The sequence below is a fragment of the Flavobacterium sp. Leaf82 genome (assembly GCF_001422725.1).
Lineage (GTDB): Bacteria > Bacteroidota > Bacteroidia > Flavobacteriales > Flavobacteriaceae > Flavobacterium.
Genome location: NZ_LMMA01000001.1, coordinates 346,027 through 403,697 on the forward strand (window position 1 = coordinate 346,027; position 57,671 = coordinate 403,697).

Consider the following 57,671-nt stretch of genomic DNA (forward strand, 5'->3'; position numbering starts at 1 on the left):
GATCTATGTTTCTATGTGTTTATTTTTTTGCGCATTGTATCTATTGATATTGAATTAACGTTTTTGTTAACAACTTTCACTTCGTTATTTGTTTAAAAAAAGCGTAAATTTGAACTTCCTCCATTTTCTATAAAACAATTTTTTATACCCCATATAATCAATGATTTATGTGGTTCAAGGACTTGGGATTTAGACTTTAATTTTTGTTATTTAAACCTATGTATTTAATATTCGATACTGAAACTACTGGATTACCAAAACGTTGGGATGCTCCAATAACCGATTCTGATAACTGGCCTCGCTGTATTCAGATCGCATGGCAGCTTCATGATGAAATGGGGCAATTGATCGAACATCAGGATTACTTGGTTAAACCTGACGGATTTAATATTCCGTATGATGCAGAACGTATTCACGGAATTTCGACTGAATTGGCTGAAGCCGATGGAATCACTTTGGCTGAAGTTTTAGAGAAATTTAATATCGCATTAAGTAAAACTAAATTTATTGTTGGTCAGAATTTAGGTTTCGACGTTAATATTATGGGGGCTGAATTTCATAGAATGGGAGTAGATTCTGCTATGAGTTCAATGCCGGTTTTAGATACCTGTACTGAGGTTACCGCTTCTTTATTGAAGCTTCCGGGAGGTCGTGGAGGAAGGTTTAAATTACCAACGCTAACAGAATTACACGAATATCTTTTTAATAAACCTTTCGCAGAAGCGCACAACGCAACTGCCGATGTTGAGGCAACTACGCGTTGTTTTCTGGAATTAATAAGAAGAGAAGTTTTTACAAAAGAAGAACTAGATGTTCCGAAGGATTATTTCAAGGATTTTCAAAGTAGAAATCCACAGGAATTTCCGTTAATCGGATTAAAACACATCAACTTAAAAGCGGCTTCTGATAAAATCAGAGAGCAATTAAGAGCTTTAGAATCTAATGATAAAGGAACTACGGTTTCGGCATCTGACAGAGAAGATTTTAAATCGGCAAAATACGCGCATTTACACAATCATACCCAGTTTTCGGTTTTACAATCGACTATAGGAATTGGGAATATTGTTGCGGCTACAGCCAAAAACGGAATGCCTGCTGTTGCGATGACAGATACCGGAAATATGATGGGAGCTTTCCATTTTGTGAGCGCAGTCATGAATCATAATAAAGCAGCATCCGGAAAAAATAAAGCTTTGGTTGAAGCTGGCGAAGAGCCAACAGAAACAGAGATAAAACCAATCGTAGGTTGTGAATTTAATGTTTGCGACAATCACTTAGATAAAAGTAAAAAAGACAATGGAAATCAGGTTGTATTATTAGCCAAAAACAAAAATGGTTATCACAATCTGGCAAAAATGTCGTCGATTGCTTTTACAGACGGGTTTTATTATGTTCCCAGAATTGATCGCGCAATTGTTGAAAAATACAAAGAAGATATCATGGTTTTGTCCGGGAATTTATACGGAGAGATCCAGAGTAAAATCCTGAACGTTGGTGAAAACCAGGCCGAAGAAGCTTTGATTTGGTGGAAAGAACAATTTGGCGATGACTTTTATCTGGAGGTTATGCGCCACAATCAGGAAGACGAAAATCGTGTGAACAAAACACTGATTGAGTTTTCTCAAAAACACAACGTTAAATTAATTGCGACAAATAACACCTATTATTTAAATAAGGAAGATGCCAATGCGCACGATATTTTATTGTGTGTAAAAGACGGTGAAAAACAAGCTACGCCAATTGGTCGTGGTCGCGGATATCGTTACGGATTACCCAATCAGGAATACTATTATAAGTCATCAGAAGAGATGAAAAAACTCTTCGCAGATTTGCCGGATGCTATTATTAATATTCAGGAAATTGTAGATAAGGTTGAAATTTATTCGCTTTATCGTGATGTATTGCTTCCTAAATTTGATATTCCGGAGGAGTTTGTCGTTATCGAAGACGAAGCTGATGGCGGAGTTCGTGGTGAAAATAAATACCTGCGACACCTTACTATGGTGGGGGCAAAAAAACGTTATGGAGAAATTACAGAATCGATTCAGGAACGTTTGGATTTTGAGTTACTGACAATTTCGAATTCAGGATATCCGGGTTACTTTTTGATTGTTCAGGATTTCATTGCCGAAGCCAGAAACATGGACGTTTCTGTAGGTCCCGGTCGTGGATCTGCAGCGGGATCTGCCGTAGCATATTGTTTAGGAATTACCAATATTGACCCTATTAAATATGATTTGCTTTTTGAGCGTTTCCTGAATCCGGATCGTGTGTCGATGCCCGATATTGATATTGACTTTGATGATGAGGGTCGTGGTCGTGTAATGGAATACGTAATCAATAAATACGGAAAAAATCAGGTTGCGCAAATTATTACTTATGGTAAAATGGCAACCAAATCAGCGATTCGTGATACAGCTCGTGTACTGGATTTGCCTTTGTTTGAAGCCGATAGAATTGCAAAACTGATTCCGGCGATGATGCCATCAAAATGGAATTTGGCACGTTTTATTTCTGAAAACGAAGACGAGGTTAAAAAAGCCCTTCGTTCTGATGAATTTGACAATGTAAAAGAATTAATCGCCATTGCCAATGAAGATGATTTGGCGGGAGAAACGATTCAGCAGGCAAAAATCCTGGAAGGATCTATGCGAAATACCGGAATTCACGCCTGTGGGGTAATTATTACGCCATCGGATATTACGAATTTCGTTCCCGTTACTACAGCAAAAGATTCTGATTTATATGTAACACAGTTTGATAACTCGGTTGCAGAAAGTGCAGGATTGCTGAAGATGGACTTCCTGGGTCTGAAGACCCTTACCTTAATTAAAGATACCGTTAAACTGGTAAAATATAGAAACGGAATTGATTTGGATCCGGATACTTTTCCAATTGATGATGTTGAGACTTATGCACTTTTCCAGAGAGGAGAAACGGTTGGAATCTTCCAATACGAGTCACCCGGAATGCAGAAATACATGAAGGATCTTAAGCCAACGGTTTTTGGAGATTTAATTGCCATGAACGCACTTTATCGTCCGGGACCTTTAGAATATATTCCTTCTTTCGTAAGAAGAAAAAATGGAGAAGAAGAAATCAAATACGATTTAGATGCCTGTGAGGAATATTTAGGAGAAACCTACGGAATTACCGTTTACCAGGAGCAGGTAATGCTTTTGTCGCAATCGCTGGCTGACTTTACAAAAGGTGAGGCCGACGTTTTGCGTAAGGCGATGGGTAAGAAACAAAAAGATGTATTGGATAAAATGAAGCCTAAGTTCGTAGAACAAGCGGCGAAAAAAGGTCATGATGCAAAAGTTCTGGAGAAAATCTGGAAAGACTGGGAAGCTTTTGCGAGTTACGCCTTCAACAAATCGCACTCTACTTGTTATGCCTGGATTGCGTATCAAACCGCATATTTAAAAGCGCATTATCCTGCCGAATATATGGCAGCGGTACTTTCGAATAATATGAATGATATCAAACAAGTATCATTTTTTATGGAAGAATGTAAACGAATGGGATTACAGGTTTTAGGACCGGATGTAAACGAGTCGTTTTATAAGTTTACGGTAAACGATGAATATGCTGTTCGTTTTGGTATGGGCGCTATTAAAGGAGTGGGTTCAGGAGCTGTAGCAACAATTGTAGAAAGCAGAAAAGACGGTAAATACAAATCGATTTTTGATTTGGCTAAACGTATTGATTTGCGTGCTGCGAATAAAAAAGCAATCGAAAACCTGGCTTTGGCAGGTGGTTTTGATTCGTTTGAAGGAACTACAAGAGCACAGTATTTTCATGATGATGGCGACGGAATTACTTTTTATGAAAAAGCGATTCGTTACGGATCAAAATTTCAGGAAAACGAAAACTCTTCTCAGGTAAGTTTATTTGGAGAAGCAAGTGAGGTTCAGATTGCAGAACCTGTTGTGCCGCCATGTGAAGATTGGAGTACAATGGAGAAACTGGCAAAAGAAAAAGAAGTTGTCGGAATTTATATTTCCGGGCATCCTCTTGATGATTTTAGATTTGAGATGAAATACTTTTGCAACGCCCGATTAGAAGCGCTAAAAAGTATGAATGAATATGTAGGTAAAAATCTAAATTTTGCCGGAATCATCAATAACGTTCAGCATCGTGTGGCAAAAAACGGAAAAGGCTGGGCGGTATTTAACTTAGAAGGATACGATGAAAGTTATGAGTTTAAAATTTTTGGTGAAGAATATCTAAAATTCCGCCATTTCCTGATTCAGAATAATTTTGCCTTCCTGAAAATAGTCATAAAAGATGGCTGGGTGAATCATGATACAGGTAAAAAGTCAGATCCCAGAATGCAATTTGTTGAGATTAGGCAATTGCAGGATATCTTGGAAGCTTTTGCTAAAAAACTGATCTTGTTATTGAATATAAAAGATTTACAAGCAGAATTTATTCATAATCTGAGTCAATTATTTAATGCCAATAAAGGTGATAATACCGTGACTTTTGAAATCATGGAGTTAGAGAAAATCAAACGTTTAGTTGAGGTAGAAACCCCAACTGATTTTGAAGAAGCGGATGATGCTGTTTTTGTAGACGAAAATGAAAATGAAGATGCGCCACAAGAAAATAAAATTCAGGAAGTAAATGAAGTCGAAGAAATAAAAGTTGTAACGAAACTAACAATGCCTAGCCGTAGATTAAAAGTTAGGATTTCGACAGAGTTATTGATAGAATTAGAAAAAATGCAGGTAAATTTTAAGCTGAACTAAATTTTAACAGTTAAAATTTAGAAGAATGCATTTTTTTTAAGTTAAAAATATGCACGCATAATAGTTTTTTAGTAATATTGCTTAAAATTACAACGTTTTCGTACCAAGTCTAACAATGCAAACTATAAGAATATGTTAAAATAATCTAAGTTTGTATAAATTAATTAAAATCAGAATTATGAAAAAGAACCTTTTCTTACTAGGATTATTAGTTTGCTCTATGGCCACAATGGCGCAAACAGAAAAAGCGGATAAACCAGAAAGTTGGTATTTTAAATTAGGTGGATCTTATTTCAACCAAACTGCTTCGACAGAATTTCCAGTTGTTGGAGGTCAATTACCAAATAGAGATGTCTATGCAGGTACTTTAGCAAATAATAAATTAGTTTCAAGAGAAGGTGTTACTGGTTCTTTTGGACAAGGTTTCAGAAGTGGAATCACTGCTGGTTACCGTTTTTCAACACGTTTAGGAGTTGAGATGGCAGCAAATTACTACGTAAGTAATACTAAAACAATGGCGCAGACTACAGATAGACTTATTTCATATAACCCGGCTACTAGTCCAGCGGCTACTTATTTAAGTTTTACTGCAGAAGGAGAAATTAAAGCTTTTGATTTGGCTCCGGCACTTGTGATGTTTTTAGGTGAAGCTCACGGTTTTGAACCATATACTAAAGTTGGAATCATTGTTCCAATTCACGGAACGTTAGATATTAAAACAGATAGAACTTACAGTACTTTTGTAGGAGCTAACCAGGTAGCAACTACCAATGCTTATTCAAAAGATGTAGTTAAACCAAATCCTTCACTTGGATTTATGGCGTCTATTGGTACTTCTTATAAATTAGGAAAACATATTTCTGCTTTTGCAGAATTAGAATACCGTAACTTTACTGTACACGGAAAAACTAAAGAAACTGAAGTATATACTGAAAATGGTGTAGATAAATTAAATACTCCAACTACTTTCCGTCCTGATGCATCATACTCTGCAAGTCATACTAAATATGTTGAAACAATCAGTTCTACTTCAAATAGTAAAGTAACTAATGCAGCTGGTTTTGATAGTACAAGAGCAACTGACGATGTTAGTACTTATGTTGGTATTTCAGGTTTAGGTTTGACTTTAGGTCTTAAATACAGCCTATAATTTTAAATAAATTATACCTTATAAAAAAAGAGGATATTCATTTGAATATCCTCTTTTTTTTATTTTCTGTCATTTCGAGAAAAGGGAGAAATCACACAAGAAACTCCGCACAGAATGTTTATCAATCTTTGTCGAATCAATTGTGTAGAATGGATTAAAATCCATCCCTACAATATAAATCGAGCCGAAGGCTCTTTATATAGAGATCCGGAGGAACGGATTATTTAGTAGCAAGGGATTTTATTCCCTTGAACGCGACGTAACCATAATATTTGCCATCCCAATTTCTAAAATATTTTTCAGGAGCTAATCCCGCACCCGAGCCTGAAAGTGCGAACTGGCGAAGCAATGCGTTACAATCTTTTGCTTTTTAAAGAAAAAAGAAAAAGGATTTTCACTTCTATCGGGGCTATGACAATCATTTTTATAAGAACTTTTCGTTTTTTACACCAAACCCGACAGGTTTTTAAAACCTGTCGGGTTTATAAGATTGTGGTTATAGAATTATAAATTCGATTTCCTAAACTCCTTTAAAACTTCATCAATTACCCAGGTTGTTCTGGCTGCAGATGTTCCTTTTGAAGGAGAAAAACCTTCATTGCCTAAAAGTTCTTCTACAACAGTTTCGATAAAAGGCTGTTGAATATGAAGTGGATTTTCGATCGTAATACTTTCTTTTTCGCCATTTGTATATTGAACATGAATTGGATCATTTCCAAAAGTTGAGAAAGAAATTTTTCCTTTATCTCCTACAATATCAGTATTGTCATAACGCTCAAAACTGGCAAAATTCCACAAACCAGTTCCGTGAATTCCGTTTTCGAATAAAAATGACATAGAAACTGAATCTTCTGCCGGATATGCTTTTAGCTGTGAACTGGCATGTCCGCGAACCGATTGAATTGGTCCCAAAACAAAATCCAGAAAATCTAACGTATGACACGCTAAATCAACAAATATTCCACCGCCCGAAATGTGCGGTAAAACTGTCCACGGTAAGTTGATCTCATCATCATATCTTTCTTCAAAAGGATGATATAAAACACAGTTTACGTGTCTGATAGTTCCAATTTTATTCTGATCAATTAATTCTTTTATTTTCAGGAATCTTGGTAAACTTCTTCTGTAATAAGCAACGAATAATGGAACATTATGTTCCTTGCAAGCGCTGATCATTTCGTTGCATTCTTCAAAATTTAGTGCCATTGGTTTTTCTACATAAACAGGTTTTCCTGCTTTGGCACACAAAATAGTATATTCTTTATGAGAGGATGGAGGTGTCGCAATATAAACGGCGTCAACTTCTGGATCATTGATTAAATTAATTGCGTTCGAGTACCATTTAGGAACATTATGGCGTTTGGCATAATCTTCGGCAAGAGCCGCATCTCTGCGCATAACAGCAACCAATGCCGAGTTAGGCGTTTTCTGAAATCCTGGCCCACTTTTAACTTCAGTTACATTTCCACAACCTATAATTCCCCATTTTACAATTTTCATTTTTCTGGTTTTTTAGTTATTTCAAATTTAAAAAAGGTTTGCCACGAATTACACTAATTTTCGCGAATTATTTTTCACGCAGATTTTGGAGGGTTTAATTTTTTTGCTGAAGAATTTTACCGCAAAGCACGCAAAGTTTTTTTATCAGCTTGGCTTTGTAAAAACACAAAGTTCGCAAAGCTGGTTCAATACAAAGCTTTGCGAACTTTGCGTTATTATAAAAACTTTGCGGTAAAATTTTTCAGCAAAAAAAAAGCCACAAACTCACAAAAATAATTCGTGAATTCGTGGCTAATAAAAATTAAAACTTAAAATTTTACTTTTTAGGCAAAGCTTTAAATCCCATATTATAAAGCGTGAACGCCTGAATATCTACATTTTCCTGAATTGTCGCTGCAACAGATTTCCCTGCTCCGTGACCGGCTTTTACATCAATACGAATTAAAACCGGATTGTTTCCTGTTTGTTTTTCTTGTAATTCAGCAGCAAATTTAAAACTATGTGCAGGAACAACACGATCATCATGATCTCCTGTTGTAACCATAGTTGCAGGATATTGAACGCCTTTTTTTACGTTTTGTACAGGAGAATATCCTTTTAGGTATTCAAACATTTCTTTGTTGTCCTGCGCTGTTCCGTAATCAAAAGCCCAACCTGCACCTGCAGTAAAAGTATGGTAACGCAACATATCCATTACACCAACTGCCGGCAATGCAACTTTCATTAAATCCGGACGTTGTGTCATTGTTGCACCCACTAATAAACCTCCGTTAGAACCTCCGCGAATCGCTAAGAAATCTGATGAAGTATATTTTTGAGCGATTAGATATTCGCCAGCAGCGATAAAATCGTCAAATACATTTTGTTTTTGCAATTTAGTTCCCGCGTCGTGCCATTTTTTACCATATTCACCACCACCTCTTAAATTGGCAACAGCATAAACTCCACCGTTTTCTAACCAAACTGCATTTGCAATACTAAAACTTGGCGTTAAACTAATATTGAATCCCCCATAACCGTAAAGGATTGTTGGATTTTTACCGTCTAATTTTGTTCCTTTTTTATAGGTAATGATCATTGGAATTTTTGTTCCGTCTTTTGAAGTATAAAATACTTGTTTAGATTCGTAATCATCACTTTTAAAATCAACAATTGGTTTTTGATAAACATCAGATTTGCCTGATTTTGGTTCAAACGAATAGATTGTTCCCGGAGTTGTATAATTAGTAAAGCTGTAGTATAACGTTTTTTCGTTCTTTTTAGCTCCAAATCCACCAGCAGTTCCTACCGCGGGAAGTTTAATTTCACGAACTAATTTCCCGTTGTAATCATATTGTTGTACAAATGAAACGGCATCTTTAGTATAATTGGCAAAAAAGTATCCTCCACCAGTTGAAGGAGATAAAATATTTTGAGTTTCTTTAATAAAATCTTTCCAGTTTTCAGGTTTTGGATTGCTTACATCAACCGTTATGACACGTTTGTTTGGTGCATTCAGGTCAGTTTCGATAAACAATTTTGTCCCTTCATTTTCGATAATCTGATTATCGCTGTTAAAGTTGTCTACAATTGTCACAATCGGACTATTTGCTTTCGTTAAATCTTTAATATATAATTCATTTCCGTAAGTAGAATTTGCAGCCGATATTACCAGGTATTTGTCATCTTCAGTAACATAACCTCCTACATATCTGCGTTTTTGATCTGCACCAAAAATAACTTTATCTTCTTTTTGAGAAGTTCCCAATTTATGAAAATACAATTTATGCTGATCTGTTTTTGCAGATAGTTCACTTCCTTTTGGTTTGTCATAACTAGAGTAATAAAAGCCTTCATTACCGCGCCATGAGATTCCGCTAAATTTTACATCAACCAAGGTATCTTCCAGAACTTTTTTAGACAAAGCATTAATAATAATCACTTTTCTCCAGTCGCTTCCGCCTTCAGAAATGGCATATGCAGCTTTGTTTCCGTCTTTAGAAAAATCTAAACCTCCCAGAGAAGTTGTTCCGTCTTTAGAGAAAGTATTTGGATCTAAAAAAACTTCTTCTTTACCATCTTGTCCTTTTCTATAAATTACCGACTGATTCTGTAATCCGTTGTTTTTTGAATAATAAGTAAATTTTCCTTCTACAAATGGAGCACTGATTTTTTCATAGTTCCAAAGTTTTTCCATGCGTTTTTTTAATTCATCACGAAAAGGGATTTTATCTAAATAACCGTAAGTAACTTCGTTTTGAGCTTTTACCCAAGCGCCGGTTTCAGCAGATTTGTCGTCTTCAAGCCAGCGATAAGGATCACTTACTTTAGTATCAAAATAGACATCAACTGTCTCGCCTTTTTTAGTTTCGGGATATTGAATCTTGTTTTGCCCAAATGAAATTCCTGCGGTTGTAATTGCCATTATAAGAAAAGTTTTTTTCATTGTATAAGTTTAAACGGTTATAGCAAAAATAGCCTTTTTGTTTTGAAATGATAACGATAAAAAGTTAAACCATATAAGACCTATAAGTTCATTTAGTCTTAACTATTTTATTTATAAGTCGTATATGGTTTTAAAATGTTACAGATTAAAGTTAACCCCCAAAACAATATTTCGTCCAATATTAGGAATTCCGTCTGTTTTTAATCTCGAAAGGTGAGCGATGTATTTTTTATCGAATAAATTGTTTCCGTTCAGGTTTACGTCAAAAGCATGTTTGCCTAATTTCACTGTTCCGCCAAAGCCCAGATTTACCAAAGTATATCCGTTTGAAGCCGTTTCGAAACCACTCACATTATTTTGATTAAAAGTAGATGAAACATTCAATGAAGCATATCCTTCTTCGAACCAGTTTTTGATTTTAAATTCAGTTCTTAAAGTATTGTTCCAGTTATTGGCAGGAATCAAAGGCAAATAATCGTTATTATCTTTTTTACCGGTTACCGTTTCAAAACTGGTTTCAAAGTGCAACCAATCAAGCGGATGAGGATGAAAGTGCAAACCAACTTCACCACCATATAATTTTGCATTGTCCTGAACATAAGCAAAAACATCATTGTCATCGCGGGTTTCACCAGTTGGCGAAGTATAAATGTAGTTGCTTACGTGATTGTAAAAACCATTAATAAAAAACTCGAAATGGGTGTTTTTGTATTCTAAATTTAAATCAGTCTGAACATTTTGTTCTGTTTTTAAATTAGCATTTCCAATTTCGTAACGATTAGTTCCTTCATGAACTCCGTTAGAAGTTAGCTCTGCTAAATTTGGCGCCCTAAATCCCGTTGCCACATTTAATCGAAGAGTTAATGGTTCAGCCAGTTTTGTTTTATATCCCAAAGAAGCATTAAAACTGTCAAAAGATCTGTCTAAAGGCAGAAAATAACCTTCTTCGCCTTCAATTCCATGTGCATCAGAAGTAATATTACGATTATCAAAACGCAATCCTGCCTGAACAACACTATTGTCCCATTCGTAATTTGCAGTTCCAAAAACACCAATATCATTTGTAGTAGCATCCGGAATTAAATATTCCTCTCCTGAATTTTTATTAGTCTGATGCATTCCTTGTACGCCCAAAATAGTTTCAATTTTTCCAAGTTTCGGGAAATGATACTTAGCATTGTAGTTAAAAGTATTCAGTTTCATATGAAGAGATGCCTCGTTGCTGTCTTCAAATTCACTTCGATCATTGGCGATATAACCTAAATCAACATCTAATTTCGAATTTTGAAAAAAGATAACGTTGTTTAAACTCAATAAATGATTAAAGATTCCCTGTCTCGGGAACATTGTGTTTTTACTTGATGATTGTTCTGCGATTCCGTCCTCTGGCATTCCAAGATCCAGTTTATTGTAATTGTATCTTAAAACACTAGAAAAACTGGAGTTACTGTAACCAATTCCGGTTTTAAAATCAGTTTCGTTATAACGAGTATTAGTCACACGATCTCCATCGGCAATTTTATAATCAGAATGCGTGTTGAAACTTCCGCGAGCAAGAAATTTCCAGTTATCAGTAGAAGTTTTTAATCCAATAGAAGAATTACTTCCTTGTGTATTGGTAAAATATTTTTGACTAAAATTTGCTTTGAATGTGTTTGCATCGGCAAATTTTTCAGGATTAAAATATAAAACCCCGCCCAAAGCATCAGAACCGTATAATAAAGAAGCCGGACCTTTGATTACTTCAACACTTTCGATTCCGGCATCATTTAAGCCCAAACCATGCTCATCGCCAAATTGTTGATTTTCGATACGAACTCCCTGAGAATATACTAAAACACGATTTCCGCTCAATCCGCGAATTACCGGTTTACCTATAGAAGTTCCTGTAGAAATTTGCGAAACTCCCGGAATTGTTGCCAAACCTTCAATTAAAGTTGAAGTTCCTTTTTGCTGCAACGTTTTCATGCTTTCATGCTCAACCTTCATTACGTTTTGAGATTGTAATTTATTAAAAGGTGTTGAGACCACAACTTCATCCATTTCAAAAACAGATTCCGTAAGGGTTATATCTATTGTGTTTTCTTTTAAAAGTTTAGAGATTGTTTTACTTTGAGTAGTAAATCCAACAAAAGTAAAAGTAAGTCGGAAACTTCCGTTTGGAAGATTCTTAAAATCATATTTTCCGTTTTCATCTGTCGTAGTTCCTTTATGTAATTCAGGTGCATAAACGGATACATTTGCCAATGGCTGGTTTTCAAGATTTGTTACTGTTCCTGAAACCGAATTTTGAGCAGAAAGAATGCTCGAAAACCCTAAAATAAGGGCTAATATTATTTTTTTCATTTGAAAATGATGCTATAGTTAATTTGATTTTTTCTTTTAAAACAAAAACTAAAAAGAATAATAAAATCTGCCGATCCTGAGAATTTCAAGATGGGGAAATTGACTATTTTTTTTGAATCAGATTAAAAGATTTTGATTGTATTTCGAATAGTATCGAAATTAAGAAACTAAAGCTGTGGGCGGACCACGTAATAAATAAGGACTTTCTGAAAGGGAAAATGTTTTTTCTGAAAGAGAGAAAAAATAAGGTATTTCAGTATTGAAATTGTGAAATTGAAAAGCAAATTGTTCCGGTAGAATATAACTTCCAAAAACAAAATGACAAACAAAACATACATCATAATCATGATGCTGATGTGTTATTTCGCCATTTGGATCATTATAATTATGATGGCATTGTTTCTCTGAAAGTTGTTTTACAATATGCTCATAACTGTGTATGGACTGAAACAATATTGAGAACAATACTGTCAAAGCCAAAGAAACACTTAATATGAGTTGTTTTCTTTTCATTCCGAACAAAGGTATAAAAGATCAAAGTAAAATTGATTTATTTTTTTAATTCTGTTCCTTATTTGTTGAAAAAAGTGCAACGAATGATTTTATTCTTCATCAAAAAGAGAATAATTAAGAACTAATTGCATCCTGAACTAGCATTATATTATATTTGTAAGTAAAATAAATCTACACTAAAAAACGTTTACTTGAAAAACTCTTTAAAACCAAAATACGATATGCGATTACTTTTAAGTTGTTTATTTTTAGTATCGTTTTTTAATTCTTTTTCGCAAGAGGTTAAGCCTGAGATAAAACCTATTGTTAAAATCGATTCGTTGTATCGTGAAGATCAGTTTTATTTTTCGGTTACCTATAATCTTCTAACCCAGATTCCGCAAGGCCTTAAACAGAATAAGTTTTCTGCCGGACTTTCTGCCGGATTTCTGCGTGATATGCCAATCAATAAAACAAGAACCATTGCAATCGCTGCAGGTTTGGGATTAAGTTATCAGAATTATTTTCAGAATCTAACAATTTCTTATGTACCGGATGGAACGCGTGCCTATGAAGTAAGCGACTATAATGACATTCAGTCAAATAAATACCGTCAATATTTAGTTGATCTTCCAATTGAGTTTCGCTGGAGAAATTCGACTTATGAAAGTTATAAATTCTGGAGAGTATATGCCGGAGTAAAATTGAGTTATGTAATCTCAAATAAATCGGTATTAGACAGTGGTGAAGCGACATATTCTGTAAAAAACAATCCTGATATAAATAAATTTCAATACGGAGTTTATCTGGCTGCAGGTTATAATACCTGGAATGTTTATATTAATTATGGTTTAAATACTTTGTTTAAAAAAGACTTAAAAACAACTTCAGGGCAAAGTATTAATGTACAAACGCTGAATGCAGGATTGATATTCTACATATTATAGCCACAAATACAAAAACAATAGCTGCGGAAATATTCCAATAAACGTCCCAATCAACAATTCGTTTGGCGAATGCGCTTCCATTTCTAAACGTGATGTAGCAACAACTCCCGTCATTAAAATCAAAAAAGCTGCCCAATATGGGTTTTGCATCTGTAGATGTATGTTTAGTCCTATGGCAAAAATCGTAAATCCGCTAATTGCCATCATATGCAAACTCGCTTTTATCTTGAATAAAGAACATACCAAAGCCAATATTGTACTAAACAAAGCACCAAGAAAAAAGAAGTGAAGCTCTGGATAACGAGTAATAATAATACTTCTTTTTACCAATAAAATATACAAGAAACACTGTAAAATAAGCGGAATTTTTCGTTGAGAAGTTTCATGCACCATTACAGAATTTACGTGTCCTGTTGAACGAAGCAGCAAGAAAAACAATACGGGAACCAGAATCGTAATGATGAGAATTTGAAATAAAACATAATATTTTTCTTCATTTGTAAAAATGTCATTTTTACAAAAAAGATAAAACAAAGTGGCATACATCGATATAAAAATAGGATGTAATATATACGAGAATAAAGGCAGGATTCTTTTCAAAACGTTGTATTTAGTGGCGTTCAACAAATATAAACAAATAATATTTTTTTGCCACGAATTGTACGAATTAGCCCGAATTTTAATTTGCAGCAAACTTTTATTAATCTGTGACGAAAAAAATGACCACAAAGAATTAGTGAAAATTTGTGAAATTGGTGGCAAACCTTTTTTTAAATTTGACAAAAAGAATTTCTAAATGAGCATAAACTTAAAAAGCCTTATCCCGGTTCTTAATGCCGAATGGACAGGTTCAGATATTGATATTTTCATCGATCATATTTCGATCGACAGCCGTTCGTTACAAAACGGTCCTGAAACTTTGTTTATTGCCTTGTCCGGTGTTAATAATGATGCTCATTTATATATTCAGGAACTAATTGAAAAAGGAGTTCGAAATTTTGTAGTGCATTATATTCCTGAAGATTGTGCCGGAAAAGCCAATTTCTTGATAGTCAAAAATACACTCGAAGCATTACAGGAATTTGCTGCTTATTATCGTAATCTTTTCCATTTTCCTATTATCGGATTAACCGGAAGTAACGGTAAAACGATAGTAAAAGAATGGCTTAACTTTTTGTTGGGTCCGGATTATAATATTATCCGAAGCCCAAAAAGTTATAACTCTCAAGTTGGCGTTCCATTATCTGTAATTGCGATTAATGAGAAACACAATTTAGGGATTTTCGAAGCCGGAATTTCGACGGTTAACGAAATGATCAAACTCGAAAAAATTGTAAAACCTTCCATTGGAGTTTTAACAAATATAGGTTCTGCACATGATGAAGGTTTTGAAAACCTGCAGCAAAAAATAAATGAAAAATTATTATTGTTTAAAGAAGCAACGGTTATAATTTATCAAAAAAATCCCCTTGTCGAGCAATGTCTTAATTCATTTTCTGCGGAATATCCATTAAAAGAAAGAAACCTTTTTTCGTGGAGTTTTACAGATATTTCTGCTGATGTTTTTATTTTGAACAAAGAAAATAAAAGCGATTCGACAAATATTAAATACCAATATAAAGAGGAGATTTTTAATCTTGAAATTCCGTTTAGTGATTCAGCTTCGATAGAAAATGCTATTTCGTGTTTATTGGTTTTGCTTTATTTTAAATACGATTCTGAAACCATTCAAAACCGCGTTCAAAGCTTGTATCCCGTACAAATGCGTTTGGAGGTGAAAAACGGAATCAATAATTGCAGTATTATTGACGATAGTTACAGCTCAGATTTTCAGTCGCTTAAAATTGCTTTGGATTTTCTGGAAAGCCAGCAAAAGAAAAATGCCTCAAAAACGATTATTTTATCTGATATTTTTCAAAGCGGATTCTCAAACGAAGAATTATATTCTAAAGTAGCACAATTAATTTCTGATAATAAAATAAACCGCGTAATTGGAATTGGAACTACAATTTCTTCTTTTGCAGATAAATTTTCGAATTGTATTACGTTTCAAAATACAGCCGAATTTATAGCACAGATCGAAAGTTTGAATTTCGAAAATGAAACTATTTTAATAAAAGGAGCAAGGTCATTTCAGTTTGAGGAAATCGTTTCTTTACTCGAAGAAAAAACACATGAAACGATTCTTGAAATCAATCTGAATTCGATTAGCCATAACCTGAATTATTACAAATCAAAATTAAATCATAATGTCAAATTGATGGTTATGGTAAAAGCATTTGGTTATGGAAACGGAGGTCTTGAAATCGCTAAATTACTCGAACATCATAAAGTAGATTATTTAGGTGTGGCTTTCGCCGATGAAGGAATCTCGCTTAAAAACGGCGGAATAAAATTGCCAATTATGGTTTTAAATCCGGAATCGACCAGCTTTCCGTCGATTATTCAATACAATCTGGAGCCGGAAATCTATAGTGTAAAGGGATTAAAAGCGTTCCTGAAGATTGCAAGAGAAAAGAATTTGAAAGATTTTCCTGTACATATAAAATTAGATACCGGAATGCACCGTTTAGGTTTTGAAGAAAATACGCTCGACGAATTGATTCAGACTTTAAAAGGAAATCCGACAGTAAAAATAAAAAGTGTTCTGTCGCATTTGGCAACAAGTGATGAACTACAGCATTATGATTTTGTAATTTCTCAGATTAATTTGTTCGAAAAGTTGTCTTCAAAATTAATTTCAGAATTAAATATAAATCCAATTCGCCATATTTTAAATACGTCCGGAATTAGCAATTTTCCGGATGCACAATACAATATGGTACGTTTAGGGATAGGTTTGTACGGAGTTTCAAACGATCCTGCAGAACAAAAATATCTGGAGAATGTTGGAACCCTGAAATCAATTATTTCTCAGGTTCGTACCATTCCTGCCGGCGACAGTGTAGGTTACGGACGTCGCTTTATGGCTGATAAAGAAACTAAAATTGCGACAATACCAATAGGTTATGCTGACGGAATTTCGAGATTGTGGGGCAATCAGGTTGGTTTTGTAACTATTAAAAATCAAAAAGCATACGTATTAGGAAGCGTTTGTATGGATATGTTAATGGTCGATGTAAGTCATATCGATTGTAAAGAAGGAGATTCTGTGATAATTTTTGGAGAAAGTCCAACCGTTGTAGAAATGGCTGCAGCATTAAAAACGATTCCGTATGAGATAATGACCAGTATTTCGCAACGTGTAAAAAGGGTATTTTTTAGATAGATTTTGAAACTTTGCGGAAAATTCCGTATTTTCGATATCAATTAATTTATAAAACTAAAATAAACAATTATGGGGATATTTTCAGAATTTAAGGAATTTGCAATGAAAGGCAACGTAGTCGATTTGGCTGTCGGTGTTATAATTGGAGCTGCTTTTGGCAAAATTGTGAGCTCATTAATTGAAAATGTAATTACGCCATTAATATTAAAACCGGCTTTAGACGCAGCACATTTATCTACGATAGAAGAGCTTACGGCATTTGGAGGTGTCAAGTATGGTTTGTTTATTTCGGCAGTAATTAACTTTATAATTGTTGCTTTTGTGTTGTTTTTAATCATAAAAGGAATCAACAATCTTAAAAAGAAAGAAGTTCCGCCACCAGCTGCACCGGCAGGACCAACTCAAGAAGAACTTTTAATACAAATTAGAGATCTGTTAAAAAATAAACAATAAAAAATATACCGCTACACTAAGTCTAATTTAACCGTTCCTTAATTGGGGCGGTTTTTTTTATATTTGTTTAATTTGTAACATTTTGTTATTTTTTGTGAACCGCGTTGTTTTGTTTTTTATTATAGCTACTTTTGCATAGTAAATAAGAATAATTCATACTAAAAATATAAAAATGAGAATAGCCGTTGTAGGTGCCACTGGTATGGTTGGCGAGATAATGCTTAAAGTTTTAGCAGAAAGAAATTTTCCTGTTACAGAGTTAATTCCTGTTGCTTCTGAAAAATCAATAGGAAAAGAAATCGAATATAAAGGTCAAAAATATAAAGTTGTAGGATTGCAAACGGCTGTTGATTTAAAAGCAGATATTGCTGTTTTTTCTGCCGGAGGAGATACTTCGTTAGAATGGGCACCAAAATTTGCAGCGGCAGGAACAACTGTTATTGATAATTCTTCGGCATGGAGAATGGATCCAACAAAAAAATTAATTGTTCCTGAAATCAATGCGGATACTTTAACAAGAGAAGATAAAATTATTGCAAACCCAAACTGTTCAACTATTCAAATGGTTTTGACTTTGGCGCCATTGCATAAAAAATACAACATCAAAAGAATCATTGTTTCTACTTATCAATCGATCACCGGAACGGGTGTAAAAGCAGTAAGACAATTAGAAAATGAATACGCAGGAATTCAGGGAGAAATGGCTTATAAATATCCAATTCACAGAAACGCGATTCCACATTGCGATAGTTTTGAAGAAAACGGATACACTAAAGAAGAAATGAAATTAGTGCGTGAGACTCAAAAAATTCTTGGTGATAATACCATCAGAGTTACGGCAACTGCAGTTCGTGTGCCTGTTGTAGGTGGACATAGCGAAGCTGTAAATGTTGAGTTTACAAATGATTTTGATGTAAATGAAGTTCGCGAAATTTTACATCATACTGATGGAGTAGTGGTACAGGATAATTTAGATACTTTTACATATCCAATGCCATTGTATGCAGAAGGTAAAAATGATGTTTTTGTTGGAAGAATCCGTCGTGACGAAAGCCAGCCAAATACACTAAACATGTGGATCGTTGCTGATAACTTAAGAAAAGGTGCTGCAACAAACACAATCCAGATTGCTGAATATTTAATTCAGGCAGGTTTGGTATAAACCAGAGATTAAAGAAAATTGTTATAGAGAAAGAACCGTAATTACAGTAATGTAATTGCGGTTTTTTTGTGTGGAAATATTTTTATTAATTGGTAACTTAGCATTAAAATTAGATTTATGAACTTCGATAACTACAAAATAATTCCAAATTACAATACTCATAAAACAGATTTGTTCCTTGCTGAAAACGAAGATATTCTGGCTTGCGAAAAAACCTTAAACATTACTTTTGATGAAGATTATAAAGAGTATGTCTTAAAGTACGGAAGCGGAATTCTTGGCGGAACTTATATTCGAATCTATCTTCCGGAAACGATCATTTTGACGATTGCAGAATGGAAAAATCGTATAAGTGAATATTGGTTTTGGGATGAAGGAAAAGAGGTTTTAACGAAAGAGGAGGTGTTGGCTTCAATTAGAATTGGAGATACGTATGACGGAGATGAAATCATTCTTTATAAAGGCGAATATTATATTTTACCCAGACATAGCGAAATGATTTATAAAGCTGGAAAGACTCTGGAAGAAACAATAACTTGGTTATGCTCATCAGGAATCCTTACAGAAGCTTTTACTGAAAGAGAATTCGAACCTTTTGATCCAGTCGAATTTTTGAAAAACGAGTAATTAAATCATTTAATAAAATAAATTATGGAATTGCCAAAGTTTAAATATAGTCCGAATGCTTATAATATTGACGTATTTACAAAAGAAGAAGGCATCTGTTCTGTTTGCAATATAAAAAGACAAATGAAATATACCAGTTCTTTCTACAGTGTAGAAGAGCCGGAATACATTTGCCCGTGGTGTATTCAGGATGGCAGTGCATCAAAAAAGTATGATGGAGAATTTAATGATTATGTTGGTATTGAAGGAGTTTCTGCTAATCCGGATATTGAGAATAGTTTAAATATAGATAAAGAATATTTACTCGAAGTTAGCGAAAGAACTCCCAGTTATATAAGCTGGCAGCAGGAAGCATGGTTGTCACATTGTAATGAACCGTGTGCTTTTATAGGTTATGCAGACAGCGAAATGATTAAACCCTACTTAGGGGAGCTTAAAGAGGATATTGAAGTTAATATTGGTTATGATCCTGAATTTGTTCAAAATCATTTGACGACCGATGGAAGTCTTGTTGGTTACTTGTTTCAATGTTTGCATTGCGGACAGCACAGATTACATGCAGATTGCGATTAGGGAAAAATGGTCATAAAAAAAGCGAGAACTTAGTTCTCGCTTTTTTTATTATTTAATATTCAGGTGCTAATTCTAATTCTAAACCTTCTAACTCAGTAGTAATTGGAATCTGGCAGCCTAAACGACTATTTGATTTAACATAAAATGCTTCCGACAGCATGGCTTCTTCTTCATCTCCCATTTCCGGTAATGCAACATCATTAAGAACATAACACTGGCAAGAAGCACACATGGCCATTCCGCCACAAGTACCTTCAACAGGTAGTTCATATGCTTTGCATAACTCCATTATATTCATTGCCATATCAGTTGGAGCTTGTAACTCGTGTATAACTCCTTCTCGATCTTTAATCTTTATTAATACATCCATTTTTAATTTTTGGAATTTTACTGGTTAGGATTTTATAACGTGAAAAAATCCTTACTTATGTTAGCTATTTTTAATACTAAATGCGTATTCTTTTTTGTTACCTTCTTTAAGGCGCATTTTTACACCAAGAGTATTTCCGTTTTTCTCCAGTATTGTAACCAAAGCAATTACTGAATAATAATCTTTGTCTGATTGAAAGATTAAAGTGCCTTCGTAAGTCGAATTCGTTACTCCTTGTTTGTCTGTTGTTACAGAGACCTTTCTTGGATTTGAGAATTGTGCAGCACTATAAGTTGCTTTGTTTGCAAATTTAGCTTTTCCGTCGCAAAAATCGTATAAGAAATCATAATTACCAATTCTTAGACTTCCTTCTTTCTCATTTGCATTAGTCGAAAATACAATCTGACCTGCATATTGAAAATCTGACCACTCTTCGGCTTCATTTAGCCATGCCTTATCAACAATTAGAGTTTGGGTAGTTTGTTGCGCATAATTTGCGGAAACAAAAAATAATAATAAAAACAGAGCGTAATAATTCTTCATAATTTGATATTTAGGAGTTTTGTGACAAATTTAAGTTAAATATGTAACAATACCTTGCCTGAAACTCTTAAAACTTTACGTTGTTTTTTATTAAATCCGCAAAAACCAGCATATTTTTAATGGGTTTTTTAAACATTCAAAAAATAAACTGCCCAAAGAACTATTATTCTTGTTAATTGGCAAAATGCAAAAAGGAGATTTTCTCTCCTTTTTGTTACATTATATTTACCACAGTTTCAATTTGTGGAGCGTATTTTTTTATTGTTGTTTCAACACCTGCTTTTAGGGTCATTTGATTTACGCTACAGCTAATACAAGCTCCTTCAAGACGAACTTTAACATGTTTGTCGTCGTCTATAGAAATTAGTGTAATGTCTCCTCCGTCAGAATTTAAAAAAGGTCTGATTTCGTCAAGAGCCAATAATACGTTGTTTGTTAATTCTTCTGTTGTCATAATATTAATGTGTCAATTAGAGAATTAGAGAATTGGAGAATGCTTAAAGAAAATTTTAATTCTCCCAAAAGCATTATCTAATTGCCTCATTATCTCATTATCTAATTTATTTCTTTACTGCTGAACAACCTGCCATAGTTGTTATTTTAATAGCTTCTGTTGCAGGCAAAGTATCGTTTCTGTTCACTGTTTCCTGAACAACATTTCTGGTTATTTCCTCAAAAATAGTTTCTATTACAGATGCAGTTTGCATAGCAGCAGGACGACCAAAATCTCCGGCTTCACGAATAGATTGTACAATTGGAACTTCTCCTAAAAATGGAACATCTAAATCTTCAGCAAGGTTTTTTGCACCTTCTTGTCCAAAGATATAGTATTTATTTTCAGGTAATTCTTCAGGTGTAAAGTATGCCATATTCTCAATAATTCCCAAAACAGGAACATTGATATTATCCTGCATAAACATAGCAACCCCTTTTTTAGCATCGGCAAGAGCCACAGCCTGAGGCGTACTTACCACAACAGCACCCGTAATTGGTAAAGATTGCATGATCGAAAGATGGATATCTCCAGTTCCCGGAGGTAAATCGATTAACATAAAATCTAATTCTCCCCAATCTGCATCAAAAATCATTTGATTCAATGCTTTTGCAGCCATTGGACCTCTCCAGATCACGGCTTGACTTGGAGCTGTAAAGAACCCAATAGAAAGTATTTTGATATCATAGCTTTCAACCGGTTTCATTTTTGATTTTCCGTCAACAGTAATCGAAATTGGTTTTTCGTTTTCAACATCAAACATAATTGGCATCGAAGGTCCGTAAATATCGGCATCAAGAACCCCAACATTAAAACCCATTTTAGCAAGAGTTACGGCAAGATTTGCAGTAACAGTTGATTTTCCAACTCCACCTTTACCAGAGGCAACGGCAATAATATTTTTGATTCCCGGAATAGCCTTTCCTTTTATTTCGTTCGGGTTTTCCTTTGCTTCAACTTTAATGTTTACCTTAACTTTTGCTTCAGGAGATACCAATTCATGAATTGTTTTTTTGATATCATCTTCGGCTCTTTTTTTAATGTGCATTGCTGGAGTATGCAAAAGTAAATCGACTACCACTTCATCACCAAAAGTAATTACATTGGCAACAGCACCACTCTCAACCATATTTTTTCCTTCTCCCGCTATAGTGATTGTCTCTAGAGCTTTAAGAATTTCTTTTCTGTCTAATTTCATTTTAATCTACTGTTTTCTATTGAAAGAAATCGATTTAAGCATTGTGTTTATTTAAACTGATTTCAGACTACAAAGATAACAGATTATGTTCGGATTCAAACCCTTTTAAATCGTATTTATTGATATAGAGATTAGTCAAAACGATTGTGGTTGTTTGTCTTTGCTTCCAGAATCTAAAATAAGTTTGAATTTTTTATTGGCAATTATCTGCTTAAAACATTTTGTCTGCAGAAATATCAGAATTTTAACCTGAATTTTTCAATCCCAAATAATTAAAATGTCAATAATCTTGGCTATATTTGAGTACCCCAAATTCATGATTCTGCTATTTTTGAAAAGTATGTGAAAGCTTATTTTTAGACTATTATGGGTTTTTGATATTTTTTTCGAATAGAATTTCTTTTCTAATTTAAATCTGAAAAAATGCGAAATTCCACTTCTGTATCAGTAATTATTGCCGTTAGTTTTTTAATGTTTTCTTTTAAATCTTCTTCTAAAGAGATCAGTATAAAAAATGATAAAACGGAATCTGAATATGTTTTTGTCTCTAAGAAAACCTTCTTTAAAACAACTGTTGATGTTGAGACGATCAATCAGTTTTATGGAAAATATCCGAAGCTTAAAAAATATCAAAATGACGTTTTGGATCTTTATAAAAAGAAAGAATACAAACTCATCTGGTACGACGATAAAAGTGTAAGCGAATTTGGATCCTTATTATATCACAAAGTTCGGTTATTAAGCGATCAGGGAGTCAAAGCTACGATGCCTTATATGGATTTGGTAGATGATGTCTTTAATGAAAACGTCACTGCTGACCTGCCTCAAATAGATACAGAACTTTTATTATCTAATATGTATGTGTTTTATGCAAGTAATGTTTATTCTGGTGTTGATGCCTCAACTTTAAAAAAAATCGGATGGTTTTTGCCTGCGAAAACTATTTCGTATGCAAAAATATTAGATTCTCTTATGGTAGATCCAGGTAGGTTAAATAAAGATGAAAATCTTTTATACGGTCAATATTATAAGTTGCAGGCAGTATTAAAAAAATACAGGACTATTGAGAAAAATAATCAATGGAAAAAAATAGATATTGACAGCGCAAATTACAAAGACCTCAAACCATTTGATAGTGGTGTTGCGATAAAACAAATACGGGAACGTTTGTTTGTGGTGGGAGATTTAGCACAGGATTCTAAAAGAGATGTGTATGATGAGGAAATGATGGCAGGTATTTTAAAGTATAAAAAACGATACGGACTCAAACTAAACTATACACTTACCAGAGAGCATATTGACCAGATGAATGAGCCAATTGGAAACCGTATTAAAACAATAATGCTAAACATGGAACGCTGCAGATGGATACCAACAAATTTGGCACAGGCAAGCGAATATATAATGGTTAATATACCCTCTTTTAGACTGGTTTATGTAAAAAACGGAAAATATGAATTAGTCTCTGATGTTTTTGTGGGAACCAGAATGACCGAAACCGTAATATTTAGCGGTAATATGGACCGAATTGTTTTTAGTCCGTATTGGTATGTTCCGCAGAGCATCATTAAAAATGAGTTAAAACTAAAAATGGCAGAAGATAAAAACTATCTGGCAGATCATAATATGGAGTGGAACGGAGGGAATGTTCGACAAAAACCCGGACCTAAAAACTCTTTAGGACTCGTTAAATTCATGTTTCCAAATCCTAATGATATTTATTTGCATGATACGCCGGCGAAGAGTTTATTTGAATTCGAGAAACGTATTTTTAGCCACGGATGCATCAATGTAAAAGAAGCAAAAGGTCTGGCACTTGCGATTTTAAAAGACGATCCGGATTGGCCGGTCGATAAAATAGATCAGGCAATGAGTGGAGAAAAAGAAACTACTTGCAAGCTTAAAACAAAGATTCCAATTTATATTGGATATTTTACCGCCTGGGTGAGCGATGACGGAGAGATTGGTTTTTATCCGGATGTTTATGACAGAGATGTTCAATTGTATAAATTATTATATTCTGATACTGTTGTTTCGAAATAAATAAAAAACAAACCCGTCAGATTTTATTAATCTGACGGGTTTGTTAAAAAAAAATGGTCTACAAGTTTATTCGTATTTTAAATATTTCAGCACATCGATTTTAGTTACCTGATACGCTTTTGTCAGAACAATTAGTAATGTCAAAAACAACAAAGAAACCAGTGCAATACTAAACGGAACAATTGAAATCCCAATTCTGAAAGCAAAATTCTCCAGCCATTTTTGTAATAAAATATAAGCCGGAATAATACCAATTATAAAACCAATTAAGCAAAAGCCTACGTATTGTTTAGATAGTTCTTTTAGTAAAACATCAGTTTCTGCACCTAATGTTTTTCTAATCGCGATTTCTTTCAGCCTTCTTTCCATAGAAAATGAAGCCAAAGCAAATAACCCGAAAACAGCAATAATAATTACCACAAGATTTAATATAAAAAACAAATCTTTCTGTTTGACTTGTTCTTCATAGGTTTTGGCAAATCCTTTATTGATAAATTCATAATCAAAAGGATAATCTGGATTGACATTTTTCTCCCAATAAGATTTTAATTTTGCTAAAGTTTCAGTTAGATTATTAGGCGAAACTTTTATGTAAACGTTTTCAAAATTATTCCATTTTAAAGTTTTCATAGTTACAAAAATCATTGGAGGAACTTCGCTTTGAAGCCCGCTTATATGAAAATCTTTTACAACTCCAACAACTTTAAATTTCATAATTCCTTTATCGTTCCCCCAGCCAGAGGTTAATATAGTATTTATGGGGTTTTTGAGACCTATTGTTTTGGCAAGGGTTTCATTTATTAACCAGTTGTCAATCGTATCTGAGGCAAATTTTGGTGATAAATCTCGTCCTTCAACAATCTTAATTTTCATCATATCCAGAAAGCCATAATCCATTTCGATATTTCTGGGTTGCACAAAAACACCATTATGAGTAAAACCAGAACTTGAACTGCTGCCGTATCCAAAAGAACCTGTAAATGTAGATACATCCTCTACACCTGAAAATTTAAGAATTTCCTGTTTTGTGGTTATATATTTTTGTCCTTTTTTAGCCAGGTCAGTATATCTAAACGGAACGCGAATTACCTGAGCTCCGCTAAAACCAAGATCCTTATTCATCATATAAGAAACCTGTGAGTTTACGATTAAAGCACCAATGATAAAAAAAGCAGCAATTCCAAACTGAAAAATCAACATAGAATTTCGAACCCAAATTCCACTTTTGCTTCTGGAGAAATTACCTTTTAAAACTTTCAGGGTTTCAAAATTTGAGATGTAAATGGCTGGGAAAATACCTGCAAGAATGATTACTAATCCAAATATAAAAATAAGCTGCAGGTAAAATTCGCCACCATTCATTGTCAGTGACTTCTTCAAAAAGTTATTGTAATAAGGCAATGAAAGCTCTACAATTGCCAGCGCACAAATAATCGCCAAAACAACAATAATAGCAGTCTCAAATATAAATTGAGCTATGATTTGCTTTTTACTGGCACCAACAATTTTGCGAACACCAACTTCTTTCGCACGCTTTATTGCTGATGCAGTTGCGAGATTGATATAATTTACCAAAGACAATGTAAGTATCAAAATAGACAGACCTACCATGATATAAAGCAGTTGTAAATTGCCTCTTCCTTCAGGGAAATTATCACCGTTAGGAGATTTTGTACCATGCAAACGTGCTGTGGCCAATTGGTCGAGAACAACTATTATGTTGCCATTTTCTTTGATAAATTGTTCCGGTGTTACTCCTTCTTTTTTAGCTTCTTTTACAATTCTATTGACAAAATTTACGTGTTGCATTTTCTTTAAAACCGTCTCCTTATTAACTCCTTTTTTGGTTTTAATCATCAAGGTGTAACTAAAGTTGCCCCAGTTTTTAATGTCGTCCTCTCTTATCAAACCTCCAAAAACATAATTTGGTTCTACAGATGAAGGTCTCATGATTTTATAAACCGATTTTACAACATACGGTTTATTGTCCTTTGTGATAATTTTACCAATCGGATCTTCATTTTTAAAAATTAATTTTGCGGTTTCATCAGAAATAGCAACGCTGTTTTTTTCTTTTAAGATGTCTTTTTTAGCTCCTTTTAGAATTGGAAACGGAAAAGAATCAAAGAAGTCATAATCTGCAAGGATAATTTTTTTGCCAATCCATTTTTGATTTTGATATTTTATTACATCTTCATTATACCATCCCGTACAAAAAGTGATAGATTCAATCTCAGGAATAGTGGCTTTGCAGGTTAAACCAAAAGGCACAGGACTTGAGTTCCATATATCGGCATTTCCAAATTTATTTAGAACTTCGTATACGTTCTCTTTTTCAGGATTCCATTGGTCATAAGAGTTTTCATTATTCCAATATAAAATAGCGAAAATAACGCCGGAAATTCCAATGCTTAATCCCAGAACATTCAAAAACGAAAACAATTTGTTTTGCTTTAAATGATATATAAATATTTTAAACCAGTTAAAAATCATGCTTTATTTTTTATAGTTATTACAGTCGTTTGTGGTAACCAATAGTTTTTTAAGAACCATTTAGTTTTAAATCATAGCTAATACTTTGCAAACAAATCCCACCAGGATTATAAATGCCGTTACAATAAATTTTATCATTTTGTAATTATTTAGCGTCCATAAAAACATCAACATTTCTCTGATTTAATTTTTCAGAAAACACAACACCATCTTTCATATGTATTGTTCTTTGCGAGAACGAAGCATCATAATCAGAGTGGGTAACCATCAGGATAGTTGCACCTTTAGCATGCAAATCAGTCAACAATTCCATTACCTCATTACCGTTTTTACTATCTAAATTTCCCGTTGGCTCATCGGCAAGGATAATTTTAGGATCGTTTACCAAAGCCCTTGCAACAGCAACCCTTTGTTGTTGTCCGCCTGAAAGCTGCTGCGGATAATGTTTTAATCGGTGTGATATATTCAATTTCTCGGCAATTGCTTCGATTTTTTGTTTTCTTTCAGATGCTTTTACATTATTATAAAGCAAAGGCAATTCGATATTGTCATAAACCGAAAGCTCATCAATCAAATTGAAATTCTGAAAAATAAAACCAATGTTTTCTTTACGAACAGCCGCTCTCCCTTTCTCTTTTAAGCCAACCATTTCCTGATCTAATAATTTGTAGCTTCCGTCGCTCGCGCTGTCTAAAAGACCAATGATATTTAATAAAGTCGATTTTCCGCAACCAGAAGGCCCCATGATAGTAAGGAAATCACCTTTTTTAATTTCTATAGAAATTCCGCTTAAAGCTGAGGTTTCTACTTCTTCTGTTCTAAAAACTTTGGTTAAATTTTGAATTGTTATCATAGTTTTAAAATTTTAGTTGTTGTTAATTCTATTTTTTGATTGATGATTGAAACGGTGTTAATTGTTAATTGTAAATTATGAATTGTAAATTGTAAACTGAGACTGAAAACTGAGACTGAAAACTGTTTACTGCGAACTACTAATCGATAATTCCTCAATATCTTTATAATCCGTATAAGATGAAGTGATCACAGATTCTCCTTCTTTTAAACCTTCCAGAACTTCATAATACGAAGGATTTTCACGTCCTAATTTTATGTTTCTCCTTACGGTTTTATTTCCTTTTACGACAAAAATCCATTTTCCAGCGGTTTCCTGATTAAAACTTCCTTTTTGAATTACAAGAGTTTTGTTTTTCTCTGATAAAATTAGTTTCACACCAAAACTAAGTCCGTCTTGCAAAACGATATTCTCTTTAGATGTAAAAGCCAATTCTACTATAAAATGTCCGCCTTTTACTTCCGGAATTACCTTAGTAACCAATACTTCCAGATTTTTTCCTTTAAATTCTACCTGACCTTTTAAACCTTCACGTACTTTTTCCAGATAAAATTCATCAATTTCAGCAGTTAGTTTATAACCTTGCTTAGAATCTATTTTTCCAATGCTTTCTCCGGCTTGAAATGTTTTTCCTAAAACAGGCTGAAATGAAGTCAGTCGACCAGATTCTGGAGCAATAATCAAGAAGTTCTTTTTATTATTTCTTAAAATATCCAGACTTTTTTCCATCGTTTGAATCGAATGATTGATTTGCGAAATCTGAATTTGATTCGTTTGTTTTTCTTTCTGGATACTTTGCTGAATCGTTCTTTTTCGTTCTTCCTGAAAACGAAGGCTTTCTTTAAAAGTGTTCCAGTCATTTTTAGAAATCACCTCTTTTTCATATAATCTCGCATTCATATCATATAATCTTTTAGCATCATTATAATCATGTTCGATCAAAACCAAATCTTTGTTGAGGTTTAATTCCTGATTTCTAATGTTTAGTTTTCCCGTATTCAAATTATTGATTTGTTCGATAATTGCTGTTTCCTGAGTCAGGTAATTAAGCTCCGTATTTGGATTATACAAACGTGCCAGCGATTGACCTTTAGTAACCATTGCACCATTTTCGACAAAAATCTCTTTTACAGATCCTCCTTCTGTAACATTTACAAGCATCACATTCAAAGGTTCTACTTTTGCCTGAAAAACAACAAAATCTTCAAAAAAGGCTTTTTCAACTTTTTGAATACTTAGTTCTTCAGCTTTTACATTTAAACTTCTTTTAGTGTTAAACGAAAAAAAGACGATCGTTGCCAAAGCTAAAAAAACTCCAATTGTTATTGTGAGATATCTAAATTTTCTATTTTTACGAGGAATTACTTTGTCCATTTTTTTAATAATTTGCTGATTACCAATAGGTAAATACTGTGCCATAAAAATTATTATTTGTAAAGTATTGATTTTAAAGAAGCTTTAAAAACCGTTCAAAAAACAAGTGTTCGATAATGAACAGTTGACCGTTCGTAATCGAACAAAAAAATAAACCATGCGAAAAAAACAAGCCCAAATATTAATTGTAGACGATCAGGAAGAAATTCTTTTTTCGGCAAAAATGATTCTCAAAAAACATTTTGAAACGATTTTTACGGCAAATAGTCCAAAAAAAATCATTTCTATTTTAAGTGAAAATGAAATAAACGTGGTTTTGTTAGACATGAATTACAGAATTGGTTTTGAAGATGGGCGAGAAGGCATTCATTGGCTAAAAGAAATTAAAATACTTTCGCCACAAACCATTGTGATTTTAATGACCGCATTTGGAAAAATTGATACCGCAGTTGAAGGAATAAAAATTGGTGCATTTGATTATGTTTTGAAACCGTGGCACAACGAAAAATTATTAGAAACAATTGATAAGGCTGTAGCCGAAAGCAGAAAAAACAATAAAAAAGTAGTAGAAGAAAAACCAGCAAAAAATTATTTTGTTGGAAATTCCCTTAAAATAAAGCAAGCCTATACAATTGCAGAAAGAGTTGCCAGAACAGATGCGAATGTTTTAATATTAGGAGAAAACGGAACAGGAAAATATGTTTTCGCAGAATTTATTCACCTCAATTCAGAACGAAAAGAACAGCCTTTTATACATGTCGATTTAGGTTCTTTGAGCGATAATTTATTCGAAAGTGAACTTTTTGGTTACGCAAAAGGGGCTTTTACAGATGCTAAAACAGACACGCCGGGAAGATTTGAAACCGCGCAAAACGGAACCATTTTTCTCGATGAAATAGGGAATATTCCGCTGCATTTACAGTCTAAATTATTACATGTCCTGCAAACCAAAACCGTTACACGATTAGGAGAAAGCAAAGCAAGACCATTGAATGTACGTATTATTGCAGCAACCAACAGCGATCTAAAAGCTGAGGTAAAAAACAAAACGTTTCGTGAAGATTTGCTGTATCGCATTAATACAATGGAAATTTATTTGCCATCGTTACGCGAACGAAAAGATGATATTGTACCAATGGCTGATTTTATCCTCGATAAAATTGCCCAAAAATACAATCATGGTCCCGAAGCTTCGGGATGGCGTTTTGAAGATAATGTTGCCCCATATTTAGAAAAATATCCCTGGAAAGGAAATATCCGTGAACTTGAAAATAAAATCGAACGCGCTTTGATTTTGTCTGATAATAATATGATTTCTGTAACGAATCTTGATATTCTTGATTTTGAAGAAATTCAGGAAAATGATGAAAACCCGCTATCAGAAATGGAAAAAAGTGCAATCGAAAAAACACTCTTCAAATACAATGGAAATATTAGTAAAACTGCCGAAGAACTCGGATTGTCAAGAGCCGCGTTGTACAGAAGAATTGAGAAATACGATTTAAAAAATATCTAAGAACAGGAGAGAAATGATAGAATTAATTTTAACATTAATAACTTTAAGTTTAGTTGGCACTCTTATTTACTTGTTTCGATATAGAAATAAAGAAAAACCAAAAGTTGGAGTTAAAAGAAATAATTCTTCAGAATATTTTAAAGACTATATAGAATTAAAATTATACTACGGATCTATATTTTTAATTGTTATTGGTATTGTTGGTCTGCTTGCAATTGTAATTATAGAGATAATCTTTATATAAGTTAGTCTCTAAACTTAGTTAACCTTGCTGTTATAAGTTTAAGTATAAAAATAAAATAATGAAAAACTGGAAGTTCTACAATGCATTATTCATAAGGGTTCTCTTTATTATGATTCCCTTTTTCTTTTGCATTTTTTTGATTTATAAAACGCTTTATTACAATGCAATTTTAGTTGGGTTTTTTATATTTCTATTGTTGTTTGAGATGTATTTTTATATCAAAAATTATTCTTTGTTTTATGATAAAACATTGCTTTCGATATTACAAAATGATTTTTCGACCAATTTTCCGGAAGAATATAAAAAGAAGAATTTTCAGAATTTACATCTTTTATATAATAAACTGAAAGTTCAGCAACAAGAACAGATTTCGAAAGAACTTGTTTATCAATCGATTTTGAATAATATCGATACGGCGACTTTAATTCTGGAAAAAGAGGATGACGACTGGAATATTTTTTTAATGAACGATTGCTTCTCCAGTTTATTCAAAGTGCCAAAAGTAAGTCATTGGAAATATCTTAAAAATTATTTACCATCGCTTTGTACTGAAATTGAGAAAGCAGAATTTACCGAATTAAAATCAGCCATCACGATTAAGATTGAAGATCAGGATTTACAAACATTCGTACTTCAAACCTCCAATACAAAAACATACGACAAAGAATATTTTATTATTTTATTAGACAGTATTCAGCGTGTGATTGAGAAAAAAGAAAAAGAAGCCTGGATTAATTTAATGAAGATTATTTCGCATGAATTAATGAATTCCTTAACGCCAATTCGTGCGCTTTCGCAGAATTTGCTTCATATTGTTGATCAGGAACAACTCGAAGAAGATGATTTTGAAGACATAAAAAGCAGTATTTCGACCATTATAAACCGAAGTGATCACTTGCAGGTTTTTGTCGAAAATTACCGAAAATTGGCAATGCTCCCAACTCCAACCAAGCAAATGACGCCTATAAATGTGCTTTTTGAAGATTGCCTGCGAGTTATGAGTCCGATTTTAAAAGCAGAGAATATCGAATTAATAAACGATATTAATAGTTCAAGATCGATATTAATCGACAAAAATCAGATGGAACAAGTAATTATTAATTTAATTACAAATAGTATTTATGCCTTGAAAGACAAAAGAGAAAAGAAAATGTTCTTGTCCAGTTATACCGAAAATAATCGCTTTTTCATCACCATTTCAGACAACGGAAAAGGAATCGATTCTGAAATTAGAGACAAAGTATTTTTACCATTTTTCACCACCAGAAAAGATGGCGCCGGAATTGGCTTAACGCTTTCTAAAAATATCATCGAAGCGCACGGCGGCTACTTAAGCTACCAAACAGATGAAGATAAAACGAGTTTTGTAATTTGTTTGATTTGATTTTTTGAACCCTATAAGTGATAATTTTTGTTTTTAGGATAATGTCACCCAGAGCGAAGTCGAAGGCTTTAATACGCAAAAGGGCTTCGACTTCGCTCAGCCTGACAAAAATGAGAATAAAACAACTTTGAACTTTTAAATGGACTTATATAACTTATGTGGTAAAAACATTAATATTCAATTTCAGGTGTCCAAAAGTGTTTTTCGAGATCTATAATTTGATTGTCAATGACTTCAATTCCTTCGCTTTCCAGTAATTGCTGCATTAGATTAGTTCCGTCAAAATGGTGTTTTCCCGTCAAAAGTCCTTTTCTATTTACAACTCTGTGTGCCGGAACATCATCCATATTATGACATGCATTCATTGCCCAGCCAACCATTCTTGCAGAACGAGAAGTTCCTAAAGCTTTTGCAATTGCGCCATATGAAGTTACTTTTCCGTACGGAATTTGTCTGGCGATCGCATAAACCCTTTCGAAAAAATTATCTTCAGCCATACCTTTAAATTATTTTACCATCAAGATATTAAGTTTCATTAAGTAAAGCTTAATTTTTCTTAATTCGATGAGTCTAAAAATACGATTTAGTTATTATTCCTTTTTTCAAAAAAATATAATTTAAGAAAAGTTAAGTTTATAAAACAAAGCTTAATTTTTCTTAATCTCTTAATGGTTTAAAATTACCCAAAATAGTAATTCAGAATATTAAAAAGCGTCACTATTGCAATTAAACCTGTGATACTTCCTATAATAGTATTCATGTTTCGCATAAGGTAATCTGTTTTCTTTTCGATTCGTCCAAAGAAACCAATGTAACTGTACAAGGCAGCAAACGAACCCAAAACAGACCCGAATACAAAAGTAAAAATGATATTATTTTCGAATGCAAAAAGATGATACGAAGCCAGCGTAACGCTCACAACAACGTAATACGGAATAGGGAAAAAGTTCAAACCAGAAAGTAACATTCCTAAAAAGAAACGGCTTTTTTTACTGCTCTTTTTAATCTTCGATTTCTTGGCTTTTGGTTCTTTTGCGATAAACAAAAAGTAAATCGTTAGAATAGAAAAAATAGCAAATCCAACCTCACGCAATAACGTTACAACATCTGGACGATTGTCGATTACCTGCGCAAATAAAACGGCTAAAGAAACCTGAAAAAAGATTACTAAAACCGCTCCGGCAACAAACCACAACGCATTCTTTCTCCCTTCTTTTAAGTTTACTTTAGCAGCAGTCATGTTGATTAATCCTGGTGGAATAATCCCAATGAAAGCGGCAATAAAACCTGAAAGTAATGGGGTAAGTAATGCCATTCAGTTATTTAATGGGTTGGAAAAATCGTTTTTAAAATTAAATTAGTCTTTAATTTTAAAGCGAATATACGTAATTGCCTTGTTAATTTCTAAATATTGTTTCTCGTAAAAAGTCTGAAAAGCAGTAACTTCCTCAGGACTTCCTTCGTTTGTATACACATTATGATTTGCATATAAAACCTCATGTCCTTCACCGTGAAGCAATCCAAGCGTATAACCGTGCATAAATTCACTATCGGTTTTAAGGTTTACGACACCATCTTTTTTAAGGATCTTTTTATACAATTTCAAAAACTCAGAATTGGTCATTCTGTGTTTTGTCCTTTTGTATTTAATTTGCGGATCCGGAAAAGTAATCCAGATTTCATCCACTTCATTTTCATTAAAAATATGATCAATCAATTCGATTTGAGTACGAATAAAAGCAACATTATGAAGTCCGTTTTCTACAGCAGTTTTTGCACCTCTCCAGAAACGAGCCCCTTTAATATCGATACCAATAAAATTTTTGTTAGGATATCTTTCTGCTAAACCAACAGAATATTCTCCTTTTCCACATCCTAATTCTAAAACTAATGGATTATCATTTTTAAAGAAATCAGAGTTCCATTTCCCTTTCAAAGGCATTAAATCGCCTACAACTTCTTCTCTAGTTGGTTGAAAAACGTTATCAAACGTTTCGTTTTCTCTGAATCTTTTTAGTTTATTTTTACTTCCCACTTTTACAAAAATTTTCAGCAAAATTAAGGAATATAAACGAATGAAAATAGCGCAATTTGGTTTAAAGTTTTTTGGCCACGAATTACACGAATTTTCACGAATTAATTTAAGCGATAAGACGAAAAAAAATTAGTGAAAATTAGTGGAATTCGTGGCAAACTATTTTAATTACAGATTAGAAAAATCTTTTTAATCTTAATAATCTGTGGCAAAAAAATCATCCGTAATGAGCCTCAGTAATAGGTTTTAATTTAGGATCAAGCGTTTCGTCATGTTGAGACAAATCAAGTCCGATATGTTCGTTTTCTTCAGAAACACGAAGCGGAATTATAAAGTTCGTCACTTTAAACAAGAAATAAGCTCCGAAGAAAGTAAAGATAGAAACCAAAACCAACGCCATCATATGATGAGCAAAAACATTCCATCCTCCGTGAAGTAAACTCGCATCTTCGCCATGAGCAAAAATCGCGGTTAGAATCATTCCCATAATTCCGCCAACACCGTGACAAGCAAAAACGTCAAGGGTATCATCAAATCGTTTAGAGAAACGACAATTTACAACCGAGTTTGAAACCAAAGCCGTGATGAAACCGAAAAACATACTTTCAGGAACCGACACGAATCCTGCAGCAGGAGTTATCGCCACTAAACCTACAACAGCGCCAATACAAGCACCAAGCGCCGAAACTTTTCTGCCATTCATTCGATCAAAGAAAACCCAGGTCAACATTGCAGCGGCAGATGAAGTTGTGGTTGTTGCAAAAGCCATTGCAGCAGTTCCGTTGGCCGCAAGAGCAGAACCAGCATTAAAACCAAACCATCCAAACCATAACATTCCTGTTCCTAATAACACAAACGGAATATTGGTTGGTATATGAGCGCTATTTTTTCTTTTTCCTAAAACCAAAACTCCGGCAAGAGCGGCAAAACCAGAACTCATATGCACGACAGTTCCTCCGGCGAAATCTTTCACACCAAAATAACTTCCTAAAACACCTGTAGGATACCAAACCGAATGGCACAAAGGAGCATAGATAAAAATGGTAAACAAACTAATGAATAATAAATAAGATATAAAGCGAACGCGTTCTGCAAATGAACCTGTAATAATTGCCGGAGCAATAATCGCAAATTTCATCTGGAACAACGCAAACAACATAAACGGAATCGTGCTCGCTAATTGTTTATGAGGCAAAACGCCCACATAATCCATAAAAGCAAAAGTGGTAGGATTACCAAAAAAGCTATAAAAATGCTCTCCGGAACCAAAACCCACAGGATCACCAAAAGCCAAACTAAAACCAACGACAACCCATAAAAGCGTAACAACGCCCAAACAGATAAAACTTTGCAACATGGTCGAAATCACATTTTTTCGGCCTACCATTCCGCCGTAGAAAAAAGATAATCCAGGTGTCATGATCAAAACCAGACAGCAAGAAGTTAACATCCAGGCAACATCGGCAGGAACGATATGATCAGTAGTTCCAAATTCAGATAATACATAACTATTCTCTGTAACTGTTGGCCAAAATGCGCCCGTAATACAAACAATACTTATAATAATAAAGGAAATGATCCAGCGTTTTTCTATTTTCATTTTTCAAATACTTTATTTAACCCTATTTTTTTTGGGGTCAAAGTTAAAAAAAAATAAAGATTTTGATTTTTAGGGCTAATAAAATAGAGGTGAATCTTTTATTTTAGTCAATTTTGTAAAATTCGATCCATTTTTTTGAGAGTATCTTATTTTCAACTTCTTATTTATAGATAAAATTGCCAATTGTATTATAATTAATTTGATATTGAATGCTGTAAAGTGCTAGAAAAGTTAGGATTATAATAAGAAAGTTCAAAAATGTTTATTTTTTCTGAAGCTTTGCAATCAGGACATCTTCAATTGGCGCTTTTATCTTCGTTGCAGCATCAACTTCTTCATTAGGAACCGTCATTGATAAAACATAATGCTGAATTTTCCATTCTTTCCCTATTTTAACCAAAACACCTGAACCGCGACAAATTTTCATTTGTGTATTTAGCAATTCGTCAAACCAGGCAATTTTTCCTGATTTATCAAAAAAGATATGACGTTCAAGAGCCGTAAAATTCCAGGTTGTTCCTTTGTCAAAAAACGGTTTAGCCCAAACTTTAAACTCTTTTTTATTCCAGTTTTCTGTGGCATCAGTTCCAATAAAAATTCCGTCTTCGGCAATTATATTAAAATAAGCATCAAATTTTACATCGGCAGCAGCCTTATGCCAAGTATCGATAGTTTGATTGACTTTGTCTTTTTCAGACGTTTGTGCATTTGCAAAAGTGGTAACGAATAATAAAAGTAGAATTGATTTTTTCATAGAAAGTTTTATTTTGGATTTAAAGTTAGCAAAAATTATTTCAAAGAAACAAAGGTGCAGAGGAACAAAGGCGGAGGGTTTTTATTTTTAAAGCCACAGATTAAAAGATTCAAATGATTGATGAAATTAGACGTATTAAACTCAATCTTCGGAATATCTCTCCATTATAAATCGTGCCCAAGGCTCATTTCAAGAGTTCCGCAGGAACGGATTATTTTGGAGCAACGGATTTTAATCCGTTGTCGGGAGCTTGTAAATTTTAAAACTTGGCGCCTTTGCGTCTTTGCGCGAAATTCTCAACACGATATTATATTACTTATATGGTGAAATCTTAGTATATTTGAGAGCTTTAAAAATCGATACATCATGAATCCAAAAATACTCATTACCTCAATATTAGTTACTTCCTTAGTTTTTACTTCCTGCAAGAAAGAATTAGAACCGCAGGAAAGTACACCAACATCTGAATTAGTAAAACTGGGATTAGCAAAAGACACCGCAAAAACACAGTCAGTTGTTCAAGCGCCAATTACGAATCCTAATACCGTAATGGGCGATACTAACGGAATAAATCCTGCACACGGACAACCGGGACATCGTTGTGATATTGCAGTTGGCGCACCTTTAAATTCTGTTCCAACACAGCAAGTACAAACAACAAATACACAAACTGCACAACCTGTACAAGTAAACGCGGGTCAGCAAAATGTAGTAACTACAACAACTGTTGCACCGGTAAAAGTAGGTAAAGGAATGAATCCGTCACACGGACAACCCGGACACAGATGTGATATTCCGGTTGGAGCGCCTTTAAATTCTGCCGCACCAAAACAACCTGTTGCAAATACAGCACAAAGCGGGACTACATCGCAAACTTATACCGTTACGCCACCACCTGCAAATGCAGTTCCGGCATTATTAAGTACCGAAGAAGCTGTAGTTGCTGACGGAATGAATCCTGCACACGGAAAACCCGGACATCGTTGCGATATCGCAGTTGGATCTCCATTGCCAAAATCATAATATTTACGTCAATAATCTGGGCGTGCCACCAATAAAAAAGGGGCCAACTATGCAAATCGCTTAGTCGGCCCCTTTTTTATTGCTGTCGGGCTATTCGCTGCTACTTCGGTAGCTTCGCTCTATCCCTCACGCGAAACAGTTTTCAGTCTCAGTTTTCAGTGCACTCTTGTCATCTTGAGCGAAATCGAAATGTCATTTTAATATAATATACGTTCCAATTTTCCGTAGAGACGCACAGCAGTGCGTCTAACATTTTACGGATAATCGTTGTAGAGACGCACTGCTGTGCGTCTCTACATTTAATAATGAAATTTATTTTTCGATCTCTTTATTCAATTTCAAAAATCGCCTGAATTTCTACAGCCGAATTTATCGGTAACGAAGCCGCACCAACTGTTGCCCTCGCGTGTTTTCCTTTTTCGCCAAAAACCAAAGCCGTCAAATTCGAAGCCGAATTCATAATCGCAGCATGTTGTGTATATTCCGGAGTTGTATTAAAATATCCTGTTAATTGTACGCATTGTTTTACCTTGTTCAAATCGCCTCCACAAGCTTCTTTCAAAACTGCAATAACATTTAGCATTGTTTGATACGTTGCTTCTTTCGCCTGATCTTCTGTAACCGTTGCGCCAACTTTTCCCGGATTTAAAATTTTTCCGTCTTTTAGTGCCACCTGATTAATATAAACTTTATGATCAGAAATCGTAAACGGAACGTAATTCCCAACCGGTTTAGGCGCTTCAGGAAGTACGATATTATTGTCTTTTAAAGTTTTGTTGATATCCATTTTAGTTTCTGTAGAAGTTGTTTTTACAGACTTTATATTCTCTGTATTTTTTAATCCAGCGACTACTCTTGCCAAAGCTTTTCCTTGTTCTTTAGCCAAATTCAATTCACTTTGCGACGGACGAGTTCCAACAGGCGATCCCGCCAATGAAGTTGCTCCAAACGGCGTATTTCCTTGCGGAACTGTTTTGTCTAAAGTTGCCGTTCCCATAATTCCGGTTGGTACGATTATCATTCCGTGTGAAGCTAGAATATTCCAAAAAGATAAAATTGCCGCTTCTTTTCCTGCTCCGGATCCAGCCGACATAAATACAGTTGTTGGTTTTCCTTCTAAAGCTCTCGAAGTCCAAAGCGGAATACTCTGACTGAAAAAGTAATTCATATCAGCACTAATATTCGCAAAATGAACCGGACTTCCAAAAGCGATTCCGTCATAATTAGCCAATTCTTCGATAGTTGCAATTGGTAATTTCTCTACATCAGCATTTAGTTTTTCTTTTGTATTTATCGAAGGAACACGTTTTAAAGTTGCTTTAGTGTTTGGATATTCCTGAATTCCTTCAGCAATAGCTTTTGCCATTTTATAAGTTCCGCCGTTTTGAGAATAGATCAAAACCAGCACATTTGTTTCAGATGATTTTGTTTGTGCTTTTACGCTAAAACCTATAAATATTGCGATTAATAATACGAGTAGTTGCTTTTTCATGAGGGTAATTTTTTAATAATTTGTAATGGATAATCTCAAAAAAGAGCTTGTTTTATTTCAAAAATCAAGTTCCTTTTTTGGGACTGCAAAATTACTTCTTACAATCCCGAAAAGCGTTATTATTATCTTAATTGTCCAACTAAGCATAGTTAATTTTAGTCCCATCGGGACGACATATTTATAGAAAAAATCAGAACAATGTATGTAGAGCTCCAGCGGAGCGATATATTTATCTAAAATTTAAAATACATACCAATAAATCCCATCGCGGTGACATATCGAATCGTGCTAAAAATATATGTCGCTCCGCTGGAGCTGGATTATAATGGCGCGTAATAAAATTGGGCTATAAATATGTCGCTCCGCTGGAGCTTATATTAATAACGAATACAAAATTGGCTATAAATATCTCGCTCCGCTGGAGCTTTACATTAGAAATATTAGAAAAAAAATCTGCTTAATCTTCAAAATCTGCGTGAAACAAAAAAATATTAATCATTCTAATCTGTCAAATCTGTGGCAAAAATTTCTAACTTCGAGGAAACAAATCGCCTTACTTATGAAAAAAGCAATTGTATACGGAGCAAGCGGATTAGTAGGATCTTATATTCTGGAAAGTTTACTAAATAACGCCAATTATGAACAAGTCATAATTGTGGTTAGAAAAGAGCTAAACATTCAGCATCCAAAATTAAAAACGCTAATTGGTGATTTTAATTCGCTGGCAGGATTAGTAAAAGACATTCAAATAGATGAAGTTTTTATCGCGCTTGGAACAACACAAAAGAAAACGCCGGATAAAAAACTATATTATCAAATCGATCATGATTATCCAATTCTGGCGGCAAAACTGGCAAAGGAAAACGGAGCAAAATCAGTCTTTTTAGTTTCGGCAATTGGAGCAAATGCAAAGTCTTCGATATTTTATACCAAGCTGAAAGGCGAAACCGAACAAGATATTATCAGTTTGAATCTTGATCATACCTATATTTTTCGGCCATCGATGATTTTGGGAGATAGAAAAGAAAGCCGACCTCTTGAAAAAGTATTCATTGGGATATTCAAATTTATCAATCCGTTATTTGTTGGAGGAACAAACAAATACAAAGGAATCGAAGCAAGCGATATCGCCAAAGCAATGGTAAATAGTGCGAACACACTTAATGAGAAAGTCAAAATATTGCATTGGGAAGAAATGACAACTTTGCTAAAATAAAAATAGCATTATCCGGATTAGAGATAATGCCATTTTTAGATTTTGATACTATATAAATTAATGCGCTTTCATTTTTTCGAAAGTCGTAGTAAGTGATTTTTTTGCTTTGGCAAGAGCACCGCTAAAAGCTTTTTCAAGCGTATCTGCGTGGTCTGTTACGGTTAAGGGTTGTAAGTTGGCAATACGAACTTCGATTACACATTTTTTATCGTTTAAGCTGAATTTCTCTCCGTTTTCATCTCCAAAATGTACTTCAACGCGGGTTATTTTTTCCTCGAAACGAGCTAAGCCTTTTTCTAATTCTTCAGAAAAATAAGTGGCTAATCTTTCGTGTCCTTCGATGTTCTTGTCAGTATTGATTTGAATTTTCATATGGCTTTATATTTAATGATTGTTTCTCAAAGCTATCTTTTTTAGAATGAAAAGCCAAGTGAGTTAATAAAACATTAAGAAAATAATTACGCTTTTTTGTCATTGCGAGGAACGAAGCAATCACAGAAGAAACTCCACAAAGTTCATCTTTTAAGAAATAAAAAAAGTGCCAAGTTTGTCAGGCTGAGCGAAGTCGAAGCCCCCGCAACAACAAGCAAACTAAAATTTGCAACTTTTTAAATCAATAAAGATAACCCGCACAAATCAAAGGTTTATTTGGTATCTTCGCAGTCCTAAAACTTTCAGATTATGACTTCGAAAAAACTTTTGCCCGTGTGGTATGCTGGCGGTATTGGAAACAACTGCAACGCTCTGAAAGGCGTAGGACAGCTAACCCATACGGGTTTTATATTACCTAAACTTTCAGATTATGAGTATCAACACCCTTTCAAAAGAAACCGAATTACGGTTAAACGAATTTTTCAACCAAGCGACTGATCCTAAAAGTTTCGCAAAAGCAATTCGAAAATTAAATTATCTTCTCGCCATTTCGTTAATGCGAGAATGCGAAACCCTGCAAATTGATTCAAAATCAGTTCAAGAAGGTTTTTACTTGCTAAACGAACTAGCCGAAATTTTGAATCCTTATCTGGATGCTAAATAATTTAAAACGACAAAAGCCACTGCGAAGTGGCTTTTTTTATTTTGTGGTTTGGTTTGCTTTTTCTGCCTGCTTTGTGATTACGAAGAATGAGAAATTGCAAAATGTTGTCAGACTGAGCGAAGTCGAAGTCCCGCAATAATTATCAAGCTAAGGGTTTTGTCTTTAATTTAATAACACAGGAATTTAGATTCTTTTAATTTTTAATTTAATTATGTGATCGCAAATATCACATTTTACAAAACTATCATCATCCACTAACATATCTATTTCAATTTCGTAATCACAAACAGGACAATTGTAAATTATATCTATAAGTTTTATAGGCGGATTAAGTACAGTTGGAATGTCAAGTTTTGAATGTTCTACCATAATTATTTTTTTTTAATTAACCTATAGACATTTTTGCAGACTCTTTCCAAAGATAATTTGGCATAGGTTCGTTTAACTCCCATTTAATATTCATTGGTTTTTGATCTTCATATTCTTTGAAATTGCCTTCTCCAATAAAAACATATCCCATTGTATTTCCCTTTTCATCATTTGCTTTCTCCCTAATGAAAAGTAAAATTTTCTTATGGTTTTCTTGTTGTTTAATATATGATAAACCTCTACCAATGTCGGGTCTTGAGGAATTTTGACTTTGCCAATGAAATAAAGTTTCACTTATTGCATAATCGTCATACATTGTCGTCGGCGAAAAGTTTTCTTCTGATTTTATTAAGTTAATAAAAAGTAGTTCAGTGTTTAAATTAGCATTTTCTGCTACACCTTCTCGACTTGAAGATTTTTTTTCAAAATTACTTAGTCCAAATGCTACTAAAATTTGATCTCTTGTATACCTCGCATGTAATTTTAGTGGTTGATTATATGGTAATTCAATTTCTATTTCCTTGAAATCAATTCTATCAATTAATATTTCTAATACTTCAATAATTTCATCTACCAAAATCTTATTTTCTCCAATTGCTTTAATACTCAATTCTAATGATTTAAATAAACCATGATTTTGCCATACATCATAATGTAACATTAAGAGCATGGTTTTTTGATTCTCATCAAAATCATCAATTCTAATATTAAAACCTTGTTTTGCAATTTCTAAAATGAAATTAAAATAACTTGTTGAACTTGTAGAAAGCCATTTATTACTTATTGCAGAATAAATTTGTTTTTCATTTATACTTTCAAAATCATCAATTATTCCTGCTCGTTGAAGCAATCTTGACCAGCTATATTTTTTGTAGATTGTTTCAATTGGGATATGATAAAATTCAATAAAATTATTTAAGGTTAAAGGTAAATTAGTTTGATGTTGAAAATTTGTAATTTTAGTTGTTAATTGACTTACATTTAGCGATGTAGCTTTTTTAATATTTTCTAGAATTGTCTCTTTTGTTTTTTTCTCCAGAACAATAGAACAACCTAAAGGTAAATGTGGAAAATCATCTTCAATCTCTTTTTGAACCGAGGTTGTTGTTTTACCTATTAAAGCTCTAAATTTACTTTCGAAATCATATTCTGATCTTGAATTCCCAACAAAATCCAAAACAGTTAAACAATCTTTTCCTTCTGCTAAACGCAAACCGCGACCTAATTGCTGAAGAAAAACGGTTAAACTTTCCGTTGGTCTTAAAAACAAAACGGTATCAATTTCAGGAATATCTACACCTTCATTAAAAATGTCAACGACAAATAAATAATTGAATTCTTTTTTCTTGAATTCTTCTCTAATTTTGTCTCTTTCGCTTGCATTTTTAGATGTTAAGTAATTTGCTTTTAATCCTGCTAAATTGAATTTTTCAGTCATAAAAATAGCATGTTCAACCGTTACACAAAAACCGATCGCACGAATATCATGTATGTCATTAAGATATTTATTAAGATTTGTAATTATCTCGCCAACACGAATATTATTTTTAGTATATAAAGCTGTTAATTCGCTTGCGACATATTTACCTTTTTCCCATTTTACATTTGTTAAATCAATACTATCAGTTATTCCAAAATATTGAAATGGACTTAGTAGTTTTTTGTTTAATGCTTCAGGAAGTCTAATTTCTGCTGCAATACGATCACAGAAATCATCTAGGATATTTTCATTATCCATTCTTTCTGGAGTTGCAGTTAGTCCTAATAAAATCTTAGGTTTAAAGTAATTCAGAAAAGGTCTATAACTTGAAGCTGATCCATGGTGCGCTTCATCAAGAATAATGAAGTCGTAATACTCTGGAGAAAGGTTTAAATCTTTTAATCTATTATTTAAAGTTTGTACTGAAACAAAAAGATATTCATTAGAATTTGGTTCAATTCCATCAACCCATAAATCACCAAAGTTATTATCTTTTAAAACACCTTGAAAAGTCGCTTTTGCTTGTTGTAGAATTTCTTTTCTGTGTGCTACAAAAAGAAGCTTAGATGATTTATTATTAGTTCTAAAGTTTTTGTAATCAAATGCAGATATTACTGTTTTTCCTGTTCCAGTTGCAGCTACTAACAGATTTTTATATCTATTATGAACTATTCTTTCAACTTCTAGTTTTTCAAGAATCTCTTTTTGATAAGGAAAAGGTTTGATGTCAAAATAAGCAGTTGTAAAAACATTTTCTTTTGATGATCTACCTTGTTTAAGAGCATTAACTAATTTATCGGAATGAATGTTATTATCATATAATTCAAAGTCTGCATTTTGCCAATATGCTTCAAATGTTTTTTTAAATTTATCAATGATATGCCCAACTTCTTTAGTAGTAACTTTAAGATTCCATTCGAGTCCATCTGTTAAAGCTGAACGAGAAAAATTTGAAGAACCAATATAACCAGTATGAAATCCTGTATTTCTTTGAAACAAATAAGCTTTTGCATGTAAACGCTCATTTCCTGTATTGTATGAAACCTTTACTTCTGTGTTTTCTAATGATGCTAAAAATTCAACTGCTTTCGAATCTGTTGCACCAATATATGTGGTTGTAATTACCCTTAGTTTTCCGCCTCTTTCAGTAAATTCTCTTAATTCACGTTCAAGGATTCGAATACCTTTCCATTTAATAAATGAAACTAATAAATCGATTTTATCTGAAGATAATATCTCTTTTCGTAATTCGCTTTCTAAAGTTGTCCCTGCATTTCCTCCAGTAAAAAGCTCGCTATGAATTAATCTAGTATATGGCGTAATTTCTTTTAAATGTAGATCTAAGTCTTTAAAATGAGCATCGACTTTTGTAAAAACAGCGGTCAATATTTTTCCTTCTGTTTCAATTAAATCACCTTCAAATTCTGCTTTATCTAATTCATCTCTTAAAAATTGAATTATTTTATTCGAAATTTTTATTTGATTGTCAATTAAGTCAATTTCTTTTTGTTTAGGCAAATTTTCTAATGCATATTTGATGACTTTGCCAATATGTTGCGATAATAATTGAGATGCTTCGGCTTTGTCTATTGAAGTTTTTTTTATTTGAAATGTCTCTTTATCTAATTCGTTTATTTTGTAGTTTATCAGCTTGGTAACTAATTCTTCGTATAATCCTTGGTTCATATTTCAAGTTTTAAAAATTCTTCAACGATTGGTAAATCTGCTTCTGCCCAATCAAGGTTTGATAATTGTGATCTTTCTAGTAATCTGTAATCTTTATGTTCTGCTAGTTTGATTTCACCTGAAATATACTGAACTAAGAAAGGAATTAAATTGATTTTAAAAGTACCGTAATCATGAATGTTATTTGATAATTTTTGTAATACTTCGATGTTTATATTTATTTCTTCTTTAATTTCTCTTTTGATACAATCTATTTCACTTTCATTAAATTCTAATTTTCCGCCAGGAAATTCCCATTTCAAAGGTGATTTCATCTTTTCACTTCTTTGCGCTACGAGAATTTTTTTATCTTTTAAAATAATTGCACAAGTAACATTTATGATTTTAGACATTTTTAATAATGCAATAAATGATTTATAAATACTAATTTGATAACGAAGTTTAATATTAGTGAAATATAATCATATTAACTATTCTTCTTACTTTTTTATAGTTTTGAAAATATTATTTACTTGGTTTTGTTTAATTTTTTGGATAAGCGATATTGAAGTAGTTTTCAAAAGCCTCACAAAGTAAGTTTTTGTCTAAATCAAATAATTCTTTCCGAATATTCCAATCTTTGATATTCTCTTCGTCTTGCTCGCAAATTTCTTCACCTTCAAGTTTTCTGGTTAATATATCGCTTAATAAAATATTATCGCAATGAGAATATTTTGGATAGTATTTCTCAATGAATGCCCAATAGTCAAATTTATGTTCATCTTCTTTTTCTTCTTTGTTGTCTTTCTCTCCAGATTCTTTAATTACTTGGAATTCTAACCAACCTATTGCTTCACCAATTCCTTTGTAAAATGCATTTCTTTCTGCCCAAGTTTCGAAAATGTACTTTTTTAAGTTGATGATTTTTTCATAATCATTTAAAGTTTCATTATTATGATATTTCCTTATTTGATCTTTTCCGAAAATTATTTCTGCTAGATATTTCATTTCTTGATAACGGATTTTTTTATTAGTAATCTAAAATCATGATTTCAAATGTACCTGTTAAATGATAATTGACCCGCGTACAATTGACCTCATTAAATAATAGTTTTCAACTTTGATATTAACCGATGATTTCGATTTTCTCCATAAAAAACGCCAATCATTTCTGACTGGCGTTAATTAATATTTTGAAACTTTTCATGAAAACAAAACCCTAGCCATGATGGGAACGGCATCCTTTTGTTGCTTTCTTTAAGCAATAAAAGATATAGTGTACAGCAGGAAATAGCTCCTGGATATTCAAGTTAAAGTATTTTTTAAAACACAAATTTTAAGTTACAAAAGCTCTTCGACTTCGCTCAGAGTGACAAATCTTTGGCGAGTTTCTAATGTGATTCCTCATTCTTCGCAATGACTACTTATCCTTCTTTCCCCATTTAATTTTCATCTTTCCTTCATCATCTAATGCAATTAAATGCAGAACAATTCCGCGGTCGCGAACGGCGTCTCGTTCGGCTTTGGTGGCGAGTTTGATGTCGTTTTTAGAGTTTCGGAGTGGGATTGTGAGCGCGAGATTGGTGCCACGACCAAAGGAATAAATACCTTCGGCATCAAGGTTTAAAACGCTGGAACTAATGGTGAAATTATTAACATCGACTTGTTCTCCGCGTAATTTGAGATTGCCGGATAAATCGCTGAAGGTAATATTCTTGACATCGCGAAACGGAAACGCAAATTTGCCAATTTTTACGATAGGCTCAAAGTCTAACAAAGCGCCCTGATTGACGTTGAAGCTCAGATTGCCGTGCATAGAATTGGTAATTAACGCACCGTTGCTGTTGATGAATCCGGTAACATTTGCCTGACTGCTGAGTTTTCCTTTAATATTATTAGGATTAAAAGACGTCACGCCAAAGTTGTTGAACGACTTTAAGAAACTCGCAATATCAACCCTGTTTACTTGTGCGTTCGAACTAAAAGCAAAGTTTTTTCCGCTTGGTTTTACTTCGCTGTTAAACGTGATGCTTCCGCCGGAAGTTTGCAGTGAACCATTTTTTATGACCAATCTCGAATCGATCATTTGTACGGTTGCGGTAGTATTTGTTGCGGTTAATTTGTTGTAACTAATTTTATCTGCTTTAATGTCGATTACTACGGCACATTTGTCGATTGCGGTTCGTATTTGGTTCGATATCGAGGTTCTTTTATTGGTTTTGGCAATGGCTTTGCTTTTTTGCGAAGTGGCTAAAACGCCCAGAAATTGTTTGAGATCGATGTAAGGAGAATAGATTTTCCAGTTTACGATCATTTTTTCGGGTGCATCATAATATAGGTTCAGGAAATTGTCGATTTTGCCTTCGATTAAAATGGTGTTTTTTAGGTGTTTGTAAGTAATTTGTTTGATCAGTAAAGCTTTCTCGGTAAAATCAAGATGAATATTGGTTTTTACGGCACGAACATTTTTCGGGATATAATGAAACGAAGCGTCATCAACATCTATTTTGCCTATAAATCGAGGTTTTGTAATGTACAAATCGACAATATCAAACTGAAATTTCAGGTTTGCTTTTGCATGTCCGTCTGTAAACTGAATCCATTTGTCGTTGCTGATTTCGTTGAGTCTTTCGATATCAAAATCTGAACTCACGTTTCCGGTGGCGACTGGTTTCTCCAGATTATTGATAGACAATTGCGGAATCGTAAGCGGAATATTCTCGTATTCGCCCGCAAATTGGGTTAATATAATTGCCGAATTGGCGTCGTTATAACCGTCTTTTAATTTAAAATTATTGGTAAAGATTCCTTTAAAATTGCATTTTTTAATTAATCCGTCCGGAATACTCAATTCGTTGTCTTTTATAATCGCCTGAACTACAATTCTGGGATCTCCTTCGGCATTAAAATCGCCTTTTATATCGCAATTTACATCGATTGGTTTACTTAGATTAAAGCGATTTAGTTTAGAACTAATATTTGCCGATAATACATTCGATGCATTTTGCCATAAAATAGTTGTCCCAATGTTGATTCCGAAAAGGGCATTTCCTTTGGATAAATTAAAAAAAGCAATAATGTCAAAACCGTCTGTTCCTATTTTTAGGTTTTTGGTTACAACATCAATTCGTTCTTTTTCGGATCCGTATGAAACATTAAAAGTTCCTGTAAGTTCCTTTTCTTTTGCAAAACTTCCGTGTACGGTATTAAAGGCTAAACTCTTGATTTTTGTATCCAGAAAAACATCGGTTTGCCAATTATCGCCATCATAATCTACTTTGGTTTTTAAACTCGCGACATCAAAATCAAATAATTTATGACCAAGGCGATTGTCTAAAATAAAATGCACATTGTTAAGGTCGACCTGATCGATTGTAGTTTCTCTATCTGATTTATTTTCGGGTGTTTTTTTCTTTTTTGGTTTAAAGATATCAGCGTTCGAGTAACCGTCTTCGGCTTTATAAACATAAATGTTGGCGTCGTTAATCAGGATTTTATGAATGTTGATTTCGTTTTGTAATAGGTTCCACACGTTTAAACGCACTTCAATTTCTTTGGCATTTAATAAAGTATGTTTGTGCATTGCCCATTGATTGTCTTTGAGTTCGACATCTTTTAAGGCTAAAGTAAAGTTGGGGAAACCGGTTAGAAACTTATAATGAAAATCGCCAACATGAAATTTTCCGTTGATGTTTTCATTAATCTTCGTATTGATCTTGGCGATGATTTCGGTTTTATTTTGGTTAAAATAAATCGACAATCCTCCACAAGCAATTAATAGTAATGTAATGAGCCCTAATATGATAAAGCCAAAACGCTTGGCATATTTTTTAAAACGAACAGATTGAAAGAAGTTTTTTATATGGAGTAAAGTTGTTGTCATCTCGAAGAATTTTCTGGATCATTAAAGATAAGGTAAAAAAATGACGTTATTTTAAAAAGATGACCTTCAGTATATTGTAGGTTAAAGCTTATAATTTTAAAACATGGGAATCATATAATAAATGACAATGCATTTATAATTAAAACTAATTTAAGAATGGTGTTTGATTAGTATTTAATTTTTAAATTTGTAGTCTAGTTTGAAACGAACAATTCAGACAATAATTTTAAAAGACAAAAAATTATGGCATTAGCAATAACAGATGCTACTTTTGATGAAGTAGTTTTGAAATCAGATAAACCAGTAATGGTAGATTTTTGGGCAGCATGGTGCGGTCCTTGTAGAATGGTTGGTCCAATCATTGACCAAATCAGCGAAGAATACGCAGGTAAAGTTGTCGTTGGTAAAGTTGATGTAGATGCTAACCAGGAATTCGCTGCAAAATATGGTGTGCGTAACATACCAACCGTGTTGGTTTTTCATAACGGTGAAGTAGTAGGAAAACAAGTAGGAGTTGCTCCGAAACAAACCTACGCAGATAGTTTAGACGCTTTGTTGTAATCGTAAGATTATGATTTATATAAAAGAGGTTTGGCGAAAGTCAAGCCTTTTTTATTTGTGTTTTTTTGCCACAGATTAACACAGATTAAAAAGGATTTTTTTGCCAGGGATTTCACGAATTAGCACTAATTATTTATTTTGGATAATGCTTAAAAAAGGTTGCCACAGATTAAATAGATTCTCACAGATTATAAAATCATTTTAATCCTTTTAATCTGTGGCAAAAAAATGAGTTTAATTCGTGCTAATTCGTGAAATTAGTGGCGAACTATTTTAAGAATGTAATTGTAAAGGTTGTTCCTGAATCTTGCTGAGAATTGACTTCGATTTTGCAGTTTATGGCGGTTGCCAAATCTCTAATTAAGTGTAATCCTAAACCGGATTTGATACCTATTACTTCTGAGTCGTCGTATAAGGCTTTAAATTGTTCCTGAGTTCCGCCGGGACCGTTATCTGAAATGGCGAGATATTGAACTTCGTTTTCCTGCCATGCTCTCCAGATTATTTTTCCGTTTGTGGTTTTGTCGAGGGCTTTTATAGCGTTTCCGGTTAGGTTTCTGATGATGGTTTTGAGGTAATTTTCATCGGTGTTTAAGATTAGGTTTTCCGGGTTTTCGAATGAAATTTGAATGCTTTCAATACCTGAAAAATGATTCTTCATTTCCTTAAAAATAACATCTACAGCAATTTCTTTAAAATGAGGTTTAAAGTTTTCCATTTGTCCTTTGCTCCACAACAAAATATCTTCCATAGATGATAATAGATTTTCTGCTCCGGTGATAACTTTGGTTTGCATTCGTGCAGCCATTTCTTCATCAATAAGTTCAGGGCTTTCTTTTTGAAGATGTAAAAAGTGGATTAAATTCGAAACGGGACTTCTTAAATCATGATTCAAAATACTAAAGAAACGTGCTTTTATTTTGTTGGCTTCATCCAATTCCTGATTCAAAAGCTGTAATTTCTCATTGGTTTTTTTGCGGTTTTGATTTTGTTTGAATAACAATAAAACGATAATCCCCACGAGAATTAAACCCGAAATTAGAAAAATACGCTGTTTTTTGGCTTCGTCAATCTGAATGTTTTTAAGCGTGTTTTGAGTCGAAAGATTCTTGATTTCCTGTCCTTTTGTTTTATTTTGGTAGCGCGCCTCGGCATTGGCAATGTTTTGTTTCGCCGATTCCTGCATCATTTCATCATTCGATTTACTGTAGATTTCGTTATAATAAAATGCGTCTTTCCAAAGTCCTAATGCGGCATAACTTTGAGATAGTTTTTTGTTGATGTTTACAAACGATTCTTTGTCGTAAGTCAGTGCATTTTTTGAAGCTTTTTTTAAGGTTTCGATGGCTTTTTTGTAATCTCCTTTTTCATATAAAACCCTTCCCATTATGGCATTAGCTTCCATAATAATATCTTCGTCATTTGATTTTTGTGCCAATAAAACTGCTTTTTTTGCATAACTAAATGCCGTGTTTGTTTTGCCTGCATTCGCATAATATTCAGATACGCTTCTGTTAGCGAAACTTAGATTGAGAAATAAAGAATCTTTTCTGGAAGGATACGTATATATTAAAGTGTAATATTTTTGAATGCTGTCAATATTTTTTAAAGGAACAAAACATTGTAAATAATAATTGCAGGAAAAAGCACTGACATAAGGCGAAGTTTTGATATAAGGTTGGGCATAATTAAGATATTCAATGGCTTTATTGTATTGTTTCATTTTGGTGTACGCCGCCGCAATCTGACTGTACGATACACCAATGGTTTCGTCGTTTGCTACCGTTTTTTTTAGCAGTTTTTTGTAGTTGATAGCTTTTAGCTGATAACTAATAAAGGTTTCATATTGTGCATTATCGAGATAATATTCGCCAAGACTTCCGTAAAGGACAGATTTAGTGTAAGTGCTTTTTGTAGTGTCAAGAACTTGTTTGACATATGCTATTAATTTTTTTCTTTTTAAAGTTTCGTTCAGCGCATAATAGGCATAACTAAGGCGCATCAAAGCCGAAGTTTCGTTTTTAAGATGTCTGGCTTTTTGTGCATATTTTAAGGCAAACTCATAATTGATCGATGCCTCTTTGGTCTGATTATTATTGAATTCGTATGCTTTTCCTTTTAAAAAATAAAACCTTGATTTGTAGGCGAGATGATCTTTAGACAGTTCGATTCCTTTTTGTGCGGCAACGATTAGTTTGGGATAATCTTCGGCATCTAATATTTCGTTGGTGTATTTTAGCCAGGCTTTTAGTTTTTCTGGTTGGGTTTTATACTTTGCTAAAATAGGTTCCTGCTGCGCAAAAGCAGTTAGATTGATGAATAACAAAAACAAAAACCGCATTTTTCTCATGAAAACAGGTTTAAGTTGTCTTTATAACTTCTTCCTACCGGAATAGCAACATTATTATTTAAAATAATTTCGGTTGAATTAATCTTCTGAATAAACTGTTTCTGAACGGCATAACTTCTATGAATCCTGATAAAAGATTGAAAATGTTCTTCTTTCAATAAATTACCAATACTCGATAAAACGCAATGTCTTTTTTTGTCGGTTATTACAAGCGTATAATCTTTTAGTGCTTCGAGATATAGAATTTCGTGCAATTTGACTTTTGTTTGTTCGTGACCTTCTTTTATATAAATAGTGTCACCGCCAATACTGGCTTCAAAAAGAGAAGCTTTGAGTTTGATCTCCATAAATTCCTCAATTCTGCTTACGGTTTGTGTAAACCGATCCAGTTTTAGAGGTTTTACGATAAAATCAAGCGTTTCTATTTGAAAACTTTCTACAGCATGTTCAGGATGTGCGGTTATAAAAATACAAACCGGAATCTCTAATGCTTTTTTTCTAAAGTCAATTCCGTTTAAACCCGGCATATCAATATCCAGAAACAAGATATCGACTTTTTGTTCTTCGATAAACGGAAGGGCATCTTCTGCCGATTCAAAAACAGCTAAAATATCCAGAACAGGAAACTTTTTGGCAAACGATACTACCGTAAGCCTGTCTATTTCGTCGTCATCAACAATAATACAAGTGTATTTTTTGGTCATTTAGCTAGAATTTATGTCGTCTGTCTATTTAAAATGTTGTTCGTCTATTGGTGGTTTTTCTGCACATTTTAATCCTGCAACTTTGTCTCGTAATTCAATCATCACATAAAAGAAACACTTTTTTTACCAATTGATTGTTGCAAAAATAATGTTATTGAATTAAATACGAATCATTTAGCCAAAATTTTAAAACCAAATTATTATGAAATTTTCAAAAACAATTTTTACCCTTTTATTAGTAGCAATTTCTACAATTTCATGCAGCAGTGATGACGGAAGTAACGGAATCGATGGAACAAACGGAACTAATGGACTTGATGGAAAAACCGGAGCAACCGGACCGGCAGGAACAGCAAATGTTATTTATAGTGCATGGTTGACAGCGCCCGCAGCAGTTGCAGAAACAATAGACGGAACTTCAGGAATGTCAACAAGTATAAATGCCCCGGAATTGTCAGAAGATATCCTTGCAAAAGGAACGATACTGGTTTATGTGTCGTTTGGTACAGGTACTTATACACTGCCTTACACATCAACAGCCGGAGGATTTGTTAATACGATTACGGCTATTTCTACAGCAAAGAAAATCAAATTATTCAGATTTAGACATGATGCGGGAGGAACTGTAAATCTTCCCACATCACTTTCCTGGCGCTATATTTTGATTCCCGGAGGTGTTGCCGCTACAACAAAAACAGCAAAAGCTGATTATTCGAAATTGAGTTACGAAGAAGCTTGTGCACGTTTTAATATTCAGCCTTAATTTTTAGAGAGAAATCAAAAAACCGAATAATTAAGATCATTATGAAGACTTTAAAAACCATTTTCACCATTTTATCAGTTGCATTATTAACCATTTCCTGCAACAGCGATGATGACAAAGAAGATTCAGTAAAATATAACGAAGAAAATCCTCTTGATGCTTATATGGCAGGTTCAGGATTTAGCCAGAAAGCAGTTGATGTAAAAAACTCAGGAATTTACGAATACGGGTTTAGCTTTAAGCCTACAGTTACCGGAAAAATAAATGCTTTAATAGTAAAAATTCCGGATGTAAATGCTGCTTTAAGAATCACTTTATGGGATGCGACGACGAAAAAAGTTATAAAATCAGAAACGGTAAATGTAGCCACAGCAAATGTTACGGTAGAAAAAACAATCGCTTCGATTGCACTTACAAAAGACAAGGAATACTTTTTTACCGTAAACAGCGACGACTGGATTAACAGAACAAAAACTGACGGATCAGCAACTACTTATCCTATTGTAGCCGGAAATATTACCATAACCGGATATGCATATATTTCGAGTACCGCTGCAGAAACTATTTTCCCAACGAATGCACGCAATACGTATTATGCGGGAGATATTACTTTTAAATTTCAACGAACTGAATAATTTTATTTTGGATAGTGAGAATTAGTATTTTTTAAAAAGGTCTGGCAATCGTCAGGCTTTTTTTGTTCAGACCTAACAGGTTTTTAAAACCTGTTAGGTCTTTTTTTAAAATAAGGCATAAAAATTCGTGAAATTCAATTTTAAACATAAAGTGATTCGTGCTAATTCGTGAAATTCGTGGCAAACTTTCAATAAAACCGATCCTTTTTTTTATTTTTACGAATCTAACATTCCTTTAAAAATGAAAATTTTCTACAGCTTTCTTTGTGTTCTTGCATTTACTACAATTGGTTTTTCTCAATCGAAACAAAAAGAAAATCTTGTTTTAGAAAATGGCGTTTCAGAACAAATGGCGCACTTTCGAAAAAAACAGATTTCAGAGGTTACGTATGGGCTTTCTTTTGAGATTCCGCAGCAAAAACAGCAGGAAATCAATTCAAATCTTGCTTTGAATTTGACGATTTCTGATTTGAGTGAGCCTTTATATTTAGATTTTAAAGAGAAGTCTTCAAACATAAAATCGATTCAGGTTAATGCTAAAAGTATTGCTATTGTTCATGAAAAAGGGCATATTGTTATTGCTGCAAAAGATTTGATTCAGGGAAAAAACACCATTGCCATTTCGTTTACAGCAGGAAATTTATCCTTAAATAGAAATGATGATTTCTTATACACTTTATTAGTTCCGGATCGTGCGAGTACCTTATTTCCTTGTTTTGATCAGCCGGATATTAAAGCAACTTATAACTTGAGTTTAACAGTTCCTAAAGACTGGACGGTTTTGGCTGGAGCCGATGTAAAAGAAAAAGTAGAAAAAGGAGATTTTACAGCTTATAGTTTTGGAGAATCAGACAAAATGAGCACGTATTTGTTTTCATTCGTTGCCGGCAAATTTAAAACGGTAACACAAAAACCAGGAAATAGAGAAATGACGATGTTATATCGCGAAAACAATGCTGAAAAACTTCGCATGAGTACCGATACGATTTTTAATTTGCACCAACAATCAGTAGACTTTTTAGAAAAATATACCAATTATCCGTTTCCGTTTCAGAAGTTGGATTTTGCTTCGATTCCGGTTTTTCAATATGGCGGAATGGAACATGTTGGCGCGATTCAGTACAGAGAATCGACTTTATTTCTTGATAATAGTTCAACCGACAGCGAGAAATTAGATCGCGCCAAATTGATTGCGCATGAAACCTCACACATGTGGTTTGGTGATTTAGTGACTATGAAATGGTTTGATGATGTCTGGATGAAAGAAGTGTTTGCGAATTTTATGGCAGACAAAATCATGAATCCAATTTTCCCGAAAGTCAATCATAATCTGCAGTTTTTATCGGCACATTATTCTAACGCTTACGCGGAAGATCGTTCGTTAGGCACACATCCGATAAAACAACATTTAGCAAATCTAAAAGATGCAGGTTCGCTTTACGGAGCCATTATTTATAATAAAGCGCCTATTATGATGCGCCAATTAGAAGCTTCGATGGGAAAAGAAGCTTTCCAGAAAGGAATTGAAAAATACATTAAAAAATACGCCAACGACAACGCAGATTGGAATAATCTGGTAGAAATCCTGGATGCAGAAACGCCGCTTGATATGCAAAAATGGAGTGAGGTTTGGGTGAATAAATCCGGAAGGGCAATTTTCTCTGATAAGATTGAATACGATGCTAAAAACCGAATTTCGTCGTTTGAAATAAGCCAACAAGCCGAAGATAAATCGGCCAATGTATGGCCTCAAATTTTTGAGATTGGTTTGGTTTATAAGGATCAGGTTAAAGTGATTACGGTCAATATAAAAGACAAAAATCTAGTCGTAAAAGAAGCAATTGGACTTGAAAAACCTATTGCAGTTATTTATAATTATAATGGTTTTGGTTACGGTGTTTTTCCGCTTGACGGAAATAATATTGAAGCTGTTTTATCTTTGAAAGATGAGGTTGCCAGAGCTTCAGCCTATATTAATATTTATGAAAATACCTTAACGGGAAATGTTGCACCAAAGAAAGCATTTGATTGTTTTATAAAAGGAATTCAGCAGGAAGAAAATGAGTTGGTTTTAAAGATAATTACCAATCAAACCAGTAATGTCTTTTGGAAATTTTTAACCGAAAAACAACAAACCAAAGCGCAAAAACAATTAGAAGAAGTTTTGTACAAACGTTTGCAAGCCAATTTGCCAAGCAATATCAAAAAGACTTTGTTTAATTTGTTCAGTTCGATTGCGTATTCAAATTCGGCTAAAGCCAAATTATATGCGTTATGGAATAAAGAAAAAGTGATTCCAAGCTTGAAATTAAACGAAGACGATTACACGAATATGGCAATGAATTTAGCTATATTTAAACATGAAAAGGCAGATGAAATCTTAAATAAAGCCAGAACAACCATCACAAATCCTGACAAACAAAAGCGATTTGAGTTTTTGCTTCCGTCATTATCGAAGGATGAAATGGTTCGTGATGCGTTTGTAAAATCGTTGAAAGACGATGAAAACAGAGAAAAAGAATCGTGGGTTGCTTTAGGTTTAGCGAATATTCATCATCCGTTACGTCAGGAAAGTGCTCAAAAGTATATCAGGTTTTCGTTAGATTTGGTTGAGGAAATTCAGCGAACAGGAGATATTTTCTTCCCGAAAGACTGGCTTAATAATACCATTGGAAAATACTCGTCGAAATATGCTTATGATGAAGTACAGCGATTCTTAAAAGAAAACCCTAATTTTAGTCCCATATTAAAACGAAAATTATTGCAGGCGACAGACGGTTTATACCGCGCACAAAATATTAAAAAAGAAACCGAATGAAAATCGAATCGGAAATAGAGAAAGTCTCCAGTTTTCAGCATCTCGAAATGTTGGCAAATCAGGTTGTAGAAGGTTTTATATCCGGAATGCACAAGAGTCCGTTTCATGGATTTTCGGCTGAATTTGCAGAGCATAAAGTGTATAATGCAGGAGAAAGCACGAAACATATCGATTGGAAATTATTTGCCAAAACAGATCGTTTATACACGAAACGTTATGAGGAAGAAACCAATTTACGTTGCCATCTTATTGTCGATAATTCGTCATCAATGCATTATCCTGAACTAAAATCAGGTCAGCCTTTTTATGAAAAGAAGATTGGTTTTGCGGTTTTGGCTTCGGCAGTTTTAATGAATATCTTAAAGAAACAGCGTGATGCCGTAGGTTTAAGTGTTTTCTCAGACAGTTACGAATATTACGCTCCCGAAAAAGGAAGTGATCGCCACCATAGAATGCTGCTGAATAAATTAGAGCAATTATTAGAAAAGCCAAAAGTCAAAAAAACAACAGACACGATTACATATTTGCATCAAATTGCAGAGAAAATGCATCGCCGTTCGATGATTATCCTTTTTACAGATATGTTTCAGTCAGAAGACGATGAAAAGCTTTTTAGTGCCTTACAACATCTTAAACACAACAAACACAAAGTAGTTTTGTTTCATGTGGTTGATAATGAAACAGAGCTTAAATTTGACTTTGATAATACGCCAAGAAAGTTTATTGACTTAGAATCAGGCGAAGAAGTATCGATTTTTGCCGATAATGTAAAAGTAGAGTATGAAAAGAGGGCAGAAGCTTATTTTAAAAACCTGGCTTTAACGTGTGCAAAAAACCAAATTAAGTACGTTCCGGTGAATGTTGGCGATAATTTTGAAAAAATATTGACTACTTATTTAGTTGAAAAACAAAACTTTGGCTAACGATTTGAAAATATATTTAATTTTTTTTATCAAAACGCTTGCAGAAATGAAATTCTGTACTATCTTTGCAACCGCAATAACGCAGAGGTTTGGTAGTTCAGTTGGTTAGAATACATGCCTGTCACGCATGGGGTCGCGGGTTCGAGTCCCGTCCAG

At 33.7% G+C, this 57,671-nt stretch carries 45 protein-coding genes and 1 tRNA gene (1 of these 46 running past the window's edge); 21 read left to right on the top strand and 25 right to left on the bottom strand.

Annotated elements, in window-relative coordinates; genetic code table 11:
• The first annotated feature begins 218 nt into the window (after positions 1–218).
• Together dnaE and ASF10_RS01455 are read left to right on the top strand one after the other, a co-directional pair.
• A complete protein-coding gene (gene dnaE, locus ASF10_RS01450; protein WP_056244413.1) occupies positions 219–4,754 on the top strand; it encodes a DNA polymerase III subunit alpha in 4,536 nt (1,511 codons plus the stop codon).
• A gap of 178 nt (positions 4,755–4,932) precedes the next feature.
• Positions 4,933–5,904, top strand: coding sequence for an outer membrane beta-barrel protein (locus ASF10_RS01455; RefSeq protein WP_056244415.1), 972 nt, complete (start codon positions 4,933–4,935; stop codon positions 5,902–5,904).
• 504 nt (positions 5,905–6,408) lie between these two features.
• Here ASF10_RS01455 and ASF10_RS01465 read toward each other — a convergent pair.
• The 4 genes from ASF10_RS01465 to ASF10_RS01480 form a co-directional block, all read right to left on the bottom strand.
• Positions 6,409–7,404 (bottom strand): Gfo/Idh/MocA family protein, encoded by a 996-nt coding sequence (locus ASF10_RS01465; protein ID WP_056244422.1) that lies wholly within the window; start codon positions 7,402–7,404, stop codon positions 6,409–6,411.
• A gap of 316 nt (positions 7,405–7,720) precedes the next feature.
• Positions 7,721–9,829, bottom strand: a complete 2,109-nt coding sequence (locus tag ASF10_RS01470) for a prolyl oligopeptidase family serine peptidase (RefSeq protein WP_056244426.1) — start codon at positions 9,827–9,829, stop codon at positions 7,721–7,723.
• Positions 9,830–9,967: 138 nt separating this feature from the next.
• Positions 9,968–12,175, bottom strand: coding sequence for a TonB-dependent receptor (locus ASF10_RS01475; RefSeq protein WP_056244431.1), 2,208 nt, complete (start codon positions 12,173–12,175; stop codon positions 9,968–9,970).
• Between the two features lie 159 nt (positions 12,176–12,334).
• On the bottom strand, positions 12,335–12,688 hold the full coding sequence (locus ASF10_RS01480; RefSeq protein ID WP_056244434.1) for a hypothetical protein: 354 nt from the start codon (positions 12,686–12,688) through the stop codon (positions 12,335–12,337).
• Positions 12,689–12,879: 191 nt separating this feature from the next.
• Here ASF10_RS01480 and ASF10_RS01485 point away from each other — a divergent pair, with 191 nt between their 5' ends.
• Positions 12,880–13,614 carry a porin family protein gene (locus ASF10_RS01485; protein WP_317039031.1) on the top strand — a complete coding sequence of 245 codons (735 nt, stop codon included), beginning with the start codon at positions 12,880–12,882 and terminating at the stop codon, positions 13,612–13,614.
• Here the strand turns inward: ASF10_RS01485 and ASF10_RS01490 are convergent.
• Entirely contained in the window at positions 13,609–14,214 is a 606-nt protein-coding gene (locus ASF10_RS01490) for a hypothetical protein (protein ID WP_056245543.1), read from the bottom strand. The two genes, ASF10_RS01485 and ASF10_RS01490, sit on opposite strands and share 6 nt — an antisense overlap.
• 196 nt (positions 14,215–14,410) lie before the next feature.
• Between ASF10_RS01490 and ASF10_RS01495 the strand changes: the two genes are divergently transcribed.
• From ASF10_RS01495 to ASF10_RS01515, 5 genes are all read left to right on the top strand, one after another.
• Entirely contained in the window at positions 14,411–16,882 is a 2,472-nt protein-coding gene (locus ASF10_RS01495; protein ID WP_056244438.1) for a bifunctional UDP-N-acetylmuramoyl-tripeptide:D-alanyl-D-alanine ligase/alanine racemase, read from the top strand.
• A gap of 69 nt (positions 16,883–16,951) precedes the next feature.
• Complete coding sequence (gene mscL / locus ASF10_RS01500) at positions 16,952–17,335, top strand: large conductance mechanosensitive channel protein MscL (protein WP_056244442.1); 384 nt, start codon at positions 16,952–16,954, stop codon at positions 17,333–17,335.
• Between the two features lie 172 nt (positions 17,336–17,507).
• Positions 17,508–18,497, top strand: coding sequence for an aspartate-semialdehyde dehydrogenase (locus ASF10_RS01505; protein WP_056244446.1), 990 nt, complete (start codon positions 17,508–17,510; stop codon positions 18,495–18,497).
• 117 nt (positions 18,498–18,614) lie between these two features.
• Positions 18,615–19,124 carry an SMI1/KNR4 family protein gene (locus ASF10_RS01510; protein ID WP_056244450.1) on the top strand — a complete coding sequence of 170 codons (510 nt, stop codon included), beginning with the start codon at positions 18,615–18,617 and terminating at the stop codon, positions 19,122–19,124.
• Positions 19,125–19,148: 24 nt separating this feature from the next.
• Positions 19,149–19,697, top strand: a complete 549-nt coding sequence (locus tag ASF10_RS01515; RefSeq protein WP_056244454.1) for a CbrC family protein — start codon at positions 19,149–19,151, stop codon at positions 19,695–19,697.
• Between the two features lie 52 nt (positions 19,698–19,749).
• On the opposite strand, the gene ASF10_RS01520 is transcribed toward ASF10_RS01515, so the two are convergent.
• From ASF10_RS01520 to ASF10_RS01535, 4 genes are all read right to left on the bottom strand, one after another.
• Positions 19,750–20,067: a 2Fe-2S iron-sulfur cluster-binding protein gene (locus ASF10_RS01520; RefSeq protein WP_026982672.1), complete on the bottom strand. Its 318-nt coding sequence runs from the start codon at positions 20,065–20,067 to the stop codon at positions 19,750–19,752.
• A 60-nt stretch (positions 20,068–20,127) separates the two neighbouring features.
• Positions 20,128–20,610, bottom strand: a complete 483-nt coding sequence (locus ASF10_RS01525; RefSeq protein ID WP_056244457.1) for a hypothetical protein — start codon at positions 20,608–20,610, stop codon at positions 20,128–20,130.
• 214 nt (positions 20,611–20,824) lie between these two features.
• Complete coding sequence (locus tag ASF10_RS01530; RefSeq protein ID WP_055097397.1) at positions 20,825–21,064, bottom strand: NifU family protein; 240 nt, start codon at positions 21,062–21,064, stop codon at positions 20,825–20,827.
• A 106-nt stretch (positions 21,065–21,170) separates the two neighbouring features.
• Positions 21,171–22,301: an Mrp/NBP35 family ATP-binding protein gene (locus ASF10_RS01535; protein WP_056244461.1), complete on the bottom strand. Its 1,131-nt coding sequence runs from the start codon at positions 22,299–22,301 to the stop codon at positions 21,171–21,173.
• Positions 22,302–22,724: 423 nt separating this feature from the next.
• Here ASF10_RS01535 and ASF10_RS01540 point away from each other — a divergent pair, with 423 nt between their 5' ends.
• Complete coding sequence (locus ASF10_RS01540) at positions 22,725–24,344, top strand: murein L,D-transpeptidase (RefSeq protein ID WP_056244465.1); 1,620 nt, start codon at positions 22,725–22,727, stop codon at positions 24,342–24,344.
• Positions 24,345–24,410: 66 nt separating this feature from the next.
• Here ASF10_RS01540 and ASF10_RS01545 read toward each other — a convergent pair whose 3' ends face one another.
• From ASF10_RS01545 to ASF10_RS01555, 3 genes are all read right to left on the bottom strand, one after another.
• Entirely contained in the window at positions 24,411–26,837 is a 2,427-nt protein-coding gene (locus ASF10_RS01545) for an ABC transporter permease (protein WP_056244469.1), read from the bottom strand.
• A gap of 145 nt (positions 26,838–26,982) precedes the next feature.
• On the bottom strand, positions 26,983–27,690 hold the full coding sequence (locus tag ASF10_RS01550) for an ABC transporter ATP-binding protein (RefSeq protein ID WP_056244472.1): 708 nt from the start codon (positions 27,688–27,690) through the stop codon (positions 26,983–26,985).
• 126 nt (positions 27,691–27,816) lie between these two features.
• Positions 27,817–29,064 carry an efflux RND transporter periplasmic adaptor subunit gene (locus tag ASF10_RS01555; RefSeq protein ID WP_082472376.1) on the bottom strand — a complete coding sequence of 416 codons (1,248 nt, stop codon included), beginning with the start codon at positions 29,062–29,064 and terminating at the stop codon, positions 27,817–27,819.
• 157 nt (positions 29,065–29,221) lie between these two features.
• Here ASF10_RS01555 and ASF10_RS01560 point away from each other — a divergent pair, with 157 nt between their 5' ends.
• Genes ASF10_RS01560 through ASF10_RS01570 form a run of 3 tightly spaced genes read left to right on the top strand, consistent with a single transcriptional unit; the run spans position 29,222 to position 32,208 of the window.
• Entirely contained in the window at positions 29,222–30,580 is a 1,359-nt protein-coding gene (locus tag ASF10_RS01560) for a sigma-54-dependent transcriptional regulator (protein WP_056244479.1), read from the top strand.
• A gap of 13 nt (positions 30,581–30,593) precedes the next feature.
• A complete protein-coding gene (locus ASF10_RS01565; protein ID WP_056244483.1) occupies positions 30,594–30,824 on the top strand; it encodes a hypothetical protein in 231 nt (76 codons plus the stop codon).
• Between the two features lie 58 nt (positions 30,825–30,882).
• Positions 30,883–32,208 (top strand): sensor histidine kinase, encoded by a 1,326-nt coding sequence (locus ASF10_RS01570; protein WP_056244487.1) that lies wholly within the window; start codon positions 30,883–30,885, stop codon positions 32,206–32,208.
• Between the two features lie 170 nt (positions 32,209–32,378).
• Here the strand turns inward: ASF10_RS01570 and ASF10_RS01575 are convergent, their stop codons facing one another.
• From ASF10_RS01575 to ASF10_RS01595, 5 genes are all read right to left on the bottom strand, one after another.
• Positions 32,379–32,705, bottom strand: coding sequence for an MGMT family protein (locus tag ASF10_RS01575; RefSeq protein ID WP_056244490.1), 327 nt, complete (start codon positions 32,703–32,705; stop codon positions 32,379–32,381).
• 182 nt (positions 32,706–32,887) lie between these two features.
• Complete coding sequence (locus ASF10_RS01580) at positions 32,888–33,523, bottom strand: LysE family transporter (protein WP_056244494.1); 636 nt, start codon at positions 33,521–33,523, stop codon at positions 32,888–32,890.
• Between the two features lie 42 nt (positions 33,524–33,565).
• Positions 33,566–34,243, bottom strand: a complete 678-nt coding sequence (trmB, locus tag ASF10_RS01585) for a tRNA (guanosine(46)-N7)-methyltransferase TrmB (protein WP_056245545.1) — start codon at positions 34,241–34,243, stop codon at positions 33,566–33,568.
• A gap of 217 nt (positions 34,244–34,460) precedes the next feature.
• Entirely contained in the window at positions 34,461–35,843 is a 1,383-nt protein-coding gene (locus ASF10_RS01590) for an ammonium transporter (RefSeq protein ID WP_056244497.1), read from the bottom strand.
• A 262-nt stretch (positions 35,844–36,105) separates the two neighbouring features.
• Complete coding sequence (locus ASF10_RS01595) at positions 36,106–36,597, bottom strand: nuclear transport factor 2 family protein (RefSeq protein ID WP_056244500.1); 492 nt, start codon at positions 36,595–36,597, stop codon at positions 36,106–36,108.
• A 366-nt stretch (positions 36,598–36,963) separates the two neighbouring features.
• Between ASF10_RS01595 and ASF10_RS01600 the strand changes: the two genes are divergently transcribed.
• On the top strand, positions 36,964–37,620 hold the full coding sequence (locus ASF10_RS01600) for a hypothetical protein (RefSeq protein WP_056244505.1): 657 nt from the start codon (positions 36,964–36,966) through the stop codon (positions 37,618–37,620).
• A gap of 328 nt (positions 37,621–37,948) precedes the next feature.
• Here the strand turns inward: ASF10_RS01600 and wrbA are convergent, their stop codons facing one another.
• Positions 37,949–39,112, bottom strand: coding sequence for an NAD(P)H:quinone oxidoreductase (wrbA, locus tag ASF10_RS01605; protein ID WP_056244508.1), 1,164 nt, complete (start codon positions 39,110–39,112; stop codon positions 37,949–37,951).
• 559 nt (positions 39,113–39,671) lie between these two features.
• Here wrbA and ASF10_RS01610 point away from each other — a divergent pair.
• Entirely contained in the window at positions 39,672–40,328 is a 657-nt protein-coding gene (locus tag ASF10_RS01610) for an oxidoreductase (RefSeq protein ID WP_056244512.1), read from the top strand.
• A gap of 57 nt (positions 40,329–40,385) precedes the next feature.
• Here ASF10_RS01610 and ASF10_RS01615 read toward each other — a convergent pair whose 3' ends face one another.
• On the bottom strand, positions 40,386–40,700 hold the full coding sequence (locus tag ASF10_RS01615; protein WP_056244515.1) for an HPF/RaiA family ribosome-associated protein: 315 nt from the start codon (positions 40,698–40,700) through the stop codon (positions 40,386–40,388).
• A gap of 430 nt (positions 40,701–41,130) precedes the next feature.
• Here ASF10_RS01615 and ASF10_RS01620 point away from each other — a divergent pair, with 430 nt between their 5' ends.
• Complete coding sequence (locus ASF10_RS01620) at positions 41,131–41,364, top strand: hypothetical protein (protein WP_056244517.1); 234 nt, start codon at positions 41,131–41,133, stop codon at positions 41,362–41,364.
• 385 nt (positions 41,365–41,749) lie between these two features.
• On the opposite strand, the gene ASF10_RS01630 is transcribed toward ASF10_RS01620, so the two are convergent.
• The 4 genes from ASF10_RS01630 to ASF10_RS01645 all read right to left on the bottom strand — a co-directional run bounded on the left by ASF10_RS01630 (position 41,750) and on the right by ASF10_RS01645 (position 48,761).
• The gene (locus ASF10_RS01630) at positions 41,750–44,899 is read right to left on the bottom strand and encodes a DUF3427 domain-containing protein (protein WP_056244522.1); all 3,150 of its coding nucleotides are present in this window, start codon (positions 44,897–44,899) and stop codon (positions 41,750–41,752) included.
• On the bottom strand, positions 44,896–45,291 hold the full coding sequence (locus tag ASF10_RS01635) for a (deoxy)nucleoside triphosphate pyrophosphohydrolase (RefSeq protein ID WP_241774884.1): 396 nt from the start codon (positions 45,289–45,291) through the stop codon (positions 44,896–44,898). The genes ASF10_RS01630 and ASF10_RS01635 overlap by 4 nt, the downstream gene beginning before the upstream one ends.
• 130 nt (positions 45,292–45,421) lie before the next feature.
• On the bottom strand, positions 45,422–45,886 hold the full coding sequence (locus ASF10_RS01640) for a hypothetical protein (RefSeq protein ID WP_056244524.1): 465 nt from the start codon (positions 45,884–45,886) through the stop codon (positions 45,422–45,424).
• Positions 45,887–46,298: 412 nt separating this feature from the next.
• Positions 46,299–48,761, bottom strand: coding sequence for an AsmA-like C-terminal region-containing protein (locus tag ASF10_RS01645; RefSeq protein ID WP_056244527.1), 2,463 nt, complete (start codon positions 48,759–48,761; stop codon positions 46,299–46,301).
• Positions 48,762–49,004: 243 nt separating this feature from the next.
• On the opposite strand from ASF10_RS01645, the gene trxA reads away from it, so the two are divergent.
• Positions 49,005–49,322: a thioredoxin gene (gene trxA, locus ASF10_RS01650; RefSeq protein ID WP_041516662.1), complete on the top strand. Its 318-nt coding sequence runs from the start codon at positions 49,005–49,007 to the stop codon at positions 49,320–49,322.
• Positions 49,323–49,590: 268 nt separating this feature from the next.
• Here trxA and ASF10_RS01655 read toward each other — a convergent pair whose 3' ends face one another.
• Together ASF10_RS01655 and ASF10_RS01660 are read right to left on the bottom strand one after the other, a co-directional pair.
• Positions 49,591–51,672 (bottom strand): sensor histidine kinase, encoded by a 2,082-nt coding sequence (locus tag ASF10_RS01655; RefSeq protein ID WP_056244528.1) that lies wholly within the window; start codon positions 51,670–51,672, stop codon positions 49,591–49,593.
• Entirely contained in the window at positions 51,669–52,376 is a 708-nt protein-coding gene (locus ASF10_RS01660; protein WP_056244532.1) for a LytR/AlgR family response regulator transcription factor, read from the bottom strand. The genes ASF10_RS01655 and ASF10_RS01660 overlap by 4 nt, the downstream gene beginning before the upstream one ends.
• Positions 52,377–52,578: 202 nt before the next feature.
• On the opposite strand from ASF10_RS01660, the gene ASF10_RS01665 reads away from it, so the two are divergent.
• From ASF10_RS01665 to ASF10_RS01685, 5 genes are all read left to right on the top strand, one after another.
• A complete protein-coding gene (locus ASF10_RS01665; protein WP_056244535.1) occupies positions 52,579–53,139 on the top strand; it encodes a hypothetical protein in 561 nt (186 codons plus the stop codon).
• A 41-nt stretch (positions 53,140–53,180) separates the two neighbouring features.
• Positions 53,181–53,774 (top strand): DUF4082 domain-containing protein, encoded by a 594-nt coding sequence (locus ASF10_RS01670; RefSeq protein ID WP_056244539.1) that lies wholly within the window; start codon positions 53,181–53,183, stop codon positions 53,772–53,774.
• 241 nt (positions 53,775–54,015) lie between these two features.
• A complete protein-coding gene (locus tag ASF10_RS01675; protein WP_056244542.1) occupies positions 54,016–56,592 on the top strand; it encodes a M1 family aminopeptidase in 2,577 nt (858 codons plus the stop codon).
• Positions 56,589–57,515 (top strand): DUF58 domain-containing protein, encoded by a 927-nt coding sequence (locus ASF10_RS01680; protein ID WP_056244545.1) that lies wholly within the window; start codon positions 56,589–56,591, stop codon positions 57,513–57,515. The genes ASF10_RS01675 and ASF10_RS01680 overlap by 4 nt, the downstream gene beginning before the upstream one ends.
• 86 nt (positions 57,516–57,601) lie before the next feature.
• A tRNA-Asp gene (locus ASF10_RS01685) sits at positions 57,602–57,671 on the top strand; it runs 4 nt beyond the window's last position.

Excerpts from the sequence above, each read along its gene's own strand:
- ASF10_RS01535 (WP_056244461.1), bottom strand. The coding sequence starts at position 22,301 with ATGAAATTAGACAGAAAAGAAATTCTTAAAGCTCTAGAGACAATCACT.
- ASF10_RS01480 (WP_056244434.1), bottom strand. The coding sequence starts at position 12,688 with ATGAAAAGAAAACAACTCATATTAAGTGTTTCTTTGGCTTTGACAGTA.
- ASF10_RS01580 (WP_056244494.1), bottom strand. The coding sequence starts at position 33,523 with ATGGCATTACTTACCCCATTACTTTCAGGTTTTATTGCCGCTTTCATT.
- ASF10_RS01630 (WP_056244522.1), bottom strand. The coding sequence starts at position 44,899 with ATGAACCAAGGATTATACGAAGAATTAGTTACCAAGCTGATAAACTAC.
- ASF10_RS01465 (WP_056244422.1), bottom strand. The coding sequence starts at position 7,404 with ATGAAAATTGTAAAATGGGGAATTATAGGTTGTGGAAATGTAACTGAA.
- ASF10_RS01590 (WP_056244497.1), bottom strand. The coding sequence starts at position 35,843 with ATGAAAATAGAAAAACGCTGGATCATTTCCTTTATTATTATAAGTATT.
- ASF10_RS01550 (WP_056244472.1), bottom strand. The coding sequence starts at position 27,690 with ATGATAACAATTCAAAATTTAACCAAAGTTTTTAGAACAGAAGAAGTA.
- ASF10_RS01620 (WP_056244517.1), top strand. The coding sequence starts at position 41,131 with ATGAGTATCAACACCCTTTCAAAAGAAACCGAATTACGGTTAAACGAA.
- ASF10_RS01560 (WP_056244479.1), top strand. The coding sequence starts at position 29,222 with ATGCGAAAAAAACAAGCCCAAATATTAATTGTAGACGATCAGGAAGAA.
- ASF10_RS01665 (WP_056244535.1), top strand. The coding sequence starts at position 52,579 with ATGAAATTTTCAAAAACAATTTTTACCCTTTTATTAGTAGCAATTTCT.
- ASF10_RS01600 (WP_056244505.1), top strand. The coding sequence starts at position 36,964 with ATGAATCCAAAAATACTCATTACCTCAATATTAGTTACTTCCTTAGTT.
- ASF10_RS01510 (WP_056244450.1), top strand. The coding sequence starts at position 18,615 with ATGAACTTCGATAACTACAAAATAATTCCAAATTACAATACTCATAAA.
- ASF10_RS01455 (WP_056244415.1), top strand. The coding sequence starts at position 4,933 with ATGAAAAAGAACCTTTTCTTACTAGGATTATTAGTTTGCTCTATGGCC.
- ASF10_RS01495 (WP_056244438.1), top strand. The coding sequence starts at position 14,411 with ATGAGCATAAACTTAAAAAGCCTTATCCCGGTTCTTAATGCCGAATGG.
- dnaE (WP_056244413.1), top strand. The coding sequence starts at position 219 with ATGTATTTAATATTCGATACTGAAACTACTGGATTACCAAAACGTTGG.
- ASF10_RS01475 (WP_056244431.1), bottom strand. The coding sequence starts at position 12,175 with ATGAAAAAAATAATATTAGCCCTTATTTTAGGGTTTTCGAGCATTCTT.
- ASF10_RS01635 (WP_241774884.1), bottom strand. The coding sequence starts at position 45,291 with ATGTCTAAAATCATAAATGTTACTTGTGCAATTATTTTAAAAGATAAA.
- ASF10_RS01680 (WP_056244545.1), top strand. The coding sequence starts at position 56,589 with ATGAAAATCGAATCGGAAATAGAGAAAGTCTCCAGTTTTCAGCATCTC.
- ASF10_RS01555 (WP_082472376.1), bottom strand. The coding sequence starts at position 29,064 with ATGGACAAAGTAATTCCTCGTAAAAATAGAAAATTTAGATATCTCACA.
- ASF10_RS01520 (WP_026982672.1), bottom strand. The coding sequence starts at position 20,067 with ATGGATGTATTAATAAAGATTAAAGATCGAGAAGGAGTTATACACGAG.
- wrbA (WP_056244508.1), bottom strand. The coding sequence starts at position 39,112 with ATGAAAAAGCAACTACTCGTATTATTAATCGCAATATTTATAGGTTTT.
- ASF10_RS01615 (WP_056244515.1), bottom strand. The coding sequence starts at position 40,700 with ATGAAAATTCAAATCAATACTGACAAGAACATCGAAGGACACGAAAGA.
- ASF10_RS01610 (WP_056244512.1), top strand. The coding sequence starts at position 39,672 with ATGAAAAAAGCAATTGTATACGGAGCAAGCGGATTAGTAGGATCTTAT.
- ASF10_RS01660 (WP_056244532.1), bottom strand. The coding sequence starts at position 52,376 with ATGACCAAAAAATACACTTGTATTATTGTTGATGACGACGAAATAGAC.
- ASF10_RS01540 (WP_056244465.1), top strand. The coding sequence starts at position 22,725 with ATGCGAAATTCCACTTCTGTATCAGTAATTATTGCCGTTAGTTTTTTA.
- ASF10_RS01470 (WP_056244426.1), bottom strand. The coding sequence starts at position 9,829 with ATGAAAAAAACTTTTCTTATAATGGCAATTACAACCGCAGGAATTTCA.
- ASF10_RS01595 (WP_056244500.1), bottom strand. The coding sequence starts at position 36,597 with ATGAAAAAATCAATTCTACTTTTATTATTCGTTACCACTTTTGCAAAT.
- ASF10_RS01645 (WP_056244527.1), bottom strand. The coding sequence starts at position 48,761 with ATGACAACAACTTTACTCCATATAAAAAACTTCTTTCAATCTGTTCGT.
- ASF10_RS01565 (WP_056244483.1), top strand. The coding sequence starts at position 30,594 with ATGATAGAATTAATTTTAACATTAATAACTTTAAGTTTAGTTGGCACT.
- ASF10_RS01530 (WP_055097397.1), bottom strand. The coding sequence starts at position 21,064 with ATGACAACAGAAGAATTAACAAACAACGTATTATTGGCTCTTGACGAA.
- ASF10_RS01525 (WP_056244457.1), bottom strand. The coding sequence starts at position 20,610 with ATGAAGAATTATTACGCTCTGTTTTTATTATTATTTTTTGTTTCCGCA.
- ASF10_RS01570 (WP_056244487.1), top strand. The coding sequence starts at position 30,883 with ATGAAAAACTGGAAGTTCTACAATGCATTATTCATAAGGGTTCTCTTT.
- ASF10_RS01505 (WP_056244446.1), top strand. The coding sequence starts at position 17,508 with ATGAGAATAGCCGTTGTAGGTGCCACTGGTATGGTTGGCGAGATAATG.
- ASF10_RS01515 (WP_056244454.1), top strand. The coding sequence starts at position 19,149 with ATGGAATTGCCAAAGTTTAAATATAGTCCGAATGCTTATAATATTGAC.
- ASF10_RS01575 (WP_056244490.1), bottom strand. The coding sequence starts at position 32,705 with ATGGCTGAAGATAATTTTTTCGAAAGGGTTTATGCGATCGCCAGACAA.
- ASF10_RS01675 (WP_056244542.1), top strand. The coding sequence starts at position 54,016 with ATGAAAATTTTCTACAGCTTTCTTTGTGTTCTTGCATTTACTACAATT.
- mscL (WP_056244442.1), top strand. The coding sequence starts at position 16,952 with ATGGGGATATTTTCAGAATTTAAGGAATTTGCAATGAAAGGCAACGTA.
- ASF10_RS01670 (WP_056244539.1), top strand. The coding sequence starts at position 53,181 with ATGAAGACTTTAAAAACCATTTTCACCATTTTATCAGTTGCATTATTA.
- trxA (WP_041516662.1), top strand. The coding sequence starts at position 49,005 with ATGGCATTAGCAATAACAGATGCTACTTTTGATGAAGTAGTTTTGAAA.
- ASF10_RS01655 (WP_056244528.1), bottom strand. The coding sequence starts at position 51,672 with ATGAGAAAAATGCGGTTTTTGTTTTTGTTATTCATCAATCTAACTGCT.
- ASF10_RS01640 (WP_056244524.1), bottom strand. The coding sequence starts at position 45,886 with ATGAAATATCTAGCAGAAATAATTTTCGGAAAAGATCAAATAAGGAAA.
- ASF10_RS01545 (WP_056244469.1), bottom strand. The coding sequence starts at position 26,837 with ATGATTTTTAACTGGTTTAAAATATTTATATATCATTTAAAGCAAAAC.